The following is a 48,606-nucleotide window of genomic DNA, read 5'->3' on the forward strand; positions in this document are numbered from 1 at the left end:
GCCAAATCAAACAGTGATGAGACTTCAATATTGGCGGTCATAATCATCCCGTTATTTCAATCGTTGGATAGCGAAAACCGTACGCTCGAAGGAATTGCTGGTCAGGTCCAGCGCGCCACCTGAATCCTGAAACACCATCAGATTGATCTCAGTGCCCGCTGTCAGCTTCACGTCAGTCCCGCCATTCGGGGTAGTTACTCCGCCGCCAGGCACAGCCGGCATGTCGCACCGCGCATAGATCACGGTGCCGGCGCTGTTTTGTACCCGCGCCACACGCCTACCCGTGGCGTTACTAGCGAAGGTAGAGAAGAAACTCACGCGGTACAGCCCCGTGATCGGGATGGTGATATTTGTGGTACTGGACGCCAGATCAACGTAGCCGCCGTCGTCATAGTCCTCGACATCAAAGGTCACCCTGGTCAGAGTGCTGCTCGGTATCGACTTGTTCGCCGAGATCGACACTCGCGCGCCACTGAATGGTTTGCCTGCCTGGCATAGTACAAACCAAGCAGAACCGTCGCAGTAGATCACAGCGGTTTCGTTGGCCATCAGTGCATAGTTGGGCGTGCCGTTGATCAGTTCGCTACCGCTGGGATCGAGAGTGACCACCTTCGTAAGCCCCGGCGCCATGCGGAAGCCGATGAACTTGCCGGCGTTGCCCGACACTGCGGGCAGCCCCACCGTGTAGTCAGCGGTCGTGCCGGAGCAGACGTGCATCTTGCCGAACGCGGTGGAAGTCAGCGTGACCGCGCCAGTGATGGACACCTCTGAACTGAGCAGTGGCGAGAGCATGTCGCCGGCCGTACCACCACTGCCGGAGGGCGCCTGCCATGCTGGCACGCCGCTCACCATGGTGAGTACGTACGTGTCGGTACCCGGCCCCAAGCGCTGCGGGGTCCCCGACGCTCCTCCAATGATGATGTCGCCGCTGGTGGTCATGGGATTGCTCATGCCGCCACCCGAGAACACCGCCCAGGCAGAACCGGTGTACTTGTAGTAGACGTCCTCATTATTGACATGCACCAGCATTCCCTCGCGCGGCACTATGTACTGCCACGCCCCCGTGCCAGTCAGCCAGTAGGCAAGCTGGTTTTCCTTGCCAGCCCAGTCGCCGGCGGCCGTGGCGGTGATGATGTAGAGCGCTTCATCGGCAGGCGAGCCTGGAGGGGTGTTGGTCCGGCCCACGACCGCGGCCTGCACCAGCTGGTTCAACTGGGCAAAAGACGTGTTGCCGAGGGTCTGGTTGGCCGCGCTGTTCTGGAACAGTTCGAGCTGAAGTTTTGACGTTTGCGGCATTAGAGGGTGACCTCCAGTGGGTATCCACGTCCGACGACGCTGGATAGCTGGTAAATACGGAAGGTGATCGATGACTGGGCCGAGCCGAAGTCGGTGACTTGGTTTGCGGCCGAGTAGCTGAAGCTGGGCGTACTGCTGGTGATGGTCCGCTTCACGGTCGAACCGGACATAACATCGACCTCGTAGGCCTGGGTGGTCTCACCCAGCGGCGCCTCGACGCCATTGGTCCACCAGCTGCTACTAAGCCGGCTGCGCCGGGTGAAGGCGCCGCTGAAGTTCCCTGACCCGTCGCGGCTGCCCCTGGCGTATACCGGACTCAAGCACTCCAGGTTCACGCCCTGATAGGTGAAAGGCACATCCGAGGCGCTGTCGATGCTCGCGCCCGAGGTGACGCCCCGGTAAGTGGCCGGCACGCCGATCGAGCCGACCGCCATGTCGACGAACACGTTATCCGGATCATCCAGCAACACGAACCAGTCGCCGGCTTGGTGCAGGCCCGTGGCCCATTCGGTGCCGCGGTCACCGCGCACGAAGTGGCTGAGCAGGTAGGAACCGTCGGCCTGCAGCGTGGCATTCTGGAAGCGCACGATCTCCCAGCGACCATCGACCCCGTAGGCTGCATAGTTTTGCCCGGCCAGCATCTGGTCGCGGGTGATGCTCTCGAGCGTCCCGGAGAGCAGGTCCACCGCCAGGGAGCGCTGCTCGATAAGCGTGCAGGTACTAACCGGCAGGGTGCCGCGCGCCGGGCCGAAGGTCGCCTTGCCGTCAAAACCCTGTAACTCTTGCCAGGTCTGGCCGTTGTCGATCGAGCGGAACGCCACGGCACCCGGCCAGCCATCGGTAGGGCCAGTAGCCACCAGAGCCATCCCCGGAGCGTTCTGCAGGGTCTCGTCGACCACCGGGATATCCAGCGCCAGCAGAATAGTCATGCCGGGCAGCGGGATGTTTCCGTTCGGCGGTACCCCTTCACCACCTTTGGCGTTGCTGGTGTAGAGCGCGGCACGGTTGGGCTTGGCCTTGCATTCCAAACGGCCATTCGGCGCGTAGTTGATTTCGGTGAGGCGTAGCTCGAAGGTCGCCCACGGCGCCACGATGGTGACGACATCCGCCGGCTCCAGCGCCAGGTAGATAGGCGGCAGGCTGAAGGCATATTCACTGCGCTCCAACCAGGCGAGGTTATGCAAAACATCCGCCACCCCGGCCGCCTCATCAGCGGTGAGCACAATGGGCAGCTCACGGTCGACACGGTTGATCGCCGGGGTGTTGTCGCGGGAAACCGACTGCTCGGCGATGGCATATTCACGGGCTGCATCGAGATATTTGATGCTGGTGCGCGCCGGTAGCTGGGAATCCATCTCGCGAGATTCCTGCAGCAGGTCGCCCGGGGTGTCGCCCTCGGAGGCGCCCAGGTCCTGCCAGGGGATGGTCATCACCGAGGTCTGGCCGCGCGGCACGCATTTCAGCTGGTAGCCGGACTGAATCACGTCGAAGGGGGAGGCGCCCTGCAGCGGCTCCAGCGCGCTGCGGATGCTGCCACCGGAGACGCGGTAACCCCGGACGATGTCGGTGAGCAGGGTGGTGTCGATGTCGGCGGGCGTCAGTAGGCTGGACAACGCCACTTCGCTCTCGATGACGTCAGCAAGGAAGGTGGACTGCGGATCGCGCCGGCCAAACAGGTTCACCATGAACGTTGAGCCGCTTTTCAGCAGCGAGAACTGGCCATTGATCACCCCTGGCGCGCCGGCTTCGCTGTCCAGGCCGGGCCAGTTGAGGCCGGTGTACTCCCGGACCAGTGCTCCAGTGGTTCGCTCGAAGCAGCGAATGGTGCCGGGGACGGTCGAGAGCACAGTGCAGTTCTGCCCGTACCAGATGAAGTGTTCGTCCACCGTCAGGTACACGCCCTTGACCAGGCCGAACACATCCAGCGGGAAGGCATCCAGCACCGCCAGCGAGGTGCGATCACGCAGCGACAACACGAAGCTGCTGTCCAGGGTGTAGAGCACCCCGCCAAACTGGGCCACGGCGATGATCGAGGCGTCCGCCAGGTCCAGGTAGGGGCCCACCGAGAGCACCTTGAGGCCGGCGCCACGCTTGAAGTAGAGCGCCCAGGAGCCGTCGATGTGCAGTTCCCAGAGGCCCCAGTTCGGCGCCGGATTGACGTCCGGGTAGGTCACGCGGTCGGTGACGATAGCGCCGCCGATGCCGAAGGCGTACTGCGCCGCACCCACCACGCGGGCCGCACCGTTCGAGCGGGCGGCGGGGAACGTCTCGATCCGCTGGGGGACTCCGTCGGAACCGACGCGGTAGCAGTCATAGAAAGTGCTCAGGTAGGCGAACACGCCCGAACCCAGATCATTGGGATAAGCGACACATTGCCAGCCCTGCCCGACCGGACCGTCCATCTCCATCACCGTCGACGGCGCCACATCGGTCTCGAACTGGATGACCTCGACCTTGAACTGCGCGCCCTGCAGGGTGTTGCCGTAGTCCGCCAGCTGGAAATCGTAGAAGGCGATGTAGGCCTCGCCGCGGTAGGCCGAGGCATTGCCGACGCCGACATCCGCCTCGTAGCGCGGATCGGGCAACTGGTCGTCGGTGCCGCGGTAGAGCCGGAAGCCGGTGGCGTTCTGGTTGCTGGCGATGATGGTTTCCAGGTCATCGCTGCCGGCGTTGTAGATGAGCTTGTCGGAGCACCAGATACGGCGCACCCCGGCAATCGGGCCGAGGCCCAGCGAGAGGATAAAGGTCGCCGAGTAGTAGGCCACCGGTGCAGCCTTGGCGCTACCACCCTTGCCGCCGCCCTTCTTCTTGCGGATGGTGACCTTGAGTTTGCCGTTTTCGATCCAGGTGACGTTGCCATGCACGGCGATGGTGCCGTAGAAGCGCGGCAGCATGTCGCCGTACTTGGCGGTCTGGAAGTTCTTGTCGTTGATCTGCGGGCCGGGCTGGCTTGGGCCTTTGACAGGATCCAGCATGCCGCCGGCGGACATGCCGATGCCGAACCCGATAGCAGCGCCGGCTGGGCCGCCGACGAAGAAACCAATCACCCCACCAACAACGCCGCCGGCAACTGCTCCTGCGCTCATTGGATTCCCTCAAACCGAAATGCGTGGGTGATGCGCGCCCGCCAAACGTCGGCAAGGCGGTGCTCGACGACCGCCCCGCTGTGTTCGTAGGCGTGGATGATTCCGAGGTCCGTGACGATGGCGACGTGCTGCGGCGCCTGACTGAACCGCATCAGCAGCACGTCGCTGGGGCGCAGATCGGACTTCGGGATCTCGCGGAGAAATGGCTGCCGGCGAATGGCCTGCTCGAGCTGGCCGTTCCAGGGATCGCGGCCATAGCCCTGCACGTCCTCGACCGGCAGGCCCACAGCCTGGCAGGTGCAGACCAGCAGGCCGGCGCAATCCAGGCCGCGACCGGGCACACGCGCCTGGTGCCTGAATGGGGTCTTCAGCATGCTGCGCGCCGCGGCGATGATCTCTTCCGGGCTCATGACTGCCTCCCGATCTCGTTGTACTGGGTCGGGGCCGGAATATGCGGATGGCCGCGCAGATTCAGCGCGTTGCTCCACTTGCCAACACAGTCCTCAGTCAGGCGCTTCCTGCAACCCGGGAGCATTTCGTACTGATCACCGACCTGCGGCAGGTAGAACCAGGCCTCCTGGGTGAAGATGACGCCGCCAGACTGGCTGTAGGCCTTGATTTCCAGCGGCTTAAGCCCGGCATTGGCGCCAGTAATGAAGCGGATGGCACCGGCGCCGAAGTAGTCGTCGACCTCGGTGCGGGCGCTGTCGGCGATGTAGTACTGGTCGGTGACCGAGGTGACCGTGCCCGTCACCAGCAGCGTGTCGTAATCCGGACCGTCCGGCGCGGAGCGCGGGCCGGTGCAACTGCTGCGGCTCCAGGGCAGCTTCGTCGGCTCACCGAGGAAGCGGTCGAGGAACACGTTCTGGCAGGTCGGTGAGTAGCTGTACCCGACCGACTGGGATAGCGCATCGACCAGCCCCATGAACTCGATCTTGTAGCGCTCATCGACCAGATCGGCCTTGCCGAAGATGAAGGCCGCGCACGGCTCTTCGTCCTCGATCGGTGCGAACCAGGAGGTGGCGAAGACGTAGGCCTTGGCGTTGTCCCAGACGCCGGACGCCACCTGCTCCCGGGAGAGCATGCCGATCGCCGAGCTGACGAAGCCGGTGAAGTCCTGCGAGGTTGCGGAGAATCCGGCCGTGGTGGAAAGCCCGCTGAACTCGTAGCCCGTTCCCGTGAGATAGACCTCGCTGTTGCTCATCGACAGATTGGTCGGATGGGCGGCAAAGCGCAGAACGGTGCCATTGAGGGCGACCAGGCGAACGCAGTGAACCCGAGTTCGCCAGTCAGCGACATGTGCTTTCATGGGGCTCCAGAAACAAGAAAGCCCGCACGTGGCGGGCTTGATCAACAGGGAATCAGTCAGTCAAGGGGGTTCAGAATCTCGACCAGGCGCAGGCCGGACACATCAAACACGCCACGCCCAAGGGCCTGGGTGCTGAACGAGGAATCGAACGCGACGGGAGTGTCGAATTCACAACCCCCCGTGATGATGTCCAGGCCGGTATCCAGCGGGTGGGTCTGCACGGTTCCGCCGCTGGCGTAGGTGCTGAAGGCCGTGGTGTTGATATCGACCTGGATGTGCGTGCTGTCCGGCTTCGCAACGATTGCCCCGCGAAGGCCATTGATCTGCGTCATCCCCAACACATCCTTGAACGCCACAGACTCCCCTACCAGGAAGCTGTTGGTGCCGACATCGACCACCGCCTGAGCGGCCTTGGTGATGCCGGCGATGGTGTCGGTCTTGTTCGCCGGCAGGGTGACGCGACCGGTGGTGGTGTCCACTGTCCAGCCGGTGATCACGCTGCCGCGCAGGGCGATGGCCACCTGGCCCGCCACCGGCTTGTAGATGATCCGTTTCGGACGGCCAATGCTGGCCAGTCCAGGCTTGTCGCGACCGTACTCCTTCAGCAGCTGGTAGACCCCAGCACTGACCTTCTCCAGTACGCAGTCGGTGGCGCTGTACGCCGACACGCCATCCAGCGCGGTGGTGAAGTCGATCCAGCACTTGACCCTGAACCCCGCGTATCCGCCGTAGGTCCGGTGGAACAGGCTCTGCAACTCCAGAGCCAGCTCGTCCTGATCCTTCACGTAGTCGATGTTGAACACCCGGTAGGGCTTGCCGTTTCGCAGCCACGGGTAGCGCGAGCCGTCCGCCGTGATGGGCGCCTCGACGAAATAGCTGTCTTCCGCCTCTGCGCCCAGCCGAATGCAGGGGTCAAGGTTCTCTTCGATGAACTCGCCCATCAGGTATATCTCCCAGATCCCGCAACGCCTAGGGCAATACCACGCCGCACGGCGGCGGCCGCTTCTCGGGCTTCGCGCGCATTGGTCACCCCGGGCAAGCTGATGTTGTAGGTATTCCCCCCGCCGGTGCGCCCACCGGCCATGCCGGCCTGCACGCGGTCGAGGGTGGCGTCGAGCTTGGCGCTGGTTTCCGCCGTGGTGACCCGTTCGCCCTTCTTCAGGTTCCAGGTGCCATCCTCGGGGATGGACATGATGCCGTCGTGGGCCTGACCTTCGATGCCAATCGACGCGATGTTGCCGACCAGGCTGGCGGTCGCCGCCGCCACCGAGGCCATGGCGGCCAGGTTGAGCGGGAACGGGTTGGCCGCCGCCAGGGCGATACCTTCCTGAATGGCGATGGCCGCGCGGGCGATGGCGATGCCCTTCTCCACGGCGAATAGCGCCTTGTAGATGCCGGACGATTCGCCGGCATACACCCTGGCCATCTCGGCGAGGCTGCCGAAGGTGCTTTCTGCTGCAGACAGTTGGACGAGTTGCCGGTTCTTCTCGATGTTCGCCAAGGCTTCTTCGTGCTGGCGCTTGATGTCCAGTTCCTTGGCGTCCCACTCAGCACTGAGGTCAGCACGATCCTCGCGGTGCTGAGCGAGCATCTCCAGTTGCGTGGCGTACCAATCCTCGAGCTCTCCTTGCGCATCGTCGATCTTCATCAATTCGCCGGCAGGACCACCGATCGCTGCATCGATGCCGCCGAAATCCGGCGCATTCGTAAAAGCCGCGTCGATGGCTCGCTCAGTCTGCTTCCGCCGTTCGCCTTCCGGGATATCGGGCATCGCCTCGATGATCCGAAGGCGCTCCTTCAACTGATCGGTGAGTTGCTCCTCTTCGGTGCGCAGCTCGCTGACAACGCCCTTGTAGTCCTCCTGCGCCTTCTTCTGCTTCTCGAAGGCATCCACCGCATCCAGCGCAGCGGCAGCTTGGTCCAGCTGCGATTGGGTGGCGCCGTCCAGCGCCAGCTTGAACAGCGTTTCTTCCTTGGTTGTCAGGCCCAGGGTGGCCGCCTGCAATTGCAGGGCTTCGACCTGGGACTGAATGGCATCCGTGGCCTTCTGGGTCTTCTCGGTGTTCTGGTCAATGACGATACCGGCGGACTGCCCGCGCGCCCTGGATTGCTCCAACAGGTCGGCGATCAGCTTGATGCGCTTGGCGTATTCGGTCTCGGCGCCCTCGCCCGAGCCAGCGCTCCAGATTCCGTCGAGGACCTTGGCATAGCCTTCGACGCTTTGCCCGACATCCTCAAAGCCAACTGCCAAGGCGTTTTTGAAGGCGTCGAAGTTCTTCGCCACCTTGGCGCCGATGACTGGCGCGGCGAGTGGCCCCAACAGCAGATCGCTGGCCTCGACGCCGGCCGCACCGAAACCGGCAGCCAGCGCAGCGATACTTTTCCCGACCGCCTGAAACGCCGCATAGGCGCCAAACGCCGTTGCGGCCAGGCCTTTTAGAATGCCGCCGAAGGTCTGCCCCGCCTCCTTGGCGATGTCAGTGCCTTCTGCGACGACAAACAGCTCCCCGGAAAGATCGGCCAGCACGGGCAACATCCCCGCCGCGATCTGGTTGCGCAGACCGGTCAAGGCCTGATCGGTCAGGATCGACACGGCCTGCAATTCAGTCGCCGCACGGATGGTGTCGTTATCGAGGATGGCGCCGGCCTGGGCCGCCGACTCGCCGAGCAGGCGAAAGCCCTCGGCATTGTTCTTCAGCAGCGGAAGAAGCGCCGTGGCGTCACTGGCAATGGCCTCCAAGTAGAAGGTCATATCCGCCTGGCTGGCGCCGGCCTTCTCCAGGCTGGAGACGTAGAGCCCCAATGCCTCGGGCCCGGACAGCTTACGGAACTGGTCGGCGGTGACGCCTACTTTAGGCGCGACGTTCTCGAAGAAGTCTGCCAGCGCTCCGCCGCCGGTCTGCAGGAAGTCGCCGACCTTGTCGTTGACGTCCTTGAAAATGTCGGCGAGTTTGTCCTGCTCGATGCCAACCGCTTGGGCGCCCGCGGCGTACCGCTGAAACTCTTCCGTGGAGGCGTTCGCGACCTGCGACAGCCGGGTGATCTCGTTGGCCGTGCGAACCGTATTGACCGTGAGCGCAGCCAGCCCGGCAGCAGTCGCCACGGCAATCCCGGCGATGGCCTTACCGGCGACCTCGGCCGACTTCTTGATGTCGGCCATGCGCTTCTGTGACTCGCGCGCGGCCTTGTCCAGCGGGCCAGTAAATCCGCCTATCTTGGCGACCAAGTCCAGCGTCAAAGTGCCGAGGGTGTTTGCCATACTTTACTCCGGGCAACAAAAAACCCGCCTAGGCGGGTTTCATTCAACTAGCAGCGCTATTGCGCCTTCGCACAGATCAGGTAGGCCTGGTTTCCAAACTCCACAACCTCTCGATCCTGAGACGGAGGTGAATACCTGCGCTCTACTTCATAGGCGTTTATCACCAGCTGCCTAGTCAGTAAATCAAACCCATTCTTTTGCTTTTCAGCTGCCCCCAACATCACATCAATTGGGACGCCACTCTGGCGAGCCTTCATGACTTCCCTGGCGACCTGGGCTGTTTTGTTGCAAAGATCATCAGCATTGGCGCCGGTCGAAACTACAAGAATCGACAAGGCTGCCCATAATGCACGCATCGGTATCCCTCCCAATCATAGAAAGGGAGGAATGTAGTGCATGGAAGATGGGTTGGGCTAGCTCAGGCGGCAATCCCCCGAGTCCGGCACTCTGCCGGGCGAAGGCCGCCATTGCGCTGTTTGAAGTAGTCGACCAGGCCGGAGACGCGACCCTCCAGGCGCTGCGCCGTGTGCCTCACCTCGCGAATGTGCTCGAAGGTGGAACTGTAGAGTTCTGGGTTCAGCGCCTTAACGCCCTCGGCGATACCCTGGTTCCAGCGCAACATCACCCAGTCCAGATGGTGAAGCAGGTGGCTGACGTCCTGGGCGCTGTACCAGTCGATGGTGAAATCGGCGCAATCGCCGCCAGCCTTCTTCTCTTCCTTAGGCAGCCACTCCCCTTCCAGAGCGTAGGCGGCAATGAAATTGCGGGCCGCGTCGATCTGATTGGCAGGGATATCAGCAGCAGAACGAACACCGAAAGCAGCATGCGTCTGCGACCATATCTTCGCCGTAGCTCGACGCTGTACCGGAACTGGCAGCGAGGACACCTTGCCTTTGATCAGGGCGCCCAGCATGTGGAAGCCATCGGTTCCGATGGTTTGGCCAACGAGCGTGCCCATGCGGTCGTCCGAATCCTCGTAGCGGCCGTGCTTGCGGATCGCTGGCAGCACTTCGGCGGTCACCCATTTCTTGAAGCGCTTGGCTTCGGCCTTGCGGCTACGAAGGATCGCCGAGTACAGGCCAGACTCATTGATGACCAGCATTTCCTGGGCGCCGCCAGGAGTGCTCATCCGGTGAATACCCTTTTCATCGTCATCCAGGTTCCGCGCCAGGTCGCCAGCAGTGCGGTATTCCAGGGCAGCGGAAATGTCGGCAGCAACGAACCAGGGTTGGTCACCAATCAGGATCGTGCGAACCTCCCTCGCCTCGAACCGAAACGGGATGACTTGGGCTGTCCGAGCGTGGACATTGCGATCTGCCGCTTTTGCGGTACTATTCATCTCGTGAACTCCTTCCAAAGTTTTCACACCCTCGAAGCCCTGAGTGTTCGCGCACTCGGGGCTTTGTCTTTTCAGGCCGCCGCCTGCTCCTTCTGTTGCCGGCATTCCAATGCCTCCTCGACCAACAGCTCCAACTCAGTGTTCAAGCTCCGGCGGTTGCGGTCGGCTTCTGCCTTGGCCTTCGCCTTTACTTCAGGACTGATACGGAAAGCGAACGGGGAAATTCTGCGTTTATTCATCGCCTCACCTATGCATCACCGTGGTAGGTAGCGCAAATGTAGAACCGTGATGCATTGATGTCAATATCACCGTGATGCATTCTTTCCAAGCAATGGGTACGCAGATTCTGCGCACCCTTCAAGGACGCGTGCTTGAGAGCCCAATGAGTCGGACAGACCCGCAATTCAACCTCCGCATACCCGAAGAGCTTCGCGAACGGGTGATGAGTGCCGCCAAAGCCAACAAGCGATCAGCGACTGCAGAGATCATTGCCCGCCTGGAAGATAGCTTCCTTCGCGAGGAAACCCCTCGGATCGACCTGGAGGACAAGAGCGGCGAGATCCACAGCCTGTCCGAGAAAGAGATCGAGGCCGCCCTTCTGCAGTTGAACCAGTTCGTCTCCAGCGCACTAAAAAAGCGGAAGAAGTAACCAGCCAGCCAAGGACCGGCCATGAGCGCGATCGCTTTCCTCACCTTCTGCACCATCATCATCGGCTCGCTGATCGGCCTTTTCTTCTGGCTGACCGAGGGCGGCGGCAGTCTCGAAAAGCTGCGATCCCGCATTGCTCCCGCGATCCTGGCCATTAGATCAGTCACTAGATTTTTCGCGACCTCCTATCGAGAGGCAGCAGAACAGCGCAAGGCGGCACAGCAACGCCGCCAACCAGCGCCAAAACCAAAATTCAACGCCGCTAGCTCTTCATCCCGACTTCCGGAACTCGATGGCCGTCTGCGCGGCCCTGGCAACTTCGATTTCCATATCGTCGGCGAGTCCCACTATCAGGGAGCCTTACGCAGGATCGCGAAGACTGAAGGCCGCGGCGATGACGGCGACGGACTCCTCGCCTACGTGGTGACAGAGCCGGATAACCCCCATGACCCCAATGCCTGCGCCGTATACATCGGAGATCAGAAGGTCGGCTATCTGTCGCGCGACGATGCCGAGAACTACGTCAGCCAGATGAAGCGGCACGGCATCGCGGGCATTTCCTGCTTCGAGACCAAGGCGAAGCTCATCGGCGGTTATGGCGAAAAGAAACACTTTGGCGTGATGCTCGACCTCCCGGTCGATGACTAGTGCCATGTCTCCATAGCCCGCTCCAGCGTCAAAACAGGCTCATCCGCATGCGGCATGAAGTCGTCCAGTTTGAACCCGCCGCGCTTGCTGTGCGCGTTGGCGTAGAGGGTGGCGAGCAGGGCAGAACCCCGCTCCACCCGCATGCCGAGGTGCAAACTGCCGCGCTTGGCCCGGTACTTCTGCCAGCTCAGGAACTCCGGGTAGCTCAGCCGCTGCTGTGCTTCGGCGATGGTGTTGCCACCGATTCCGCACAGCACCAGCTCATGCCAGAACTCGTCTAGCTCGCTGAGGGCTCGGTCTTTCCCAGGCTGTTCACTTCGGCGATGACGGCGAGCAGGGCCATGGTCAGGTTGCCGTCCAGGGCGCCACGCTCGGGGTCGGCCTCGCCGGTGATATCGCCCGGGGTGAACACGGGCTTACCGTGCTCGTCGCAGATGCTCGCGGCGATCCGCCCGGCCACCCCGTCGACCTTGCCGCTCAGGGCCTGCAGGTCGGAGACGGCCGCCTTGTAGGACAACGGCCGAACGTACACGGTAGCCGTGAGTTCCCGGTCGCCCTGCTTCCAGGTGATCTCGCGTTCTACCGGGGCGCCGGTGAAGGCGCCCATCTCCTTGAGGGAATCAATGCTCAGCTGCATGGCTTATACCTTCCGAATCCAGGCCGAACCGCCCGAGCGTTGAATGGTTGCCTGGGTGGAAACGACAGTGTTGCCGGCGAAGTCGAAGGGAAAGTCTGAGACGTATCCGCGGAAGACGAACCATGTGCGGCTCGTGGGCAGATCAAAATCCCACTCTCCGCTGCTGTCCTCAATGGCGGTCGGGACGATGTCCTTACCATCCGACCAGCCCACTACAAAAGCGAGGTCCTGGTCGATCTTTTCGTCAGACTCGGAAAGCTGCCACAGGCGGTAGTGCGAGTCGTTGTTCGGGTCAGCATTCAGCGTTAGGGTCGCCTGACCTGGCGTGCGCAGGCCGCGCAGGTACTTCCGCACAGTGTCGCTGAGGCAGGTCACTTCGATCTGGTCGGCTGGGTTGCCGCCAGGGTTGAACGCGGTGGCGCATTCGATCTCCATGACCTCGAAATCGCCGGTTGGCACACCGCTCGAATCCAATTGCGGAACCAGCGCGTATACCTGGGTTCCTTGGGTAAGTATCGACATTTCGATCTCCTGTGCGGATTTCTTGAGGCACAAAAAACCCGCACACGGCGGGTTGGGTGGGGGTTATCGGTTAACGGGATGTCCACCAGTCCACGTCGAAACTGACGCGGTAATGGGTCGTGACAGGGTCGCGTGACTCACCACCCCATCGGGTGATGTGCGCATGGGGCTCAATGGCATCGCGCAGGGCCTTCGCGGCATTGCGCGCCGCCGTGGCGGTATCGGCGTACACGTCCACCTGCAGGGCGAAGCGGTCGATATCCGGGCGCTGGTTGAGGAAGTTCTCCGGCGAGCCGCCGATGCCCTGCCAGGCCGCGTAGGGTCGGGCGACGTTCTGCGGGGCTTCACCGAACGGGTACAGGCGCACCGGGTTATTGCCCAGCGCGACCTGAACCGCCGCATCGGCGGCGCAGACCTGAAATAGTGGTGCGAACATCAGACCCCCTTGGCGGCTTTCTTCTGGGCGCGCTTGATGGCGCGGTCGATGGCCTTCTCGTATTCGGTGACGAAGGTGTTGGTGACCTCGCTGATGTGATCCGCCAGGGCCGAGCGCATGAAGGGCTGGGCCCTTGCTTTCTCGGTACCGAACTCCAACAGGCGCCAGTGCGGCGTCGGGGCGTTCTGGGTGGTATCCGCAGCTTCTCCTGCCTTCGGCAGCACGGCGCCATGAAGTACGCCGATGCGAAAGCCCAGGTCGCCGGTACGCTTGAACAGGCGCCCATTCCAACGCAATGCGATGTTGTCGGCGATGCTCCGGCCGGTAGCGGCATCATCCACCCGCAGGGCGCCCTGTTTGGCGCTCTGCGCGACGACCTGGGCCGCCTTGCGCAGCGCCGACCGGCCACCCTTGCGCTTCACGTCGTAGCTGATCGACTCCAGTTTCCCCAGCAGGCTGTCCAGTCCGGTGATGGAGAACTCGACGGCATCAGTCATGGCGGCGGAACGCGAACGAGGTGATGCCTTCCCGACCCAGGTCGGATTCGGCGTGGTTGATCTCCATCACCTCGAAACCTTGGCGGGCCATCCAGGCGATGAAGCCGTCGAGGGACCAGTACCACAGGTGCTCGCCCGGTTTGTAGTGCTTGCTGGCCAAGCAATCGTCCTGGTCCTTGTAGATCGGCATGGAGACGAAGACCCACTGCCGCGCCCGGGCGATCAGTTTCTCCGGCTCGGCGATGTGTTCCAGCGAATCCCAACAGGTAATGGCCGGCACGGATTGCTGATATGGGTCGAGGTAGCGGCGTTGCTGTTTCAGCCAGTCCACCGCCTCGGGGTTCACATCGAAACCCTGACAGCCGGACTCGGTGACGAAACGCCCGCCACCGATGCCGATATCGACGATCAGCCCGCGGAAGTGCTTACCGACCAGCTCCATCCGGGCGAGGGTCAGCGCCGCCCCCATCGGGGTCGCGTCCAGCTGCTGGTACTTCTCGAAGTACGCCCCGCTGTAGTCCATCGGCGGTCGCGGGTGATAGCCCATGCCAAGCTCCTCAGACCAGAGCAGGCAGTCGGTCAGCCCATGCGGCAAAGCGTGCGTCATGATCGGCGATCCTTTTGTCACAGGTGTGCTGCTTCAGGGTGCAGCGGCAGAAGTTGTCCGGTACCGCGAAGCTGATGCGGGACAGGTCCATGCAGGCATCGGTGATGTGTTCGGGCGAGTTGAAGCCGCCCTGCCCGCCACAGATGATCCAGGCCGGCACCTGGGCGGCGATGGCAGCCGGGACGATCCAGCCGATGCCGCCGATCACCGCATCGGCGTGTTGCAGCAGGGCCAGCAGTTGCTCGACGGGAAGCTCACCCTGGTGGAACCGAACGTCGGCCGGCGGCAGCGGGTCGAGCGCCCATTCCTTGCCGTGCTCCAGGTCGGCCACCGACACGACCTTGTAGCCGCGGCGACGCATCTCGGCGGCGGCCTGGGCGATGTACTCAGGGAGCGGGTTGCGCGTGTCGGCGCGCCATTCCGTGCGAACCGTGGCCGGGCGGACCAGCACATAGCGGCCCTCGACCGGCGACGGGCCGAAGTCCGGCAGATCGAACGCGGCGGGCTCGCAGCGAAACGCCTTGCGCAGGCCCTGGATGATCGGGTCGCGGCCGTAGGCGATGCGCAGTTGCGGGCCTCCGGCCGGCGCATGCCAGGCGTGGGCCCGTTGGATGTTCTTGGCCTGGGTACGCAGCTGGGTATCCGGCCTTACGCACTTCACGTCGAGGTCGCGGTACAACTGTGGCCAGCAGGTTTCCAGATAGGCGCCTGGATAGCGCTTCACGAAAGCACGGGCGTAGATGTTGTCGCCCAATCCCATCATTCCACGAATGAACAAAGAGCATCCTCCAGGCTCATGCGCGGGAAGCAGGTCAGTTCCGTCTGCCGTGAGCAGTTGATGACCTCGGCGCCATGTCGCGCCAGCCGGCCGAACTGGTTCAGCCACTCGACGCAACGCCGGGCGTCCGGGTTCTTGGTCTTGGCGTGAGCGCCGTGCCAGTGGGTGCCCTGACGCACGGAGCAGTCGAACCCCAGCAGAATTACCCGCGAGGCCCCGAAGCTGATCGCCAACTCGATGGCGCGATAGCCGCTGTTCAGCACCGACTGGCCTTTGCCATTGGCGTGGATGCCGTACTGCTGCGCCACATTCGGGTTGTGCGTCCAGCGCTCGGCCGGAATATCGATCTCGGCGCCGTAGGCTTCCCACCAGCAAGCATCGCCCGCATACAAGATCTCGGCGAAACGGGCCAGCTTCCAACTGGAATTGACGGCGATGGTGGGAAGCCCCGCCAACTCCACCGCCCGGCAGTCATCAGGCGTGAGCGAAGGCCCCGAGGCGATCACCGCGACGGTTTTGCCGGACCAGTCCATCAGCCTTGATTGACGCCAGCACTCACCGGGATGGTGAGGTATTCCAGGCCGCTCGATTTGTCCGGCAGCAGTCCGGCGATGTTGTAGATCGCGCCCTTGTGGACGATGCGCATGGAGGCGTCCAGGCCCTCGCGATAGCGCAAGGTGATCCGAGCGACGACCTGCGATTGCACCGCCTGGGCGGCGATGAACTCGCGGGCACTCAACGGCTCGATGGAGGCCGGAACCGCCATCCAGACGTTGGCCCAGCCAGGCACCATCTCACCGGTCACGGGATCTTGCATATCGGCGCGCTGCTGGATGTCGATGCGATGGCGAAGGCGACCGGCGGGCAGGCTCATACGCGCTCTTCCCAGATCAGCGAATACACATACTGCGCGGCGTCGTTCACCGTCAGACCGCCGGTCAGGGTGGACAGGCGGCCGAAGTAGGTGCCCGCCGGCAGCCCGCGCTCGGTGAAACCGCCGCCGACGTTGTTCGCCGTGTTGTTGGCGGACGAAGTGCGCACCTTGAGCGTGTCCACGCGAGTGCCACCGGAGAAGTTGCCACCGGTCTCAATGGTCACTTGCGGCGCGTAGAACGGCGTCGGCCGCTCATTCATGCGGTTCACGCCGATCACTGGAACAGCCGACCAGGTGCCCGACGGCGTGGCGCCGATGAACACCTCCAGTTGCAGCGCGCCCTGGGTCAGGTCGAGGTTTTGCGACCAGAGAATGAAATCCACCGGCGAGGTGAAGCGGAATTGCACGGCAGGTCCGGCGACCGGGATTACGCCATCGACGAAGGCGCGGAACATGCGTCCAGCGAAGAAGCCAGTCTGGCCAGGGTCGACGCGCAACCTGCGCGAGGGGCCGTCGCCGCCATCGGTGAGCAGGTCAAACGGCGGATGAGCGATCACGCGGTCAGCATGGGAAGTGTCGCCCATGTCGGTTTCCAGGCGCTTGGGTCCGCCGAAAATCTTCCTGAAAAAGTCGGCCATGATGGCTCCTATGCCAGCGCGGGATCACGAAGGGGATACAGCAGCGCCGTGGCCGGCTTGGGCAGATAGCCCTGAGTGAACGCTTCGTCAGGATTCTCGTCGCGATCCTTGTACAGGTGGCCGACCATCAGCAGGACGGCGGATTGCACGACTGCCGCGATCACCTTGTCGCCATTGCTGTCGCGGACGTATTCCGGGTCGCCATTGCTGTCGAGGATCGGATCATCGTTGCTGTCGCGCTCAACCTCATAGGGAGACGCCGACTTCAGGTAGTTCTTTACGGCGCCGGACGCAGCCTGAATGTATGCGGTGATCAGCGCATCATCGGCGTCATGATCCATATTCAGGTGCGCTTTGGCGCGCTCCAGGGTGACGTACATCATTTGATGCTGACTCCCTTGCTCGGATCATGCCGGGAAGCGTTGTCGCGCAGGTCTTTCCCGTCGCGGCCGCGCTTAACGGCTAGCCTCCAATCTGCCGAGGCCCCGGGCACGCCTTCCGGCGCATCCTTCTGGGCGATCCAGTAGCAGCCGCCGTAGGTGGTGCCGTCGCCCTGCTCATAGGACTTCTCGGCGCTGAACACGCCGCGGTCGATGATCGCCGGAACCTTCACCGACTTCTCGACCAGGGTATCTCCTGCCTGCAGCTTCACGGTGAGGGTGCGGCCATCCTCGCCCAGCACCAGGTCGAACGACTCCACTGGAAGCGCATCGCGGCCGTCTTTCGGAACTGGCATGCGGTCAGCTGCCTTGTCGAAGGTATCGCGCGCCTGGCGCTCCCAGGACAAGGTGAGGTCGGAGAAGCGGCGCTCGAAGGTGGCGGCCACCTCATCGACGGTCGGCACGGCCGGAAGCTGGATACCTTTCACCAGCTCCCCCAGGTGGGCGCGCAAAGCGTCCATATCGGCATCTTTGCCCGGCTCAGGCTGGGGCAGCGCCTTGACGGCAGACTCCACCAGCTCAGCCAGCAGCGGGCGCACATCTTCAGCGGTCACGGACTGGCCGTCCTTCGCCGGCGGAACATCGGCTACGGCCTTGGCCACTTCCTCACGGATCAGCGGAGCCACATCTTCCACGGTCACGCTTTGCCCATCCGCCGGCGCCGGCATGGCCTTCACCAGTTCGGCCAGGTGCTCCTTGAGCGCGTCCATGTCGGCATCCTGGGGAGCCGGCACCATGTCGGCGGCAGCCTTGGCCAGAGCGGCCAGGTCAATCCCGGCGGCGACCTCAGCGGCGGACGGGATGACCTGGGCCCCCAAGGCCTTTTCCAACTGCTCGATGCGCGCGAGCAAGGGAGCGGTGGCTTCGCGGACGATGGCGCCCATCGCCTTGCCGAACTCTACTGGGTCGATCATTGAATGGCCTCAGTGCGTGCGGCTTGGATAGCCTTTAGGAAAAACAGCTCGGTCATGGCCTTCTGGGCTTGCTCGGAGGCGGCTATTTCTTCGGTGTCCGGCTCAGGCTCTCGTACCGGCTCAGGCGCAGGCGCCTGGCTCGGCAACACGTTGTTGCGCACCTGGTCGAGCGGGAAGTCTTGCTGCTGCATGTAGACGGTATCGCCACCGGCGAGCGGAGGCAGGTTGAACTCCAGCCGCGCGTCGTTGATGGTTTCGATGCTGCCGTCGATGAGGGTGCGGTGGTACTCGGCTTTCTTGCCAGCATCCATCCGCATCAGCACGCTCTCGTCCATGTCCACCTTGTAGGGCGTTGCATTCAGGCCCTCGGTGATCAGGGTTTCCATGGCCTGGATGTGCGACTGCAGGGCGTCGTCGTAGTACAGCTGGTTGATCGCATCCACGCCGAGCCCAGACGGGATGGTGCCGAGCCCCACCTTGAACGGCGGGATGCCGAACGGCTGGCAAATCTGCTCGTCGGAGTAGCGCAGCTGCTCGACCATCTGCGAATCCACGGACTTCGAAGCCAGGGAAACAAACTGCAGGCCATCGCCGACCACGGCGACCTTGCCGGCGTTGGATCCGGTGAAGTTCTCGTTCCAGTAGGTCTTGAGGCGGTCTGCCGTGCCGTCGCTGATCGCCCCGGGCGCAGACAGGATGCCGGACGGCTGAGCATTGTTGGCGAAGAACTCCGCCGACGACTTGAGGATGCGCATGTTCTTCAGCGCAGGCCAGTGGGCGGCGGCGATCGGCGGAAGACCGATCAGCGGGTGAAACGGGCAGATGCAGCGGTCGTGGATGATCTCCGACGCCGGCACGATCAACTGGCCGTCCAGATCCGGCAGCAGGTTCAGGTTGTCGGTGTAGAGCTGGTAGAACACCTCGCCGGAATCGGACACCAGCGGCATTACCCGGCAGGGGTCGAGGATGTACAGGCCGACCACAACATTGCGGCTGTCGCGCTCCTTCAGGGCGTAGGTGTTGCCCTGGCTCAACTTCGACAGCGCCCAGTATTCGCGGAACTGCTGGGCGGTCTGGTAGTGGTTCGGCTTGCGCAGCACCGGGGAATAGGCGGGATTCTCCACCTCGGCCCAGATGCCCTTGGAATCTTTCGCCTTCAGGGCAAACGGCAGCTTGCCGATGTCCGTGGCGATACGGGACACGCAGGCGTAGAGCGTCGGGTACTGCAACAGCGAATCCAGGCGCTCTTCCTGATTGCGCTGCCAGGCGCCCGAAAACGACTCGCGAACGATCGGCCACCAGCCGCGGTAGGCCGGCACCTGCGACAGCGATTTCTCTTCGCTGGCAGTTCGAAAGCCAAGCAGGCGCTTGAGCAGTCCCATTGGTTACTCCCGGGGTTGCTTTTGGGCAGTGATGAAGGCTTCGACATCGGGCTTGGTGATAGCGCCATCGTTACCGGTGCCAGTCACTTTGCTCAGGTCAACACCGGCAGATTCCGCCAGCGCCTTGGCCGCTTTCGAGGCCTTGACTTCAACCGGTACCGGCTCGCCGTCGGGCTTCTGCGGAATCTGGTCGATAGGCTGTTGCTGCTCGCCCTGATCCGGCCAGGTGGCGCGCTTCATCTTCACCAGAATCTGGGCGTACCGCTCCGACATGGTTTTGACCTTGCCGGTTTTCACGTCGATCACTTGAACGGACATAGACCCTCCAGGGAGTCAGGGGCGCCGAAGCGCCCCGTGCTCACTTACGCGCCCCAGTTGACGCCGGTCAGGTAGGCCACGGCCGAAGTGCGGCGGCGCGCCCAGTTGATGGTGCGCTCGGCACGGAAGCCGACCAGGTTGCGCTGCCACAGCGAAACCAGGACGGTGCTGGCAGTGGTGGGGTTGTCCGGGGCGTTGTCCATCTGCAGGGAGGCCTCGGTGGACATCGACAGGTCGATGCCGCCTTCGTCGCCCAGGTAGATGTCGCTGGCATTCACCAGGGCCACCAGCGAGCCGGCCGAGGCGGTCGGCACGTATTCCGACACGATCACCGGCAGCCCCATCAGGGTGCCGCCGTTCATGGTCACGGTCGGGAATTCCGGCTGGCCCAGGGCGTTCTGCATCAGGCCCAGCGCCAGCGCCTGAGTGGCGGTCATGATGAACACGCCGGAAGTCGGCGCGTTGTTGTCGGCGATGAAGGCGCTGAACAGCGCTTTCAGATCGGTACGCACGGCGTCGGCGTCGGTGCCGCTGGACGGGATGCCGGACACGCCGTTGAGGATCGAGGCCGGCGACACGCCAGCGACGGCCGCCTTGGCCGGATCGATGAAGTCGATGTCCAGGCGCTCGCGCAGGGCGGCGGCCAGCTGGTCGCGGATGATGCCATCGGCAGCCGGGCTGGAGTCACGGATGACCTCCATGGTGGCCACGGCGATGTTGGCGACCTTCAGCGGCTCCAGGGTGGTGCGGTTGAAGTCGAACTTGGTCAGCGGCTTGGCCTGACCTTCGCCGACCCAGTAGCCGTCACCGCCAGAGGTCTGGCCGATCAGCGGAGTGCGGAACGGGACATTGCGCAGGCTGGGGATGCCGTTGCTGCCGAAGCGGCCGAGGATGGTCTGCGGACGCAGGTAGGACACGAAGTCCGCGAAAGCGCTGGTCTCGTCACCGACCAGCGGGCCAGCCCAGGTGGAGTCGGAGGTGGTGGCGGCGGCGACAGCGGCCTTGGTCACCAGGCGCTGGGTGGCGCTGATGATCGCGTCTTGGCCGTCGTACAGGGCCTTCGCGATGCCGATGGCATCACGGTGCTCCAGGTGACCGAGGGCCAGGCACTTGGCGGCACGGGCGAAGGCGATGCCAGGCTCCAGCTTCTGGGTGTTCTTGGCGCGGACCTGCAGACCATCCTTCATGTCGAGGGTCTTGATGCGCTGATCCTTCTCTTCCACGACCGATTTGGCGGAGGCGGCCTGGGCCTTTTGCATCTGCTTCAGTCGGCCGATGTGCTTGTCGATGGCGGCGATTTCGGCTTCGAGAGTGTCGAAGGCCTCGGATTGCTCGGCATCCAGGGTCACGCCCTCTTCGGCAGCCTTGGTCATGATGGCTTCCATGTCGGCAGCCTTGGTCACTCGGGTCGCCTCGAATTCGGCGATCTGCTCAGCGATGGTTTTCATGTCGTTGCCCTCCTCGGGCTTCGGAGACTTGATGGACTTGGTACGGGTTGCCGAAGCGCCGGCAGGGGTAACGCGAACGACCGGGACAGCCTTGCGGCCCAACGCGGCCAGCTGTTTTCGGTCGAAGGACTTGATGCTGCTGATGGTCGCGTCCACGTTGCACGGGATGGTGACCAGGGAAAGCTCGAAGACTTCGGACTGGAGGAAGCGGATACCGCCGTCATCCATCCAGGAATACTCGATGGGCCGGAAGCCGATGGAGACGCCACGGACCAGGCCAGCCTTCAGCGATTGCCAGGCTTCGTCGATGCGTTCCTTGAGCTTGCCTTCCTCTTGCACGTCGGCCAGTTGGGCGGTGAAGGTGATGCCCTTCGCAGTGGGCTTGTCGAAAGTGACGGTGCCGACTGGCTTGTCGTGATCGTGCTGCCAGAGCAGCGGGAGCGGGTTTTTGTACTCGACGCCCAGCGGCTCGATGATGTCGCCGACCCGATCAGGGTTCGGAGTGGTGGCCACGCCAGTGATCACGCGCTGGCCATCGTCGAGCGCCTTGACCGTCAGGACGCTGTAGGCTCGATTCATTGCGGGCTCTCCAGAAACGAGAAAACCCGCTCTAGGCGGGCTCCTTGGTGTCGGGCGATCAGCCCAGTACGAACATCTGATAGGTGCGCTCTGGCTCAACTTCGTTGGCCGCTGCGCCGCTTACTGCCATCGCCAGCGCCACCATGCCGTCAATGCGACCAGTAGCCTTGGCCTTGGTGAATTTCCGGTTTCCCGCCGGGTCGCTGACGGTGATCGCGTTCGCCGCGCACATGGTCAGCACCGGGTGATTGCCGTGGCGCAGTTTCTTCGCCAGCAAGCGTGACTCCAGCTCACGGAGCGCCGGAGACATGCTGACGAAGCCCTGGCCGAACTCCTTGAACCGCCCGATCTCTTCTTCGGTAAATCCGACCCGCTCCAGCCAAGGCTTCAGAAAGCGCATGTTGTAACGGTCGAAGTTGATGCACTGCACGTCGCAGCGGTCGAAAACCGTGCGCAGGTACTCGGCGACAAATTCGTATTCGATGGACCGGCCCGGCGTGGTTTCGAGGAAGCCATCCCGCGCCCATATGTCGTAGGGAACCCGGTCATTTCGCGCTTTCTCTGCCAGGCCATCCCCAGGAAGCCAGAACGTCGGCTCAACATCGCCATCCTCGCCCACCAGGACAAGGCCGGTCAGATCGTTCACGCTGGAGAGGTCGAGGCCGCCGTATACCCGTTTCCCATCGAGGGAATCTGGCTTCTCGCCGTTTTCTTGCCAGACCGACCGACTCACAAACGGCGTTCTCGCCTCGACCCGCTGATTCAAGATCAGGTTGCGGTAGGCCGGCTCCCGACTCGGAAGGCGCTTGGCATCCGCCGCCTGGCGGAATACCTCTTCCTTGTTCATGAAGTCATCGAAGTGCGGGTTCGCCGCCCTGATGGCTTCCTCGCTGAACGGGTCCAGGTCCAGCGGCGCGGTGCAAATCTCGACTTTGTTGCGCGGGTCGGCGCCGGACAACGCGTCGTCAATCAACAAGCTGAGCAGGTCCGCATCGGTCGGCGCCTGCGTGCTGATGATGATCGAGAGCGGGCTTTCCTGGGCGGCTGAGGCGGTTTCCAGGGCCTCATACAACTGCGACCGTGGGCCGACCACCTGGCCCAGTTCGTCGTGAATCACCAAGGCCGGGCTCAGGCCAAACTTGGTTGCCGCGTCCGCGCTGAGCGCCTTGTAGAAGGTGCCCAGCTCACCACAGAGCAATTCCTTGGCGGTATCTCGGACGTTAACGTACTGCGACAGGTCGGGGCTCATCCGAACCACCTTGGCCGCCAGTTCGAACAGGATTGCTGCCTGGTCGCGGGACTGTGCCGCACTGTACAGCTGGGAGTTGGGGCGGGCTTCCGGGCCGCACAGGTGCAGGAGAAGCAGGAATGCCGACAGGGCCGTCTTGGCATTCTTCCTCGCCATCGACAGGATGAACATCCGCGTCGGCGAGTCGTAGATGCGCTTGATCCACTTCTTCTGGTGCTTGGTCAGCTTGACCGGCTTTCCAACCAGACGACCTTCAGGGATACAGCAGTGATGCTCGATCCACTGAATGTTTCGCTCGCCGCGGGTTAGTCGCTTTCGACCTGCCAAGGTTTCTTACCTTTCGATTTCTCGCTGGCTGTGTTGCCGCTTTTCGCGTTATAGAGGCTCTGCTGAGTCAGGCGCATCGAGCGGAGTAAAGCATTCATCGCCCGCGTTTCCCGCTCCAGCATCGCGCCGAGCTTGTCGAATCGCTTCAGTCCTTCGTCATCAACCAGCCACGCCGGGTCGAACTGCTCAAGCTGCTGAGCAATCAGGTCAGCCTGAACCTTGTGGCGGCAGTATTGCGACAGCATCCCAGCGTGCTCATCGCCAAACCAATCTGCCGGTCGAGCGTTAACCACTGCGACCCACTCCGCCTTTTGCGCAGCAGTCAATGAAGCGGGCGGCGCTTGACGGCGATCTATGCCGACAGGCGCAGCAACGGCCAGAGACGCGACCGATTTCTTTCCGCGCTCTGCCATGGGGACACCAAAATTGTTGCGGTTAATGAAGAAAGACTTTCGGGCGCGGTCAGATGGCGAATGTATTGGCCAAACCTGACCACCCCCCTGGCGCTAGGCCGCGAACCCCAGGCCGAGTTGGCCGAACGACTTGGCGCCCTTGGCCCTGTTGCAGGCGCTACAGGCGCATGCGACGTTGCCCCAGGTGTGCGTGCCGCCATCCGCCAGAGCGACGATGTGTTCAAGCTCAGGCGCCCTCGGATGAAGCGTGCCGCGCTTGCTCTTCAGAGTCTTTACGCCGCACAGGTGGCATACCCACCCGTCGCGTTCGAACACCTTCAGCGGTTCGATTCGCTCTACGGCGGATGCTCGCTTGAGCGCCCTTCGCTTGGCATCTCGTGCTCTGCGCGATTCCTGCATGGCCGGGTACTGCTTCACTCTCTTCCGCTTAGCGGCATCGCGGCACTTGGCAGAGCAATGCTTGATGATCGACTGAGTGGCGATGAAAGCACAGTTGCAGTGCGCGCACTCTCGCTCGATGCGAACAGGCTGATGGCCTCGCTTGGCATAAGCCTTCTTGGCATACACGCTGCGGGCGCATTTGACTGAGCAGAGCCTGTGCTTTGTCTTGCCCACAGAGCCATCCAGATTGCGGCGCGGCTCGTATGCCGCTCCACAGCCTTCACATATGAAGGTAGACTTCTCGCTATCCATCCTGATCCTCCTACGATCATGGGTGGTAGAAGCCCTGCCGGATGCCAGTCCAGCAGGGCTTCGTCGTTATTGTAACCAGTGGTGGTTGGGATCTACAGGCGCACCCGTCACGTCGCAACCAGGTAACGCGCCGGATTTCTCCAGCTGTTGCTTGATCGAGCCATGGCACTTGGCGCATAGCGACTGCCAATTACATCTATCCCAGAACAGTGCCTGATCGCCTCGGTGCGGAACCTTGTGGTCTACGACTGTCGCCGCAGTCACTCGTCCTTGGCTCTGGCAGTAGCAGCACAACGGATGGCGCTGGAGGAACGTTGCTCTAGCCTTCTGCCACCTGCTGCCATAACCACGCTCGGCAGTGGTCTTACCCTCACGCCACTTCTGGTCAGAACCCTGAATCATCACCGCACCTTCGACCCATCCAGGTAGCGCGCAGGCTGGGCGTCGGGGTCCTGCCCTTCCTCGGCCAGCGCCTCAACCAGTGCAGCCAGCAGGCTATTGGTCTTCTGCTGCTCTACCACTATGGATTCCAGGAGCGGGCGCAGGTCAGCATGAACGCCGACCTCCAGCCCATCAGTCAGCACTAGGGGCTCGCACCCCATCGCTTGAGCCAAGGGAGTGATGGCTTCGACCATCCTGTCCTTGGCTTCCATCGTGATCGCTCTCGAAGTGCTGAGTACCAGCAATGACTCCACGCGCTCGCTCATATGCAATCCTCGACCATTTCTTCAACCAGGCTCGGCGCTTGGCGCAGCCTGAGCAAGCCATCAGGCGTACCGTGGACCCGCACGGCGTGCAAGCGCGCCGGCGATCTGGCTCGCCTCACGCGCGTCCAGCACACCAGGAAGGCCGATGCTGATTTGGTCACCCAGGATCTTCGCCTTGGCCTTGGCGGCCATCTCGTTGATCTCGGCCTTGGCCTGTTCGACCAACTGATCGACGCGCTTCATATGGCCAATGCTCGGCTCACCCATGACGATTCCGCCGGGCAACATGACAAAGCGCATGCTGACGGTATTGAGACTGTCGGTTTCTTCCTTGAGCTCCAGCATCTGCAGGCCGGGAACGGCCACGCCATGCTCATCAGCAAGCACCAGGCAGTCGCCGAATTGGCCTTTACGCTGAACCAGGTGAAGCGTCATCAGTAATCCTCCCAGCCATCCAGGCGTGTCATTGCGGCTCGGGGTACAGCGCCGCCTCGATGATCACCGACTTGCCCATCTCGAGCAGGCCGACCACCGACAGCGGCTCAGCCTTCTGGCCGAGGGCGAAGGTTTCGATCTCGCCATCCTTGCAGCGCAGGATCACGGTGCCTACTTCAATGGCGGTCACTTCGCCCGTCTCGATCAGGCGAATAAGTTCCTTCAGTGCGCAGACGGGGTCCTGATAGTCGCCTTGGCGCAGCGGTACCACCTTGAGGTCAGTCATGGTCGATCATCTCACACCTCACGCCACGCATGGCGAAGGCAATGACCTTGTCTTCATCCAGGTCAAGGCGCAGCGCCCAGTTCAAGAAGCCCGCGCAATGGACAAACGGAATCACCCACCAGGCCACCTTGGTCTGGAACGTGACGGTCAATTCACCGATTGGCATGGCACACCTCACGAATGTAGCTCTGCAACCCCTTCACCTTGGCTTCGAGTCGCTGGATGCCGGCGCGGAGATCTGCAACACGCTGTCCATCAGCGGGATCAAGCTCGGCTCGGCCTGCATCAGGGCGGCCGGAGGGGACGGGATTCGACACTGGGCACTTGGCGTTGACGTACACGCGGTACTTGCCAGTGCGAATGCCATCAGCAAGGCGGTCGTGCTCAGCCTGGACATGGGTCAGGGCCTCTTGGTATTGGCGGTCTACCCCGTCACGGGCCTGGATAGCGCGGTCGAACTGGTCGGCCTGGGCCTGGAGCTGGGCGACCTTGGCTTGGGTGTCGTCCAGGCGCTCTCCCCGGCTATCTGCCAGCCACCACAGACCGAGCACAGCGAGCAGCAGGACACCGCAGGCGATGGCGAGGATGCGGGTCACGGCACATCCTTGAAGAACCGGTGATTGCCGATGGTGACGGTGGGCTTGGCGCCCTTCACCCATGGCGGCGGGGTCTTCATGCTCTTGGCGTAGTAATGGGTGGCGCCGGCAGTGGGATCGGGCTCATGGCCTTCCACGGCCGCGACCGCCGCTTCCCGGGCACGCATGTACTCGCCGCTCGGGATCGGCTTGCCGCCGCGCAGGTACACGGCATTCGGGTCATTGGCGTTCCAGCAGCTGAACTGCCAGGGCTTCTGGCACACGCCGATGATGCTGCGGCCCCACCAGCCGGGATTCTTGACCCGGTTCAGGATCACATGGGCGACGGCGATCATGCCGCCCATCCCCTCGCCACGGGCTTCTGCCCAGCAGGTCCTGGCCAGAATGTCGATCTCGGCGTCAGTCGCTTTCATGTCAAATACCAGTAGATCAGGCTGCCGACGATGCCGACCACGAAGCAGAAGAACCCCGTGCCCCAGCGGAGGTAGGCGACGATCGCGTCATCGGTCGTGAAGGACAACCGCCAGAACATGAAGCCCAGCAGGAACAGAGCCAGCAGCAGCGCATGCACCACCATGACGAATCCCTCGCGTCAGACCTGATCCACTTTGCGGCCGATCAGCCGGTCGGCGTAATCGCGCAGTTTTTCCACACCCATGAAGCCGACCGCGCCACCGGCAAAGGTGGCCATCGAGTCGGGCAGGCCGAAGTAGGCCAGCAGCGGCACCAGGGTCAGCGTGGCCAGACCGCAGAGGGCGCCTTCCAGGGCCATCTGGCGCCAGCCGCCACGCCCGTAGATCACCCGCACCACCGCAATCGCAACAGACAGGCCGAAGGCGTACAGCTGCGGATGGTGCGAGGCCATCCACGCAATAAATGCCGCCCACAGGCTGGGGTCCTGATCCATCTTCATGGCTCCGGTTCCTGGCCGTCAGGCCGCTCGGTTGAATAGGGTGCCGCCTTCCCGCCGGGGAGGGGTGACAGGTCAGCGGCATGAACAAGGCCCGCGCGATTTGAGCGTGCCCGATGGGCATAGGCTTGGCGGGGATTGGCAGAGCGCCAGAAACAAAAAGCCCCGGCGTTTCGGCCAGGGCTTCTTGATGTTCAGTTGCGCAATTTCCGCAGAATGAGGAAATTCTGTTGCACGGTTGCACCAATGTCAAGCAGCCACATCAAGCAACACACCCTCAATGCGCAATATTTCCTCAGAACACGCTACCGCCTCCTTCACCATCTCATCGAGGCAGCCCTCGATCCCACTGCGCCACCGCCAGTAGGTGGAGCGGTTGAGCCCCTGGTCATCCCAGGACGTCATGTCGTAGAAGTGGGCGGGCAGGATGATCATGTCGGTGGAGCGCTTGCCTTCCGCACCCTTGAGCGGCGGGATGGCCCAGGCAGTGACCGCTTTGGCCACGAACAGCTGCGGCGCATGGGAGGCAATCAGCGGGGCCAGCTTGCCGATGGCCTCCACCTTCCGACCCTTGTGGGTGCTGTAGCGGGCAACCAATGCCGCCCAGTGGCGGGGCTTGAGCTGGCTGTGCAGCCGGGCGAATACCCAGCAGTCCGCGTCGGTGCGGCTGATGGCGTCCTTCTGCGCCGAACGGAACAGCGTGGCCAGATCCAGTCCGTCCTGATAGCCCGGCCGGTAGAGCTTCTGCCAGGCCTGCTTGCTGGTGTTATCGATAGCCTCGGCCGAAAGTGCCGAGACGATTGCCGCGAGTGCGCTGGTGTAGATCATTCCCTTTCCCCCTTGATCAACCCGTATTCCCTCAAGATCGCCATGTTCCAGGCGACGTACTCAGCCAACGTCAAACCGCTGCCTCCGTCCGCGTTGCCCCACAACGACGGCAGGTGCAGGTCTGCAAGCGCTCACCCAGGCTGTGCCAGGTGTACGCGCCGCCCCAGACGCAACCGAAGAACAGGCATTTCCAGTTCATGCGACCTCCCATTCCAGCTTCGCCGGCATCGGCGGGATGGCTTCCAGGGTGTGCAGGTTCAGCAGGGTGAAGTAGCCACCCCGCTCCTCCGGCAGCCAGCCGCCGGTGTCGATATGGATGACGTTGCCGAGCACGGCCGGGCGCCGAACAGGGGTATGCCCAACCACCACGGCACTGATGCCGCTGACCCCAGATGAATCGCTGTTCGTGACACGCCTGCGTGACCATTGGCACATGGCAGCCACATGCTCGGCTTCCATCCCGCCGCCATCGAACGCCGACTTCAGGTCCGCCCAATCCGCGCACGGCACGTCGGCATGAACCAGGCCAATCAGTCCATTCGGAACTTCAACCTCGATAAGCAGGGGCAGCTGGCCGAGCTGAGCAACGATGTCGGCGCGCTCGAAATGCGAGAGGCCATAGAACCAGGCGCCGCCATTCACGAAGTGCAGGTCGGCATTGGCGGTGATAACCATGTCCTCATGGTTGCCACGGATGGCGAAGAACCAGGACTTGGCCAGCCACTCCAGCACCTGCTCACTTTCCGGGCCTCGGTCCACCAGGTCGCCGACCGAGAACAGCCGATCCACGACCGGATCGAATCCGGCGGCATCCAGAGCAGCTTGCAGGCGAGTGAAGTGCCCATGGATATCGCCCACCGCAAAGTCGCGGCCGGCAGTGTTGATCCCGAAACGCTTGATCACGCTCATGCAACCTCCCCCTTCTTCAGCTCCCGCACCAGGGCCCTGTACTTGGCCTTGATCGCTTTCAATTCGTCGATGGTGAATCGCTTCGGATCGTGCGGCCCCTCCAGCCACTCCACCCTCTCCAGCCCAATCTTCTGGATCAGGTTGATCCGGTAATGCGTCAGGTTCCCCGAAAGGTGGGTATTGCAGGGCTGGCACTGCTTCCAGATGTTGCATTCCTCGAAGCGCAGGGCCGGATTAGACCCGGCCGGCCGATAGTGCCCCGCATGGTATTGGCCGTCATGGTGGCGCTGGCAGCTGATGCAAGGCTGATCCTTGTCGCGCAGGCGGATGTAGGCGTTCACCGCCTGCTGGGCTTCACGCAGGTAGTCGCGGCGGCTCTTCAGCTTCTCCTTGCGCGCCTTGAGCTCCCGGCGTTCGCGCTGGGCGATGGCCTTGCGGGCGCGCTCGGCGTGGACATCCTTGGTGGCCAGGGCGCAAGCCGGGCTGCAGACTCGCTGGCCCAGGCGCTGCGGGACGAACTTGTTCCCGCAGGCGGCGTTCTGGCACTTCTTCGGGCGGGGTTGGCGGACGGCGAGAGTCATGCCGCCTCCTCGCTCAGCAGGTCAGCGAACACCACGCCCTTGGCAGAGAACTCGTCGACGATGCGGTTGGTGAACTCGATGCCCTGCTTCCGATTGAACAGGCGGGTGACAGGGAGGCCTTCAGGTCCGGCAACGGGGTGCGCCCCCATCAGGGCCAGCTTGTCTTCGTAGGTCCAGTGCAGGAACAAGCGATTCCAGGTGTCGCGGAAGTCGGGGCTGTCGCGCAGCAGGATCCGCACCCCGATGTGCAGCTTGCAGTAGCTGCGGGCGTCCTCGACATCACCGACCTGGGTCATCTCGGCAATCCGCTGGTACAGGGCGAACCACAGAGCGTTCTGGTCCAGGGTGCGATCCTTGCCCGGGCGCAGGGAGACCACCACGTACTTGTGCTCGCGGAACATGGCGGTGAGCTTGGTGACGGCCTCGGAGAGCCGGGTGGCGCCGTTGACGGCGATGCGGTCAGATTTCATCGCCCTGCCCTCCCTTGTTCAACTGTTCACGCAGGCGCGCGTACAGCGGCGAGACAGTTGGCTTCGGCAGCTCCTCTTCCACTAAGGCCAGGGCAATGCACAGCCCCTGGATCAGTCCGCTTTCTGGCGTGCCCATGGCATCCGGCGACGGCAAGGTGGCGCCGGCCGTCTGGAGTCGGTCGCGCACACGCTGGAGCGCCGCCAACCGCTCGCCGCACAGAGCATTCAGGTTCGCCCAGCGCTCCTCGGCGTTCCGGCCATGGATGAGATCCACCAGCGCCAAACGTTCCTCGGCTGCCTTTAGGCGTTCATTGAGCTCGTCGAGCTTGGCCTCCTGCCGTTTCAGACGCTCCGCGCTGGCCAGCAGCACGACCAGGAACTCGTTGTCTTCGCCATCGTCGGCGCCCTCGGCGAAGGCCTGGGCGTTGTCGACCAGTTGCTTGACCAGGTCGGCAGCCAGCCAATCCTGGGGCAGCTCGCGCAGCCGCTCGTTCTCCGCGATCAGCCCGGCGACGTGATGTTCGAACAGCTGGGCCATGCGCCGGCGCAGCGCCTCGCGCTCATCCGGGGTCATGCCGGAGTAGCCGAAGGCGTCGTGGCGCTTGTCCAGGCCGAAGTCATGCCGCCAGGTCAGGCACATGGAGTTGATGATCTGGTCCTTGTCAGCCATGGCGACCACTCCCCTTCTTCAGGCAAGCAAGCGGCAGGATCGACATTCCGAAAGCGATGCAGACCAGCAGCAGGAATGGCCAGTCGCACGGCCGCAGTTCCTGCTGATCAAACTCGATGTGCTCAGCAAGGGCGCCAAGGAAGGCGATGACGCCCGCCACGCCCCAAGCGATCACGAATGCCAAGAGCAGGCTCATACGGTCACCTCCCGCTTCCGCCAGGAGCGCTCGGCGGCCTCGCCACGGAGCGGCATCAGGTAGCGCAGGGACCAGAGCCAGAGGGAGCCGTCGCGCAGCTCGATGAAGGCCGCCGGCTCGGCGCTGCAGCTGGTGAAGGTGCGGCCGCGAAAGGCGACCGGGCCGATGGCGCAGATGATGTCATGCACCTGGGCGGACTGGCCGAGCAGCTCGAAGCTGCCCTTGGCGCCGATGATCAGGGCGAGGTCGCCGGGGTTGAGTTGCTGGCTCATCGTTTCGCCCCCTCGGCCCGGTGCATGGAGCCATCCGGCCAGACCAGGCGGTAGTCGTTGCCGCGCACCAGGCAGACCTTTTCGCCTTCGTAGTTGACGCGGAAGCCGTCGCGCTGGAGTTGGCAGACGGTGACGCGCTGGTGGATGGTCATTGCTGAGCCCTCACGCAGGAGGTCTTGACCAGGGTCAGCGTGCCTTCGATGTCCGCCTTGACCTTCGCGGCGGCCTGTTGGCATTGCGCCTCGGTTTCCATCGGCACGGAAGTCATGACTGCACTGTCGCTGTTCACATAGAGGACGATGAGGAAGTAGGCAGAGAGCATCACTCACCCTCCCCCTGCAGATTCTTCAGCAGCGCCTTGAGCTGGCGGTACTGCTCCATCGACTTGGCGCTGGATTCGCGTTCCTGCTCGACCGCCAGGGCCACGTCTTCCACTCGGGCAGCAAGGCGTTTCAGGTGGCCGGCCATGCCGACAATCTCGGTCGCCAGTTCGCCCAGCATCTCCAGCGGCGAGACGGCGCGCTTCGGCTCCGGGGTGACTTCGATCTTCTGCGCGGGCTCTGCCATCTTCGACTCCTGGGTTTTCGGCTTGGCTTCAACGGCGATGCGCTGGAACTGATCGCGGCCGGTCTTCTTGATCAGTCCGGAGTCCACCAGCGTGGTGAGGCAGCCGGAAACGATGCGGGAATCCGGCGTGCTGCCGGTCAGGTTGCGCAAGGCGGTCATCACCTGGAACGAGGTCCACGGCTCGGCGATGGGCACGCACTCATAGACCTTCCTGGCGATACCGGTCTGGCCCTGCATGAGGATTTCTTGCTTGGATGGCGTCATCACTCCACCTCCGCGTTAAACCAGATGCCGCGCGCAAACTCTTCGGCCTCAGCCTTGGTGCAGGCCTCGCCAACCATGTAGAAGGACTTCCAGGGAAGAATGACCAACCAGCAGGACTTCATGGCCGAGCCTCCTTGCGATAGCGCTCCTGGCGGATCCGGCTGCAGCGCTTGTGGCTACCATGGCCACGGTTCTTGTGGCAGATGTCGCAGGTGCTCACGAGCTCTAGTCCTTCTTCGCTGAGCTTTCCGCCGTTAGGCTTACTCATGGGCTGCCTCCTCCTTCCGTTGAAGTTCGGCCACCTGAGCGACCACGGCGGCCTGGTGTTGGCGGCGGGCGCGCAGCTCACGGCGGCGATCCCAGCGGCGCTGAATTTCCTTGCGGCGGCGACGCTCCTTAAGTTCGTCCTTGATCGCGCGCAGCTTCTGCCGGACTTCCGGATCCGGCGCGCCCACGGCTCCGGTAAGCAGGCCGGCGATGGCCTGGCCGTTGCCGGTCGGGCTCTCCTGAGTGTGCTCAAGTAGCAGGCGATCCGCCTCAGGAGCCGGCAGGCGCTTCAGGTCGCGGGCCTGCTCGATGGCGCGGGCGCGCAGCTGCGGGTCGAAGCCGATGGAGACTTCCCACTTCGCAGGCTTGGCATCGCGGCGCGCGTCGGCCACCAGGCGGTCATAGGCATTCAGGAAGGCCATGCGGGCGCCAACCTTGTCGCGGGCATCCAGCAGCGGGCGAGCAACCTGCAGGGCGGCCAGGATTTCCCCGGTCAGCACCACGGTGTCGCGCTCGTCGCCAGCCTGCAGGGCGATGGACCAGGCCTCGTCGCGCCCCGGGCGGCCGTCCTCGGCGTGGATGCGGTCAAGGATCTCGCCCAGGGTGAACCTGCCCTTGCACTCGCGGCGGCACGCCTTCAGGGCCCCGGCAATCATGTCCTGGCTGTATTCGGCGAGATCGGCGGCCATCACCGCCGCTGCGTTGGCGCTCAGGGTCTGGCCCAGAGTTTCCGCAGTTGCGCAGAGCGCCATGGCGAGCTGGTCGATCTCATCTGAGGAAAGCATTCTGGATTCCCCCGTTCTTCAGGATCTGGGCGGCCTCTTGGGCGGCGTTGAGGTTGGCTTGGGTGTCCTCGATCTGGCGGGCCGTGCGGGAGTTCATCTGGCGACCAGTGAACCACTGCGTCCGGTAGCTCTCGGCGCCCTGCAGGAGGTTGCCCAGGCTGTGGCTGGCGTTGATCAGCTTGGAGTCGTTGATCCGGAGGTAAAACGCGGCGACCTTCGGGGCCTCGTCGGCGCCAAGGCGGTCGACCAGCTGAGTGATCTGGCCGGCAACCTTGGCGTTCCACACCGGCCAAGCCGAGTAGCGGATGCGGTAGGCCATGGCGTAGTTCGCCCAGGTCTTGTAGGTCTTGCAGGTGGGGTCTTTCGGCCCCGGCATGTCGGCGGGGATCTCGCAGCGGGGTTCGTTGCCGGAATTGTCGACGATCAGCGCCAGCTCGCTGCCCTTGGCCGGCTCTGCCGGACGTGGGCTGCAATCCTGACTGGTGTCCTGACTGGTACCCTGATTACTGGTTTCCTGATTTGTCGGAAATTTTTCCGACCCATCTCGGAAATTTTTCCGACCACCCTCGGATTTTTTTCCGACCTGGGTCGGATTTTTTTCCGAGGTAGATCGGATTTTTTTCCGACCCTCTGCGGTCTTATTGGTCGGATATTTTTCCGACCCATCCAGCTTGCGATTCCACGCCCTTCCCTTCTTGGTCAGGCGCACCAGGGTGATGCTGTTGGTGCTCGACAATTCGATCACGCCGGCACCGGCCAGGGTCTTCAGCAGCCGGTAGATGGTGTCCGGCTTGTCGGTGAGCAACGGCAACTCCTCCATCACCTTGGCCTTGCTCAGGGCGTAGAAGTCACCATCCTTGGTCTCGACTGGCTTGGCCCAACTCGGGCACTCGTAGACGAACGCGAACAGCAATGCCTGCTGTGCGTTCAGGCCCCATTCCAGGGCCTTGACCTGATTGATGGTGACGGTGAACTGCATGTCAGGCGCCCTGCTTTTCGCGGGAGAGCTCGAGGCGGACGGTGCGGCTCAGGGTGGTGCACTTGGCCGCCATCGCGTCGAGAGAGGCGGCCAGCTCGGGCAGCCACTCGCCGTCCTTCTCGGTGATCACCAGGTCGTCGAAGACCTTGGAGCCGAGGCCCGCCACGTCGCCGACGCGGTGCATCAGGGCGCTGAACACCTGCATGGCGTCCATCCCCTCGATACCCACCGGGCGCACCGCCAGCAGGCCGTAGCGGCCGGCCAGTTCGATCAGGCAACGCTCGCGCCATTCGGGGAGCAGCGCGGTAACCCACGGCTCTTCCAGCCAGGCCGGAATGTCGACGGATTCATCCAGCCAGCGCTGCACGCGCTTTAGCCAGGTGTCCGCCATCTTCAGGTAGGCATCGCCGTCCACGCGGTCCATGGACTCGAAGTCCGGGACCTTGCGGTCTTCCTGCAGGTCGGGGATCAGGGAATGGATCGCCTTGCTCAGGGCCGTGGCGAAGTCGCGCTGGCTCAGGCTGGTGCGGGCGATCATGTCATTGGCGTGTGCGATCAGGACGGCATCGCGGGTGTTCGTGTGGTTGCGTCTTGGACTGGACATTTCGACATGGCCCTCCCGGCCCTACCCTGTCTACAACTGATCAACCGACAGGGAGCCCCCCATGCCGACCGACCTTTCCGAATTACGTGGCGAAGTACTCGCCCTTCGTTGCTACGTGGCAGCCCTGATCCAGGTCCTGCCGCTTTCCTCTCAGCTGCGACTACCGGCAGCCTTTGAATCCCGTGCCGAGGTCATTCGCCATCAGCTCGATGAATCCAGCGCGGCCGGGTTCGACCGCGCAGCGATAGCGCTGGCGGTTAGGCGGCCGAATCAACTGGGTACAGATCGGGTCGCAGTTCATGGCGAGTGACCTTGCCCTCAGTCGCGGCCTCAATCTGGAGGACTCGCTCTGCGGGGACGCGGCCAGTCGCGCACATGCGCTGCACAGCTTGTGGCGTGCAGCCGAGCACCCGCGCCAGGGCTGACTGGCCTCCTGCTGCTACGGCTGCACGCGTGGCGGCGTTCTCTTTCATGGGGCGCCTCAACTGATTGATTACAACTCAAAGTTACAATCAGGGAGGCAAAATTACAAGCGAGAATTGCAATGCTTGTTACAACCGCTGGTTGTATCGTTGCGCGCATGGAGACGATCGGTTCCCGCATTGCTGCGGCGCGCGAAAGGAAGGGGCTTAATCAGTCCGAACTAGGGAGGCTGCTGGGCGTTACCCCGCAGTCCGTTCAGGCGTGGGAGTCGGACAAGAACATCCCCCGTCCGAAGCGGCTCAACCAGATCGCCGGCGCTCTCGGCTCAACGGTTGCAGAGCTTGTTGGCGACAGCCAGATGCCTGACCTTGAAACGGATCCTGCTGAATCAAGCGCTGCCGAGCTCGTGCGTCAGATGCTCGCCTCAAAGGCGGGGAAATCCCTCTCCCAGGAAGACCGTGAGCGTCTGCTGGCGGTGACGCAAGAGCCCCAGGAGAAGCCCAGCAACGTCATCCCCGCTGACTTCTCGCGCAACCAGGCCCGCAAGGGCGAGTTGCTGATTCCCGAGTTCGACATCCGTGCCGCCATGGGTGCCGGCCAGCTGCCTGGCGACTATGTGGAGACCGTGCGCAACCTGGTGGTGAACGAGGCACACCTGCGCGCCCACGGCGTGAACTACTCCGCACCCGAGCACCTGGCGATGATCACCGGCTGGGGCGACAGCATGACGCCGACGATCAACGACAAGGATCCGGTGATGGTCGACCGGGGCGTGAACGAGTTCATCGGCGAAGGCATCTACGTGCTGACCTGGCACAAGCACCTGTTCATCAAGCGCGTGCAGCTGCTTGACGCCGAGCACTTCAACCTGATTTCCGACAACGACAGATACCCCAACCAGACGGCCAAGATCGAAGACGTGATCGTCCACGCCAAGGTGCTGCTGATCTGGAATGCCCGCAAGGGCTGAGCCACCAACTGACAAGGAGGTCGCCATGCGCGCCATTCCCCTAATTCTTGCGGCCACCCTGCTCACGGGCTGCGCCATCGCAGGCAAGAAGATCACAGAAGCACAGATGCACCAGGTGGTCCCTGGGCAATCCGATCGCGAAGACCTGATTGCGATCTTCGGCAGGCCCATCTCGGAAACAATCGATTCCGATGGCAATCGGACACTCGGGTGGTCCTACGTGAACACGGGGTTCATGGGTATTGGCACCGAGATTCAGAGCGTGGGCATCCAACTCGGCCCGGATGGTACGGTGAGTAAGTTCACCAGAGGCGGTACTGCCCCGGTCTCACCCTACGAGCGGACTATTCAGCCGCCGGCGAAACCAGGGCCAACATCCCAGCAGTCCGCCCCGCTCTCCCGCGACCAGTGGAAGCAGCAGCAACTCGACCAGCTCAACCGCGAAACCGGCCTGAGCTACGAGGAGTACCAGCGGCGCTACAAGGCAATCACCGGGCAATGACCCTGCGCGCCCTTGAGGTACGCTATCCGGGACGAGCAGGAGAGTCCCGATGGTTTCCATTCAAACAGTCATGCATGAGATTCAGACCATAGATACCCGAGACCTCGCGATCACGCTGGGCTCCGCCTCGATCGTTGGCGGAATCTGCGGATCGCTGACCCAGGCGCTGCTGCCTTACATGGACTCCAACCTGGCGATCCTGATCGCCGGTACGGTGGGCGGGGCCTTGGGCATGGCCATCTCGAAAATCTCCAAGAAGGGGCTGTGATTGGTCGAGTACCTCCTGGCGAATGTCGGCAACGCCTCCTCGGGGATGTTCTTCATCGCCTTCTTTTTGTGTTTGGCAGCCGACAAAGTATCGGGGCGCGACATTGAGCTGGAGCGCGCCATCGTTCGGGGGTTTTCGCTCGCCAGCGCACCCACGGGCCTGGCATTCGTGATCTGCGCCTTTCAACCGGTCTGGATCCAAAAACTTGAAGGGGCCAGTCTAAATTTCGCCCTGGCCGGCGCCGTGATCCTGTTCATCTCGATCAAGCACGGCCTGAGCAAGTAGCTGGCAACGAGTACCAGCGGCGGTATCGGGAGATTGTGGGGCAGTGAGGGCTGAGACAAGTAGCTGAAGCATTACAAACGAAAATAACACAAACACGAGAGAAGGACTTCTATGGCAAAAGCACCAAAACCCAACAAAGTCGCGAGCCCTGGAGCAGGTAAGGCCGCATCGAAAAGCGCGGAGTCGAAACCGTCCATCCCCAAAACAGTCGACTTGATCGGAAAATCAAACAACGCAGACATATATATGTTTGCAGGCCCGCTGGAGCGTCAGTTTGAGTCAGGCATGCTCTTGACGGTCCAACACAAGCAGCGCAAGCGTGAGAATGCAATTCTCTTCCTAGATACATACGGAGGACACGCCGACGCAGCCTATAAAATCGCAAAGGCATTTAAGCGGAATTATAAGCAACTCACCGTGATGGTGTTTTCTGACTGCAAGAGTGCTGGAACTCTGCTGTGCTTGGGTGCAGACCACCTTGTGATGGCGGATCTTGCCGAGCTTGGACCGCTCGACGTCCAGATACCCAAAGAGGGGGAATTCAGTGGACGACGTTCCGGTCTAGATATTACCGATACCCTTGGGGCGCTCCAGAACGAGTCCATTCGCCTTATGCGACAGCATTTCCTTGATCTCAGGGTCGGATCAAGGACGCAGATATCAACGCGGGACGCCCTGGAAAACGCCACCAAAATAGTCTGCGGGCTCCTTGCGCCCGTCTATGCTCAGATTAACCCCTTGAGTCTGGGCGAGTCGGCGAGGTCTAACTCGATCGCTTATCATTACGGGCAGCGCTTATCGAAGGGAAATATCCATCCTGGAGCTCTGAATCGACTGATTAGTGGGTACCCTTCCCATGGATTCGTCATTGATCGAGAAGAGGCATCTGAGCTGTTCACTTCCGTCAGGGCGCCGACGCCCAGTGAAGAACTACTCATGCTAATGCTGCTCCAGCGCCACGAGCAGTTGGCCTCCCGTCAGACGCCCTTGATTTCATGCCTCACTGACACCTATCCTCTTCCTCCGCCTACTCAGGAGCCGCCTCAAAATGGACCTGACAACCTCACAAGCCACTCGGATGCTGATACGCAACCTGGAGACAACGGTGAACCTCTACGAACTGGATCTGCGGTCGAATTGCCAAGCGATGTCGGACCTGATGGAGACCGAACTGGCAAAGCGGAATCAAATGCTGGAGATTCTGGAGCAGCGCGTCCAGACCCTGCTCCCGCAAGACCTGCGAGAAGACCAGCTCGAGCAGCTAAGCCTGTAAAGCCCAAAGGCGAGTAATCGCAGAAGCCCCGCCATCGAGCGGGGCTTTTTGTTTCTGCCCTTTCCTACCGCAGCACCAGCACCGTCCGATAGCGCCAGCTCTCGCGCCGCAATAGCCTGTCCCCGAGGAAAACCCGCAAGGAAGTGGGGAACCCCACCGATGAAGCCCGGCCCTGCGCCGGGCTTTGTCGTTTCTGAGCGGCTAGAACGGCGCCTCGACCAGGTTCTGCACCTGCATGTCCTCGATGGGCGCCCAGTCCTCCATCTGCACCTCCGGCCCCTCCTCCGCCATCGCCTCCCATTGCAGCAGCATCGTCCCGTCCTCGTTCTCGGTCATCGACAAGCCGTCGGTTTCGGCCAGCTCCTCCATCACCTGCCGCCACGCTGATTCGGAATCGCTGTCCAGGCGCCAGAGTGTCACCTGGCGCAGGCTCTGCGCCTTGGGCGAGTTGATCATCGCCGACACCCTCAGTCGCACGCGGTCCACCTCGGTCATTCCGCCGCGATCCTGCTTTGCCACCTTCTTCTGCTGAGCCATGCGCCCTCCTTTTGCTGTATGTCCATACAGTACTTTCTGAAATACCGCCCAGACAAGCCTGATGGACTACAACTTTAAATTGGAGAAAAGCTACAACTCCCGCTTGCAATCTACAATTTTGCGTTGTAGTTTTAATCCCAAGCCGAACGCAAACGCGTCGGCAGCAAGACCAAGTCGCCACCGAGCGCACGTTCTTTTCACATCGCTGGGAACCTCGCGGCGGAATCCCCGGAAACGGGCACAGCGCGAGCAAGAAATTTCCGCCCCATGCCGGCTCTGGAACCGGCCAGCTCGAAGCCGCGCCATCGCATCTGGAAATGGCGAGCCAAGGGCTGCACAGCTAACGCTCCCTGCCAGGGCCGCTCAGAACGCGGCGCCTCACCTGGTACAGCGGAACGCTGTGAGTGTTGGGCCCATCCGGAGGTGGCCTGGTAACCCCGGACGAACAGCCAGAGCAAGACCGCGTGTGGAGAAGCCCAGTAGGCGAGCGCGGAGCAACACGGACAGCATCACTGGAGCCGCTTCTTGCGAGGCGGCTCTGGGATGACAACCGGGAGAGTCCCATGAAGAAACTGATAATTGGAATGGCTGCTCTGGCGCTGCTGGCCGGGTGCGAAGGTGACGCCCAGATCGCCTCGCGCAATCTGTCCAAAGCCGCCGACATGTTCGAGATCAACCGCCGCGTCGTGTTCTACAACGGCATCACGGGCGAATACATGCTGTCGCTGGAGGGGCGCTGCTCCATCCGCGCGGATGGCATGGACAGCCAGTTAGAAGTCACCTGCATGACCGGCCCACAGCAGTACAAGAAGCACTTCCTCGGGCTTTCCGACAACGTCACCTACTTCGCCGAGCAGTTGGATTCGACCAGCGCCAGCGTTTACCACTACCGCGTGATCTTCAAGCCCCAAAGCATCCTGCCGAATGTCGATTTCGAGGGAAGCTCCGGCGCGTTGCGCGAACTGGTTCAGTAACAGCTCGCCCCTATCCGGGGCAAAGGAGGATGAGGGGATGAGCAGTCAGCAGCGCCCGCGATTCAAGCGCGTCACCAAGGATGAGTTTGCGGCGCTTTCGGTGGGCGCGAGTCAGCAGAAAGCCTTCCCACCCTCCGGCCCTGAGTACTACTTCAAGGATGGCCGGCACTTCGGCTTTGAGAATTTGACCACGGGTGAATGCGTGGTCTTCGAATGGGGTGCCTGACCGCCGGAAAGACGGCCCCGTAGCGCAATGCGGGTTATGAAGCCCCGATGCCAGGCAGGGGTGATGCGCAGCTTGGCCCGAGAAACCCCTTGGGGCGTATCGGAGTGCGGGCTGATTGCCCGGTGGCGCTTCGGGTGAGAGCCGTAGTGTAAAGACATCATGCCGCCACGAACGACCGGATAGAAGCACCGGCCAGTCCGCACCCCGATGCTCCCCAGCATCACACCCAACGAGTAGCCAGGCCACGGATGGCCAGCTTTGGCGCTCAACTGATTTCGCAGGCGATTCGCGGGTCTCGCGCAGACAGCCCAGAAGCATGAGAGGTAGCGCTCTCCGCCTGCACCTCACACCTCAGCGCCCTGCCCCGGAAACGGGAAGCTGTCACTCAGGCCATGCCCATACATGGGAAAGGTGACGCCGGGCAGCAACCGGCACCAATCCCGCTCCACCCTCTTGCCCGTCAGCACTGCGGGCCTTTTTGCCGGTACGCCGGCACCTATTCCCCATCCACGCAGCCGCGAGGATTACCCCATGAACAGAACCGTTTGCATCGACCAGTACGAGCTACAGGTCGAGATCACCCGTTGCCTCGTCGTGCCGCCGAACCCCCGCACCTGGGACAGCGACCTGGACTACTACGGCTACCAGGAAATGGAATTCGAGGTCGTCTCCGGACTGGTCTACGACGAGGACGGCGAGAACCCGCAGGACCTGGGCCGCAATGGTTGTGCGGCCGTGGCCGAGCAGTACGCCGAAGAGATCGAGCAAAAGCTCTGGGATCAACTGGAAGACGAACGCGACGACGACTACGACGACAGCCGCGATTACGACTGGGAGGCAGCATGAGCACCGACCGCATCTTGAAAGCCTTGTGGGTGGTTCGCCGAGGTGATCCAGACAGCTACCAGGCCGGAGTCAACTTCGGCATCGCCATCGGCATGGCCTCAATGCTGCCCTACGAGCAACACGTCAGGCTAAGCGAACTGGTCGTGAACGCCGCTCGCTATGCGCGGCTGGATCAGGAAAAACGACAGCAGGAGGCAGCATGATCATCTTCGCCGGAAGCCTGAAAGGAATCGCCGAAGCCCTGTTCATGCAGGGCTTTTTGTTGGTCGAGGAAGTCCCTTTCACTCGCGCGCCGTTCAGGTCGGGCGGGCGCTGGGTGTGCGAGGTGAAGGCATGAACGAGCACGACACCCGAACCGTATGGATGGTCTTGGTCAATACCGATTTGACCGAAGGCAAAGGGCGAAACATCCCGATCTACATCTGCGCCTCGGAAACCACGGCGCGCCGCATGGGCAGGAAGCGCAACGTGCAAGGCTCGGATGCCGATGTGATCAAGGCTGAGGCCATTTTCCACAATGGCCGCTGGTGCGCTCCAGTGCAAATCCACGAACCGACCACCGAAGACCGGAATGAAGACTACAAACTGGAGCAAGCAAGGCAGGCCGATCAGCGTCGCCACGAAGCACTTCAGCGCGCCCGTGAAGCGGGATTGTCCGAAGAGGACATTGCGATCCTGAGAGGAAAGCCATGACCCGCTACCAAAGAGCCAAGCGCCAGAAGTTCATGCGCGGCCTGGCCGCCGCCATCCTCCTGTTCACCGTGTTCGTCGGCGCGCTGTCGCTGGCGGATCGGATCACCGCCGAATCCTTCTACGTCCCGACAGTGGCGGGCCCTCGGGGATAGCCACTGATCCATCAGCCGGCGAGTGGGATGGCGTTAACCCCGGCAGCCTGAGCATCCAGCACCCTCCACTGGCTTGTACAGCAGCGCTCCGTCGCGGGTGTGATCGGCCGACTTGCCGCCGTAAGCGGCATTCCCCTTCCCTTTCAATCTCTGCCTTCGGGCGGATGGAGCTTCCATGTCTACCGAAACCCAAGTGGTGACCATCGAAGAGCAGCGTGAGCAACTGCTTGTAAGCGCCCTGGAGCAACTGAAGAAGCGTGCCGGCGAGGCCATCAACGAAGTCATGGCCGACCTATACAGCGGATATCTGCCCTACGTAGCGGACGACACTGAGTCGAACATTGCCTTCCGTGTGCAGGGCTGCATCACCAACCTGATCGCCGGCAAGTTCGAGCCTCAGAACGGCATCAATGGCAGCTGCCATGTGCTGGTCAGCGACAACTACGGCGTGCGGCACCTAATCAGCCTGAACAGTTGGTCAGACATGATCAAGCCGCTGTGCGAAGCGATGGGGGCGGAGATACAGAATGCGCGAATTCACCAGCTGACTCGCCAAGTCGAGGATTTGCAGGCGCAGTTGGCTGCCGCATGGAGGGCTCATTGATGACCCCCGGCTATTACCGCGACCTCAGCAATGAGGCGTACCACGGCGGAGAAGGCATTTCCAAAAGCCAGCTCGACTTAATCGCCAAGGCCCCGGCGCTGTTCCAGTGGAATAAGGCGGCGCCGGAAGACCCAGACAAGTCCAAGGCGCTCGACTTCGGCGACGCCACCCACGCCTTTCTGCTGGAGCCTGCGCGCTTCACCGCGCAATACGCCATCGGCCCCGCCAACGCACCACGCAACACCAAGGCCGGAAAGGAAGCCTGGGAGGCCTTTGAGGCGACCATCACCGAGGACCAGGTTGTGCTCACCGCAGACCAGGGCAAGCAGCTGCAGCTGATCCGCGAAAGCGTGATGGCGCACCCGCACGCGCGCTGGCTGATAGAAACCGAGGGCGACGTCGAGGCGAGCATCTACTGGAACGACCGTCGCGAAAGCGTGCTCTGCCGCTGCCGGCCGGACAAGGCCATCCCGAAGCTGGGCTGGCTGATGGACCTGAAGACCACCGCCGACATGGCGCGCTTCATCCGCTACTTCCACGAATACCGCTACCACGTCCAGGACGCCTACTACAGCGACGGCTACGCCGCCGAGTTCGGCGAGCAGCCCGCCGGCTTCGTGTTCCTGGTGGTAAGCACCAGCATCGAGTGCGGCAAGTACCCGGTGCGCCTGTTCACCATGGACGGCGAAACCAAGGATGCCGGGCGCCAGACCTACATCAAGGACCTAGCCACCTACGCCGACTGCCTGCGCAGCAACGAGTGGCCTGCCATTGAAACCCTTTCCCTGCCCTATTGGGCGAAGGAGCGCATATGAGTACCGATAACGTCGCCCCGTTCAGCCAGAAAGATCTGGACAAGGCGCAGCGCCCGCAAACCAAGGCTGGATCGCTGGCTGCTCTGTTGGCCAGTCCGAAGATGAAGTCGCAATTCGCCGCCGCCCTACCCAAGCACATGACCCCGGAGCGCATGGCGCGCATCGTCACCACCGAGATTCGCAAGACCCCGGCGCTGGTCAACTGCGAACAGAACAGTTTTCTCGGTGCCGTCATCCAGTGCGCCCAGCTCGGATTAGAGCCGGGCAACAGCCTCGGGCACGCCTACATCCTGCCTTACGGTAAGCAGGCCCAACTGATAATCGGCTACAAGGGCATGATCGACCTGGCGCGTCGCTCCGGGCAGATCATCAGCATTTCGGCTCGCGTGGTGCGCGCTGAAGACTTCTTCGAATACGAATTCGGCCTGGACGAGTCGCTGGTCCACAAGCCTGCCGAGCACGGCGATGGTGGCGAGATCACCCACGTCTATGCCGTGGCGCGCCTGAAGGACGGCGGTCGACAGTTCGAGGTGATGAGCGCCGCCCAGGTCAAGGCGGTGCAGGAGCAGAGCAAGGCCGGTCGCTCCGGCCCCTGGGTCACCCACTGGGAGGAGATGGCCAAGAAGACCGTGATCCGTCGGCTGTTCAAGTATCTGCCGGTGTCGGTGGAGATTCAGCGCGCCGTCATGCTTGATGAGAAAGCTGAGGCCGGAGCCAACCAAGAACATGAATACGTCTTCGACGGCGACTTCGAAGTCGTGGATGAGCCAGGGCCGAGCCATGACCAGTGAACAGCTCGCCCGCCTTTGCGCGGGCGTCCCCATCCAGGTGATCGAAGGCTTCACCGACCCCAAGCCCCTGCCGTGCCGTCGCAGCACCATTGATCCAGAAACCCAGCTGAAGCGCCGCAACCGAGTCATCCGCCCGATGCACGAGGGCAGCTACATCGACCGCAAGGCAGCGGGAAAGGCTCTGGAGGCACAAGAGCGGATCAAACTGCGGCAGATGACGGAGGCGCTATGAGCCGCCGCAAACCGCATAACCACCAGGCGCGCGCTCAGGCCTACCTTGGCGCTCTGCTGCGGCAGAACCATGTCGCCGTGGTCGACGCCGAAGCCAGCGAAGTGCAGGTACTGGTCAACTGGCAGAACGGCAAGCGCATCAGCCTGAAACAGCCCAGGGTGTACCGCCTGCTGGTGGAGGCTGTGTGCGAGGTGGCGCATCACTGGCCGGTCTACCTCGCTGCCCTGTGCTGCGACCAGTTCGGCCAGCGCTACATGAAGAGTGTCGAGGTCGAGCCGGAAGGCGTGATGCTGGCGAAGCGTCTCGACGCCGTGATCGAGCATTACACCGAGGAACTGAAGGCTGGATGCAATCCCGCCCACTTCATTGGCATCGGCTGGATCGCCATGCCCGCCGCGGTCGTTTTGTCAGAAGCACAGGCCGCCGCGATCTTTGAGGCCGTGGGCGCCTGGAAACAAAAGGAGGCAGCCTGATGGCCAAATCCGCCACCGAACGAAAGCGCGAGCAGCGCGAACGCGACAAGCAGACCGAGGAACAGCGCCTCGCCCGCCTCCTCTCCCGCACCATCAAGGTGGACCTGTTCAAGTCCACCGACGCCAAGCTAATCGAGATCATGCAGCGCCTGGAGATCGGCGAGCCACAGGACGTGATTCAGCGCCTGATCCACGGCGCCCACCGGCTCGACGATGAGTCGCTGCGCGAAATCACTACGTTGTGACACATGGCCGTGACATAACGGCCACCCCCCATCCCACCCGCCAGCCGCACCAGCGGCACGGCATCGCTCGACCTGGAGAAAGCCATGAGCCTACCCGTTAAGGCCTGCTCTGACGATGAGTTGGAGGGGTATGCAGCAATTCACCCTGAAGCCGCCGAGGAGCTTGCACGCCGAATCGTTGCCGGCCTGGGCTCCCGAGAGGTCGAGCTGGATGAGGTGCGCCAGCAGCTCCGCGATGCCGAAGAGCACGAGGAGGAGCTTGAGCGCGCCCTGGAGAAGCTGAACAACGCGGTGGAGGACGCCATCAACAAGCTGCGCGCTCTGATGGATGACTACAGCGTGAGCGAAGACCTAGAGGACGAAATCAACAGGGTGGCGAACCGCCTGGAGGGCAGTCTATGAGCACCTTCGCCGTATTCGGCATGACGCGGGATCAGGCTCTGGCCGATGCCCGCAAGAACGTGAAGACCACCCGCCGCACTCCCCAAGGCGAGGTCGCCATTCCCTTGAGCGAATGGTTGGAGCTCTGCGAGAAGCGCGCCGACGAGATCATGGCAGGTACCAAGGTGAAGCAGCTGGGGCCGCTGTTCGACGCCCCCCAGTACGCCGAAGAGTTCATTGCCCTGGCGCGCCGCACTCTGACGTGCCGGCACCTGCAGATCCGCTGCAAGGTCGTTCTCACTGATGGCTCAGGAAAGCCCCTGATCAACAGGAAGACTGGGGCGCCGAAAGTGGGTTGGCAGGATTATCAGTACGATTCGAGCAGGACTGAAGCATGAAGCGACAGATTCGCAACTCCCCTCCGCCATGCGCCCGCTTCGCGGTTGTGCTCAACCCGGGGACGCTATTCCAGCGCGTGGATGTGTACGCCATCACCCTGCAGGACGCCCAGCTCTGGGCTGCTGATACCAGGGATCCAGGCCTGGAAGTGGACGTGATGCGAGTTCTGCCGGATGGCTCTCTGACCACGGACTACTGACCCACCTAGCCCGGCCGCCATCCTTGCCCGATGCGCGGCCGGCATGGGTAGTGATGCTTACCGCGCGATACGACCGACGATTTCGTGTGCGGCGTCGATTGATGCGGATACGTGCTCAGCACCAACCCAGCGGTAAGTAGCGTTGCCGAGTAAGCCAGCTTCGACTTTCGGCAGAAGCCCGTTCAGGTCAACACCCTGATCACGAGCCTCGGTCAGCAGAGCCACAAACGCCTGCTCCAATGCAATTTCACGTTCACTTGCCATCTATCTCTCCTTGAGCCGACTCCATGTCGGTCGCGGGAAGCTACCCGACCTAATGACGAATCGCCAGTACCGGTCGGAGAGCTCTGGACGGTGGCCAGGTGTACGCGCAGAATACTGTTTATTTATCCAGTATTCGCCATGCACTTCGAGATACTCCGAAAGCGCCACAAGGGCCGCGCCATGAAGGGGCGCCAAGACGTCAACGCCACCCCTATCCGGGGTGACGTAAGGATCGGATTGGCCAAGAACACCCCAATGGACCGGCCGTCCCTCGCCGCCTCGGTTCAGGCCGAAGGTCGACTCCAGCCAGAGTTACCACCCCTCTACGACGTACAGGTGCACAGCCTCATCGGTGATTCCCTGGTGATCACCGGAACGGAGATCATCGACGGGGTGGCCTATGCGCAGTCGTGGCATTGCAGGGTGGTGTAGGCGCAACTGGCATTCTTGCCATATGAAATTACAGCAATGGAGAAAGCTCCCCTACCCCTTGAATGCATTCTTTGCCAGCATCGGGTGAATGTATGCGCCTAGTAAAAGGTGGTCCACGACATCCATAGCAAGATTTAACTGCTCATCGCTACTTGGTTTTGCTTCATGTGCTGCTTCATTTCCGAGTGATCGAAGTTTGTGAAGTATCTCAGCATCAACCGGAGTGAGAACACCTTTCCTCACCAAGTCATCAATCTTGTTATAGAGAGTCTTACCCTCTGCATTTTTATCCCTGCACACTGTTTCGACGAGAACCCTAATACCAAGACCCGCCAATATCGGCTGACCGCCATTCATGGCCGCCACCAGCTCCGTGTATGCCGATCGAACAGTAAGCGGTAGATAGAAATCGTTCTTTACCTTGAATCTTCCTGCGGTTCTATTTGGATACACCGCTATATCGTGAAATTCAATTTCTTCGCCAGTTTCATCATCGCGATGATGCGACTCTGAGTCGGTGTAATCTCTTCGAAAGCACAGCGAATCGCAGTTCAAGCACTGAGCAATTTGATAAGAAGCATGAGACCCAAAGCAATCATCATTAACCATTTCATCCAAAGAGGTTAGGACCTTATGCCTTTGCGGTATCTTGCAGACCAGGCAAACTATCCGAACTTCTTCCCCTATAGTTCTATCCTTTGCTATTGTTCTGCTTTCCATCTCGCTCTGCACCTCAGTACACCTCTCCGCTCTTAATATATTGAAGCCTAATCGAGGCGATTGACCCTGCGGTAACAAAAGTAGACCGCAGCATGGACATCGAGAACCTACCCCACTCCATGCCATAGCGCCACTACGGCGAAGGAATCCCATGCAACCATCTCGACAACAGCGCCGGGCGCTGGAGAAGGCCAATGCCGCCTTTCCGGCCTACCTGGTGCGCCTCCAGCCCGAAGCCTGGCCGGAGTACCACCCTCCCCGCCTGATCGAGGTCTGGCGCAGCCGGCACTTCCTGGTGCAAGTCTTCGCCGAGCCGGGCAATGTCCAGCGCCTGAGCATCTGCCGCACCTCGCACAACGGTGACAGCTGGGTCGACCAGATCACCTGGGACGAACTGATGAAGGTCAAGCGCGAGTGCGGTCGCGGCGATCGGGACGCCCTGGAGGTGTTCCCGGCCGACAAGGACATCGTGAACGTGGCGAACATGCGGCACCTGTGGCTGCCGCCGGCGCCCGTCGAGTTCGCGTGGAGGAAGCAGTGATCCGCCCCGTCTTCTGCCGCTCCACAGGCCAGCTCGTCGTCTCCTGCAAGTGCTTCCGCTGCATCCCTGTTCCACCCAAGTCCTGATCCATCCCCTACCTACTCAGCTTGGCGATACACGCCAGGGAGGGCTTCCCATGTCCGAAAAAACACTGAAGGCCTACCACGTGGGCGAAGGCAGCGAGGGCGAGCACGTCATTGTGTTCGCCACCAGCGGCGCCGCCGCTCGGAGGAAAGGAGGTAATGAACTGGACCTCGAGTTCAACGAGGTGGAGTTCTGCCGGCGCGCGCCCTGGGCGGATGAGTTCGCCGGCCAGACGTTCATCCCGGCCAAGGCGTATCACGAGGCAGGATGGTGGCTCTACTGCAACCACTGCGAGACCAGGCTGTACGAGGATGCCGAAGATGACGACGGCAACCCGATGCAGATCGCCTACGACGGTCAGCACGCCTACTGCGACAAAGCCTGCAAAGGAGCACACGAGGCCGAGATAGCTGAAGCGAATGCCAAGGGTGAAGCTTTCAAGGCCAAGGTGATGGCCGCCCGCCCAGATCTCACCTTTACGAAGTGGAGCATCGGCTGGCCGCTCATCACTCAGCATGCTGAGTTCACCTTCCCCGGTTGCCAGTACGGCGGGTCCGTCCGCGACCAGGACGGGGATGGAGATTTGTCTTGGTACGTCGCAAATGGCGACAAG

General features: G+C 62.3%; 83 protein-coding genes and 2 pseudogenes (2 of these 85 running past the window's edge). 29 read left to right on the forward strand and 56 right to left on the reverse strand.

The window, feature by feature from the left end:
- The 10 genes from ACFW0B_RS15995 to ACFW0B_RS16040 form a co-directional block, all read right to left on the reverse strand.
- Positions 1-47: the 5' portion of a DUF4376 domain-containing protein gene (locus ACFW0B_RS15995; RefSeq protein ID WP_449149770.1), read on the reverse strand. 466 nt of this gene lie to the left of the window's left edge; only the first 47 of its 513 coding nucleotides appear in the window; its start codon is at positions 45-47; its stop codon lies beyond the left edge, outside the window.
- A gap of 4 nt (positions 48-51) precedes the next feature.
- Entirely contained in the window at positions 52-1,296 is a 1,245-nt protein-coding gene (locus ACFW0B_RS16000) for a DUF2793 domain-containing protein (protein ID WP_449149772.1), read from the reverse strand.
- Positions 1,296-4,382, reverse strand: a complete 3,087-nt coding sequence (locus ACFW0B_RS16005; RefSeq protein ID WP_449149774.1) for a phage tail protein — start codon at positions 4,380-4,382, stop codon at positions 1,296-1,298. The genes ACFW0B_RS16000 and ACFW0B_RS16005 overlap by 1 nt, the downstream gene beginning before the upstream one ends.
- Entirely contained in the window at positions 4,379-4,792 is a 414-nt protein-coding gene (locus ACFW0B_RS16010) for an NlpC/P60 family protein (RefSeq protein ID WP_449149776.1), read from the reverse strand. Before ACFW0B_RS16010 ends, ACFW0B_RS16005 begins: the two co-directional genes overlap by 4 nt.
- Positions 4,789-5,691: a DUF2163 domain-containing protein gene (locus tag ACFW0B_RS16015; protein ID WP_449149778.1), complete on the reverse strand. Its 903-nt coding sequence runs from the start codon at positions 5,689-5,691 to the stop codon at positions 4,789-4,791. Before ACFW0B_RS16015 ends, ACFW0B_RS16010 begins: the two co-directional genes overlap by 4 nt.
- 56 nt (positions 5,692-5,747) lie before the next feature.
- Positions 5,748-6,632, reverse strand: a complete 885-nt coding sequence (locus ACFW0B_RS16020; protein ID WP_449149780.1) for a DUF2460 domain-containing protein — start codon at positions 6,630-6,632, stop codon at positions 5,748-5,750.
- Positions 6,632-8,950: a phage tail tape measure protein gene (locus ACFW0B_RS16025; protein ID WP_449149782.1), complete on the reverse strand. Its 2,319-nt coding sequence runs from the start codon at positions 8,948-8,950 to the stop codon at positions 6,632-6,634. Before ACFW0B_RS16025 ends, ACFW0B_RS16020 begins: the two co-directional genes overlap by 1 nt.
- 56 nt (positions 8,951-9,006) lie before the next feature.
- Positions 9,007-9,306, reverse strand: a complete 300-nt coding sequence (locus tag ACFW0B_RS16030) for a hypothetical protein (protein ID WP_449149784.1) — start codon at positions 9,304-9,306, stop codon at positions 9,007-9,009.
- Between the two features lie 62 nt (positions 9,307-9,368).
- A complete protein-coding gene (locus ACFW0B_RS16035) occupies positions 9,369-10,289 on the reverse strand; it encodes a BRO-N domain-containing protein (protein WP_449149786.1) in 921 nt (306 codons plus the stop codon).
- Positions 10,290-10,360: 71 nt separating this feature from the next.
- Positions 10,361-10,528: an Arc family DNA-binding protein gene (locus ACFW0B_RS16040; RefSeq protein ID WP_449149788.1), complete on the reverse strand. Its 168-nt coding sequence runs from the start codon at positions 10,526-10,528 to the stop codon at positions 10,361-10,363.
- 143 nt (positions 10,529-10,671) lie between these two features.
- On the opposite strand from ACFW0B_RS16040, the gene ACFW0B_RS16045 reads away from it, so the two are divergent.
- Both ACFW0B_RS16045 and ACFW0B_RS16050 read left to right on the forward strand, forming a co-directional pair.
- A complete protein-coding gene (locus ACFW0B_RS16045) occupies positions 10,672-10,938 on the forward strand; it encodes an Arc family DNA-binding protein (RefSeq protein WP_449149790.1) in 267 nt (88 codons plus the stop codon).
- Positions 10,939-10,959: 21 nt separating this feature from the next.
- Positions 10,960-11,586, forward strand: a complete 627-nt coding sequence (locus ACFW0B_RS16050; protein WP_449149792.1) for an HIRAN domain-containing protein — start codon at positions 10,960-10,962, stop codon at positions 11,584-11,586.
- Here ACFW0B_RS16050 and ACFW0B_RS16055 read toward each other — a convergent pair.
- From ACFW0B_RS16055 to ACFW0B_RS16260, 42 genes are all read right to left on the reverse strand, one after another.
- The gene (locus tag ACFW0B_RS16055) at positions 11,583-11,843 is read right to left on the reverse strand and encodes a phage tail assembly protein T (RefSeq protein ID WP_449149794.1); all 261 of its coding nucleotides are present in this window, start codon (positions 11,841-11,843) and stop codon (positions 11,583-11,585) included. The genes ACFW0B_RS16050 and ACFW0B_RS16055 overlap by 4 nt on opposite strands.
- Before the next feature lie 20 nt (positions 11,844-11,863).
- A complete protein-coding gene (locus ACFW0B_RS16060) occupies positions 11,864-12,223 on the reverse strand; it encodes a phage tail assembly chaperone family protein, TAC (protein ID WP_449149796.1) in 360 nt (119 codons plus the stop codon).
- 3 nt (positions 12,224-12,226) lie between these two features.
- Entirely contained in the window at positions 12,227-12,745 is a 519-nt protein-coding gene (locus ACFW0B_RS16065; RefSeq protein WP_449149798.1) for a phage tail tube protein, read from the reverse strand.
- Positions 12,746-12,815: 70 nt separating this feature from the next.
- Positions 12,816-13,181, reverse strand: coding sequence for a tail completion protein gp17 (gene gp17, locus ACFW0B_RS16070; RefSeq protein ID WP_449149800.1), 366 nt, complete (start codon positions 13,179-13,181; stop codon positions 12,816-12,818).
- Complete coding sequence (locus tag ACFW0B_RS16075) at positions 13,181-13,678, reverse strand: HK97-gp10 family putative phage morphogenesis protein (protein ID WP_449149802.1); 498 nt, start codon at positions 13,676-13,678, stop codon at positions 13,181-13,183. The genes gp17 and ACFW0B_RS16075 overlap by 1 nt, the downstream gene beginning before the upstream one ends.
- Positions 13,671-14,285 (reverse strand): methyltransferase domain-containing protein, encoded by a 615-nt coding sequence (locus tag ACFW0B_RS16080; protein WP_449149804.1) that lies wholly within the window; start codon positions 14,283-14,285, stop codon positions 13,671-13,673. Before ACFW0B_RS16080 ends, ACFW0B_RS16075 begins: the two co-directional genes overlap by 8 nt.
- Positions 14,236-15,063, reverse strand: a complete 828-nt coding sequence (locus tag ACFW0B_RS16085; RefSeq protein ID WP_449149806.1) for a glycosyltransferase family protein — start codon at positions 15,061-15,063, stop codon at positions 14,236-14,238. Before ACFW0B_RS16085 ends, ACFW0B_RS16080 begins: the two co-directional genes overlap by 50 nt.
- Positions 15,045-15,596, reverse strand: a complete 552-nt coding sequence (locus ACFW0B_RS16090; protein ID WP_449149808.1) for a motility associated factor glycosyltransferase family protein — start codon at positions 15,594-15,596, stop codon at positions 15,045-15,047. The genes ACFW0B_RS16085 and ACFW0B_RS16090 overlap by 19 nt, the downstream gene beginning before the upstream one ends.
- On the reverse strand, positions 15,596-15,931 hold the full coding sequence (locus tag ACFW0B_RS16095) for a phage head closure protein (RefSeq protein WP_459251716.1): 336 nt from the start codon (positions 15,929-15,931) through the stop codon (positions 15,596-15,598). Before ACFW0B_RS16095 ends, ACFW0B_RS16090 begins: the two co-directional genes overlap by 1 nt.
- A 2-nt stretch (positions 15,932-15,933) precedes the next feature.
- Positions 15,934-16,575 (reverse strand): hypothetical protein, encoded by a 642-nt coding sequence (locus ACFW0B_RS16100; RefSeq protein ID WP_449149812.1) that lies wholly within the window; start codon positions 16,573-16,575, stop codon positions 15,934-15,936.
- Positions 16,576-16,583: 8 nt separating this feature from the next.
- Entirely contained in the window at positions 16,584-16,958 is a 375-nt protein-coding gene (locus tag ACFW0B_RS16105) for a head-tail connector protein (protein WP_449149814.1), read from the reverse strand.
- Positions 16,955-17,929: a hypothetical protein gene (locus ACFW0B_RS16110; protein ID WP_449149816.1), complete on the reverse strand. Its 975-nt coding sequence runs from the start codon at positions 17,927-17,929 to the stop codon at positions 16,955-16,957. Before ACFW0B_RS16110 ends, ACFW0B_RS16105 begins: the two co-directional genes overlap by 4 nt.
- Positions 17,926-19,311: a phage portal protein gene (locus tag ACFW0B_RS16115; RefSeq protein WP_449149818.1), complete on the reverse strand. Its 1,386-nt coding sequence runs from the start codon at positions 19,309-19,311 to the stop codon at positions 17,926-17,928. The genes ACFW0B_RS16110 and ACFW0B_RS16115 overlap by 4 nt, the downstream gene beginning before the upstream one ends.
- Before the next feature lie 3 nt (positions 19,312-19,314).
- A complete protein-coding gene (locus ACFW0B_RS16120) occupies positions 19,315-19,629 on the reverse strand; it encodes an E3 binding domain-containing protein (protein WP_449149820.1) in 315 nt (104 codons plus the stop codon).
- A gap of 44 nt (positions 19,630-19,673) precedes the next feature.
- On the reverse strand, positions 19,674-21,656 hold the full coding sequence (locus ACFW0B_RS16125) for a phage major capsid protein (protein WP_449149822.1): 1,983 nt from the start codon (positions 21,654-21,656) through the stop codon (positions 19,674-19,676).
- A gap of 58 nt (positions 21,657-21,714) precedes the next feature.
- Positions 21,715-23,232 (reverse strand): terminase large subunit, encoded by a 1,518-nt coding sequence (locus ACFW0B_RS16130; protein WP_449149824.1) that lies wholly within the window; start codon positions 23,230-23,232, stop codon positions 21,715-21,717.
- Complete coding sequence (locus tag ACFW0B_RS16135; protein WP_449149826.1) at positions 23,211-23,645, reverse strand: hypothetical protein; 435 nt, start codon at positions 23,643-23,645, stop codon at positions 23,211-23,213. Before ACFW0B_RS16135 ends, ACFW0B_RS16130 begins: the two co-directional genes overlap by 22 nt.
- Positions 23,646-23,738: 93 nt before the next feature.
- Positions 23,739-24,338 carry an HNH endonuclease gene (locus ACFW0B_RS16140; protein ID WP_449149828.1) on the reverse strand — a complete coding sequence of 200 codons (600 nt, stop codon included), beginning with the start codon at positions 24,336-24,338 and terminating at the stop codon, positions 23,739-23,741.
- 66 nt (positions 24,339-24,404) lie between these two features.
- Entirely contained in the window at positions 24,405-24,740 is a 336-nt protein-coding gene (locus ACFW0B_RS16145) for an HNH endonuclease (RefSeq protein ID WP_449149830.1), read from the reverse strand.
- On the reverse strand, positions 24,740-25,045 hold the full coding sequence (locus tag ACFW0B_RS16150; protein WP_449149832.1) for a hypothetical protein: 306 nt from the start codon (positions 25,043-25,045) through the stop codon (positions 24,740-24,742). Before ACFW0B_RS16150 ends, ACFW0B_RS16145 begins: the two co-directional genes overlap by 1 nt.
- A 60-nt stretch (positions 25,046-25,105) precedes the next feature.
- The gene (locus ACFW0B_RS16155; RefSeq protein ID WP_449149834.1) at positions 25,106-25,480 is read right to left on the reverse strand and encodes a hypothetical protein; all 375 of its coding nucleotides are present in this window, start codon (positions 25,478-25,480) and stop codon (positions 25,106-25,108) included.
- A gap of 28 nt (positions 25,481-25,508) precedes the next feature.
- Positions 25,509-25,766, reverse strand: a complete 258-nt coding sequence (locus ACFW0B_RS16160) for a hypothetical protein (protein ID WP_449149836.1) — start codon at positions 25,764-25,766, stop codon at positions 25,509-25,511.
- A complete protein-coding gene (locus ACFW0B_RS16165; protein ID WP_449149838.1) occupies positions 25,759-25,932 on the reverse strand; it encodes a hypothetical protein in 174 nt (57 codons plus the stop codon). Before ACFW0B_RS16165 ends, ACFW0B_RS16160 begins: the two co-directional genes overlap by 8 nt.
- Positions 25,919-26,425 (reverse strand): lysis system i-spanin subunit Rz, encoded by a 507-nt coding sequence (locus ACFW0B_RS16170; protein WP_449149840.1) that lies wholly within the window; start codon positions 26,423-26,425, stop codon positions 25,919-25,921. Before ACFW0B_RS16170 ends, ACFW0B_RS16165 begins: the two co-directional genes overlap by 14 nt.
- Entirely contained in the window at positions 26,359-26,775 is a 417-nt protein-coding gene (locus tag ACFW0B_RS16175) for a cell wall hydrolase (protein ID WP_449149842.1), read from the reverse strand. Before ACFW0B_RS16175 ends, ACFW0B_RS16170 begins: the two co-directional genes overlap by 67 nt.
- Entirely contained in the window at positions 26,772-26,939 is a 168-nt protein-coding gene (locus tag ACFW0B_RS16180) for a hypothetical protein (RefSeq protein ID WP_449149844.1), read from the reverse strand. Before ACFW0B_RS16180 ends, ACFW0B_RS16175 begins: the two co-directional genes overlap by 4 nt.
- Positions 26,940-26,954: 15 nt before the next feature.
- Positions 26,955-27,275, reverse strand: a complete 321-nt coding sequence (locus ACFW0B_RS16185; RefSeq protein WP_449149846.1) for a phage holin, lambda family — start codon at positions 27,273-27,275, stop codon at positions 26,955-26,957.
- Positions 27,276-27,521: 246 nt separating this feature from the next.
- Positions 27,522-28,100: a hypothetical protein gene (locus ACFW0B_RS16190; protein ID WP_449149848.1), complete on the reverse strand. Its 579-nt coding sequence runs from the start codon at positions 28,098-28,100 to the stop codon at positions 27,522-27,524.
- 195 nt (positions 28,101-28,295) lie between these two features.
- Positions 28,296-29,009: a metallophosphoesterase gene (locus ACFW0B_RS16195; protein WP_449149850.1), complete on the reverse strand. Its 714-nt coding sequence runs from the start codon at positions 29,007-29,009 to the stop codon at positions 28,296-28,298.
- A complete protein-coding gene (locus ACFW0B_RS16200; RefSeq protein ID WP_449149852.1) occupies positions 29,006-29,590 on the reverse strand; it encodes a recombination protein NinG in 585 nt (194 codons plus the stop codon). The genes ACFW0B_RS16195 and ACFW0B_RS16200 overlap by 4 nt, the downstream gene beginning before the upstream one ends.
- The gene (locus tag ACFW0B_RS16205; RefSeq protein WP_449149854.1) at positions 29,587-30,060 is read right to left on the reverse strand and encodes a hypothetical protein; all 474 of its coding nucleotides are present in this window, start codon (positions 30,058-30,060) and stop codon (positions 29,587-29,589) included. Before ACFW0B_RS16205 ends, ACFW0B_RS16200 begins: the two co-directional genes overlap by 4 nt.
- Positions 30,050-30,730, reverse strand: coding sequence for a hypothetical protein (locus ACFW0B_RS16210; protein WP_449149856.1), 681 nt, complete (start codon positions 30,728-30,730; stop codon positions 30,050-30,052). Before ACFW0B_RS16210 ends, ACFW0B_RS16205 begins: the two co-directional genes overlap by 11 nt.
- Entirely contained in the window at positions 30,723-30,926 is a 204-nt protein-coding gene (locus ACFW0B_RS16215; RefSeq protein ID WP_449149858.1) for a hypothetical protein, read from the reverse strand. The genes ACFW0B_RS16210 and ACFW0B_RS16215 overlap by 8 nt, the downstream gene beginning before the upstream one ends.
- The gene (locus ACFW0B_RS16220) at positions 30,923-31,198 is read right to left on the reverse strand and encodes a hypothetical protein (RefSeq protein WP_449149860.1); all 276 of its coding nucleotides are present in this window, start codon (positions 31,196-31,198) and stop codon (positions 30,923-30,925) included. Before ACFW0B_RS16220 ends, ACFW0B_RS16215 begins: the two co-directional genes overlap by 4 nt.
- Positions 31,195-31,350, reverse strand: a complete 156-nt coding sequence (locus ACFW0B_RS16225) for a hypothetical protein (protein ID WP_449149862.1) — start codon at positions 31,348-31,350, stop codon at positions 31,195-31,197. The genes ACFW0B_RS16220 and ACFW0B_RS16225 overlap by 4 nt, the downstream gene beginning before the upstream one ends.
- Positions 31,347-31,520, reverse strand: coding sequence for a hypothetical protein (locus ACFW0B_RS16230; protein WP_449149864.1), 174 nt, complete (start codon positions 31,518-31,520; stop codon positions 31,347-31,349). The genes ACFW0B_RS16225 and ACFW0B_RS16230 overlap by 4 nt, the downstream gene beginning before the upstream one ends.
- Positions 31,520-32,029 carry a hypothetical protein gene (locus ACFW0B_RS16235; protein ID WP_449149866.1) on the reverse strand — a complete coding sequence of 170 codons (510 nt, stop codon included), beginning with the start codon at positions 32,027-32,029 and terminating at the stop codon, positions 31,520-31,522. Before ACFW0B_RS16235 ends, ACFW0B_RS16230 begins: the two co-directional genes overlap by 1 nt.
- Positions 32,029-32,151 (reverse strand): hypothetical protein, encoded by a 123-nt coding sequence (locus tag ACFW0B_RS16240; protein WP_449149868.1) that lies wholly within the window; start codon positions 32,149-32,151, stop codon positions 32,029-32,031. The genes ACFW0B_RS16235 and ACFW0B_RS16240 overlap by 1 nt, the downstream gene beginning before the upstream one ends.
- Positions 32,148-32,297, reverse strand: a complete 150-nt coding sequence (locus tag ACFW0B_RS16245; protein ID WP_449149870.1) for a hypothetical protein — start codon at positions 32,295-32,297, stop codon at positions 32,148-32,150. Before ACFW0B_RS16245 ends, ACFW0B_RS16240 begins: the two co-directional genes overlap by 4 nt.
- Positions 32,290-33,081 carry a hypothetical protein gene (locus ACFW0B_RS16250; RefSeq protein ID WP_449149872.1) on the reverse strand — a complete coding sequence of 264 codons (792 nt, stop codon included), beginning with the start codon at positions 33,079-33,081 and terminating at the stop codon, positions 32,290-32,292. Before ACFW0B_RS16250 ends, ACFW0B_RS16245 begins: the two co-directional genes overlap by 8 nt.
- Positions 33,065-34,060 (reverse strand): phage replication protein, encoded by a 996-nt coding sequence (locus ACFW0B_RS16255; protein ID WP_449149874.1) that lies wholly within the window; start codon positions 34,058-34,060, stop codon positions 33,065-33,067. The genes ACFW0B_RS16250 and ACFW0B_RS16255 overlap by 17 nt, the downstream gene beginning before the upstream one ends.
- Position 34,061: 1 nt before the next feature.
- Positions 34,062-34,664 carry a hypothetical protein gene (locus ACFW0B_RS16260; RefSeq protein WP_449149876.1) on the reverse strand — a complete coding sequence of 201 codons (603 nt, stop codon included), beginning with the start codon at positions 34,662-34,664 and terminating at the stop codon, positions 34,062-34,064.
- Positions 34,665-34,725: 61 nt separating this feature from the next.
- Between ACFW0B_RS16260 and ACFW0B_RS16265 the strand changes: the two genes are divergently transcribed.
- Positions 34,726-34,974: a hypothetical protein gene (locus ACFW0B_RS16265; RefSeq protein WP_449149935.1), complete on the forward strand. Its 249-nt coding sequence runs from the start codon at positions 34,726-34,728 to the stop codon at positions 34,972-34,974.
- On the opposite strand, the gene ACFW0B_RS16270 is transcribed toward ACFW0B_RS16265, so the two are convergent.
- Positions 34,922-35,137 (reverse strand): transcriptional regulator, encoded by a 216-nt coding sequence (locus ACFW0B_RS16270; protein ID WP_449149878.1) that lies wholly within the window; start codon positions 35,135-35,137, stop codon positions 34,922-34,924. The two genes, ACFW0B_RS16265 and ACFW0B_RS16270, sit on opposite strands and share 53 nt — an antisense overlap.
- 107 nt (positions 35,138-35,244) lie before the next feature.
- Here ACFW0B_RS16270 and ACFW0B_RS16275 point away from each other — a divergent pair.
- The 7 genes and pseudogenes from ACFW0B_RS16275 to ACFW0B_RS16305 form a co-directional block, all read left to right on the forward strand.
- Positions 35,245-35,418 (forward strand): annotated as a pseudogene (locus tag ACFW0B_RS16275) (helix-turn-helix domain-containing protein); the annotation flags it as partial.
- An 84-nt stretch (positions 35,419-35,502) separates the two neighbouring features.
- The gene (locus ACFW0B_RS16280; protein WP_449149933.1) at positions 35,503-36,057 is read left to right on the forward strand and encodes a S24 family peptidase; all 555 of its coding nucleotides are present in this window, start codon (positions 35,503-35,505) and stop codon (positions 36,055-36,057) included.
- Positions 36,058-36,082: 25 nt separating this feature from the next.
- Positions 36,083-36,559, forward strand: a complete 477-nt coding sequence (locus tag ACFW0B_RS16285; protein WP_449149880.1) for a hypothetical protein — start codon at positions 36,083-36,085, stop codon at positions 36,557-36,559.
- 49 nt (positions 36,560-36,608) lie between these two features.
- Entirely contained in the window at positions 36,609-36,827 is a 219-nt protein-coding gene (locus tag ACFW0B_RS16290; RefSeq protein WP_449149882.1) for a hypothetical protein, read from the forward strand.
- Positions 36,828-37,112 (forward strand): hypothetical protein, encoded by a 285-nt coding sequence (locus ACFW0B_RS16295; protein ID WP_449149884.1) that lies wholly within the window; start codon positions 36,828-36,830, stop codon positions 37,110-37,112.
- 285 nt (positions 37,113-37,397) lie between these two features.
- Positions 37,398-37,628: pseudogene (locus ACFW0B_RS16300) on the forward strand (SDH family Clp fold serine proteinase); the annotation flags it as partial.
- 532 nt (positions 37,629-38,160) lie between these two features.
- Positions 38,161-38,385: a hypothetical protein gene (locus ACFW0B_RS16305; protein ID WP_449149937.1), complete on the forward strand. Its 225-nt coding sequence runs from the start codon at positions 38,161-38,163 to the stop codon at positions 38,383-38,385.
- 201 nt (positions 38,386-38,586) lie between these two features.
- On the opposite strand, the gene ACFW0B_RS16310 is transcribed toward ACFW0B_RS16305, so the two are convergent.
- A complete protein-coding gene (locus tag ACFW0B_RS16310) occupies positions 38,587-38,922 on the reverse strand; it encodes a DUF1654 domain-containing protein (protein ID WP_449149886.1) in 336 nt (111 codons plus the stop codon).
- A gap of 563 nt (positions 38,923-39,485) precedes the next feature.
- Here ACFW0B_RS16310 and ACFW0B_RS16315 point away from each other — a divergent pair.
- From ACFW0B_RS16315 to ACFW0B_RS16390, 16 genes are all read left to right on the forward strand, one after another.
- Positions 39,486-39,896: a beta-sandwich lipoprotein gene (locus ACFW0B_RS16315; RefSeq protein ID WP_449149888.1), complete on the forward strand. Its 411-nt coding sequence runs from the start codon at positions 39,486-39,488 to the stop codon at positions 39,894-39,896.
- A 37-nt stretch (positions 39,897-39,933) separates the two neighbouring features.
- Positions 39,934-40,122, forward strand: a complete 189-nt coding sequence (locus ACFW0B_RS16320) for a hypothetical protein (RefSeq protein WP_449149889.1) — start codon at positions 39,934-39,936, stop codon at positions 40,120-40,122.
- A gap of 531 nt (positions 40,123-40,653) precedes the next feature.
- Entirely contained in the window at positions 40,654-40,968 is a 315-nt protein-coding gene (locus tag ACFW0B_RS16325; protein ID WP_449149891.1) for a hypothetical protein, read from the forward strand.
- Positions 40,965-41,171, forward strand: a complete 207-nt coding sequence (locus ACFW0B_RS16330) for a hypothetical protein (RefSeq protein ID WP_449149893.1) — start codon at positions 40,965-40,967, stop codon at positions 41,169-41,171. Before ACFW0B_RS16325 ends, ACFW0B_RS16330 begins: the two co-directional genes overlap by 4 nt.
- Positions 41,168-41,305, forward strand: coding sequence for a hypothetical protein (locus ACFW0B_RS16335; RefSeq protein ID WP_449149895.1), 138 nt, complete (start codon positions 41,168-41,170; stop codon positions 41,303-41,305). The genes ACFW0B_RS16330 and ACFW0B_RS16335 overlap by 4 nt, the downstream gene beginning before the upstream one ends.
- On the forward strand, positions 41,302-41,661 hold the full coding sequence (locus tag ACFW0B_RS16340) for a hypothetical protein (protein ID WP_449149897.1): 360 nt from the start codon (positions 41,302-41,304) through the stop codon (positions 41,659-41,661). Before ACFW0B_RS16335 ends, ACFW0B_RS16340 begins: the two co-directional genes overlap by 4 nt.
- A complete protein-coding gene (locus ACFW0B_RS16345) occupies positions 41,658-41,813 on the forward strand; it encodes a hypothetical protein (RefSeq protein WP_449149899.1) in 156 nt (51 codons plus the stop codon). The genes ACFW0B_RS16340 and ACFW0B_RS16345 overlap by 4 nt, the downstream gene beginning before the upstream one ends.
- 175 nt (positions 41,814-41,988) lie before the next feature.
- Positions 41,989-42,417 (forward strand): hypothetical protein, encoded by a 429-nt coding sequence (locus ACFW0B_RS16350; protein WP_449149901.1) that lies wholly within the window; start codon positions 41,989-41,991, stop codon positions 42,415-42,417.
- On the forward strand, positions 42,417-43,232 hold the full coding sequence (locus tag ACFW0B_RS16355; RefSeq protein ID WP_449149903.1) for a PD-(D/E)XK nuclease-like domain-containing protein: 816 nt from the start codon (positions 42,417-42,419) through the stop codon (positions 43,230-43,232). The genes ACFW0B_RS16350 and ACFW0B_RS16355 overlap by 1 nt, the downstream gene beginning before the upstream one ends.
- Entirely contained in the window at positions 43,229-44,023 is a 795-nt protein-coding gene (gene recT / locus ACFW0B_RS16360; protein WP_449149905.1) for a recombination protein RecT, read from the forward strand. Before ACFW0B_RS16355 ends, recT begins: the two co-directional genes overlap by 4 nt.
- Positions 44,013-44,255, forward strand: coding sequence for a hypothetical protein (locus ACFW0B_RS16365; protein ID WP_449149907.1), 243 nt, complete (start codon positions 44,013-44,015; stop codon positions 44,253-44,255). The genes recT and ACFW0B_RS16365 overlap by 11 nt, the downstream gene beginning before the upstream one ends.
- Positions 44,252-44,728 carry a hypothetical protein gene (locus ACFW0B_RS16370; protein ID WP_449149909.1) on the forward strand — a complete coding sequence of 159 codons (477 nt, stop codon included), beginning with the start codon at positions 44,252-44,254 and terminating at the stop codon, positions 44,726-44,728. The genes ACFW0B_RS16365 and ACFW0B_RS16370 overlap by 4 nt, the downstream gene beginning before the upstream one ends.
- Positions 44,728-44,973: a hypothetical protein gene (locus ACFW0B_RS16375; protein WP_449149911.1), complete on the forward strand. Its 246-nt coding sequence runs from the start codon at positions 44,728-44,730 to the stop codon at positions 44,971-44,973. The genes ACFW0B_RS16370 and ACFW0B_RS16375 overlap by 1 nt, the downstream gene beginning before the upstream one ends.
- 84 nt (positions 44,974-45,057) lie before the next feature.
- The gene (locus ACFW0B_RS16380) at positions 45,058-45,375 is read left to right on the forward strand and encodes a hypothetical protein (RefSeq protein ID WP_449149913.1); all 318 of its coding nucleotides are present in this window, start codon (positions 45,058-45,060) and stop codon (positions 45,373-45,375) included.
- Positions 45,372-45,752 (forward strand): hypothetical protein, encoded by a 381-nt coding sequence (locus tag ACFW0B_RS16385; RefSeq protein WP_449149915.1) that lies wholly within the window; start codon positions 45,372-45,374, stop codon positions 45,750-45,752. The genes ACFW0B_RS16380 and ACFW0B_RS16385 overlap by 4 nt, the downstream gene beginning before the upstream one ends.
- On the forward strand, positions 45,749-45,952 hold the full coding sequence (locus ACFW0B_RS16390; RefSeq protein ID WP_449149917.1) for a hypothetical protein: 204 nt from the start codon (positions 45,749-45,751) through the stop codon (positions 45,950-45,952). Before ACFW0B_RS16385 ends, ACFW0B_RS16390 begins: the two co-directional genes overlap by 4 nt.
- Before the next feature lie 57 nt (positions 45,953-46,009).
- Here the strand turns inward: ACFW0B_RS16390 and ACFW0B_RS16395 are convergent, their stop codons facing one another.
- Positions 46,010-46,216, reverse strand: coding sequence for a hypothetical protein (locus ACFW0B_RS16395; protein ID WP_449149919.1), 207 nt, complete (start codon positions 46,214-46,216; stop codon positions 46,010-46,012).
- A 237-nt stretch (positions 46,217-46,453) separates the two neighbouring features.
- Between ACFW0B_RS16395 and ACFW0B_RS16400 the strand changes: the two genes are divergently transcribed.
- Entirely contained in the window at positions 46,454-46,648 is a 195-nt protein-coding gene (locus ACFW0B_RS16400; protein ID WP_449149921.1) for a hypothetical protein, read from the forward strand.
- 51 nt (positions 46,649-46,699) lie between these two features.
- Here the strand turns inward: ACFW0B_RS16400 and ACFW0B_RS16405 are convergent, their stop codons facing one another.
- Positions 46,700-47,380: a DUF4145 domain-containing protein gene (locus ACFW0B_RS16405; protein WP_449149923.1), complete on the reverse strand. Its 681-nt coding sequence runs from the start codon at positions 47,378-47,380 to the stop codon at positions 46,700-46,702.
- 139 nt (positions 47,381-47,519) lie between these two features.
- Between ACFW0B_RS16405 and ACFW0B_RS16410 the strand changes: the two genes are divergently transcribed.
- Both ACFW0B_RS16410 and ACFW0B_RS16415 read left to right on the forward strand, forming a co-directional pair.
- A complete protein-coding gene (locus ACFW0B_RS16410; protein ID WP_449149925.1) occupies positions 47,520-47,909 on the forward strand; it encodes a DUF7694 domain-containing protein in 390 nt (129 codons plus the stop codon).
- 136 nt (positions 47,910-48,045) lie between these two features.
- Positions 48,046-48,606: the 5' portion of a hypothetical protein gene (locus tag ACFW0B_RS16415; protein ID WP_449149927.1), read on the forward strand. The gene runs 42 nt beyond the window's last position; only the first 561 of its 603 coding nucleotides appear in the window; its start codon is at positions 48,046-48,048; its stop codon lies beyond the right edge, outside the window.

The sequence above is a fragment of the Metapseudomonas phytobenefica genome (genome assembly GCF_043392685.1).
Lineage (GTDB): Bacteria > Pseudomonadota > Gammaproteobacteria > Pseudomonadales > Pseudomonadaceae > Metapseudomonas.

Bases quoted from the DNA above. Each gene is read 5' to 3' on its own strand.
- ACFW0B_RS16000 (WP_449149772.1), bottom strand. From the start codon at position 1,296: ATGCCGCAAACGTCAAAACTTCAGCTCGAACTGTTCCAGAACAGCGCG.
- ACFW0B_RS16005 (WP_449149774.1), bottom strand. From the start codon at position 4,382: ATGAGCGCAGGAGCAGTTGCCGGCGGCGTTGTTGGTGGGGTGATTGGT.
- ACFW0B_RS16010 (WP_449149776.1), bottom strand. From the start codon at position 4,792: ATGAGCCCGGAAGAGATCATCGCCGCGGCGCGCAGCATGCTGAAGACC.
- ACFW0B_RS16015 (WP_449149778.1), bottom strand. From the start codon at position 5,691: ATGAAAGCACATGTCGCTGACTGGCGAACTCGGGTTCACTGCGTTCGC.
- ACFW0B_RS16020 (WP_449149780.1), bottom strand. From the start codon at position 6,632: ATGGGCGAGTTCATCGAAGAGAACCTTGACCCCTGCATTCGGCTGGGC.
- ACFW0B_RS16025 (WP_449149782.1), bottom strand. From the start codon at position 8,950: ATGGCAAACACCCTCGGCACTTTGACGCTGGACTTGGTCGCCAAGATA.
- ACFW0B_RS16030 (WP_449149784.1), bottom strand. From the start codon at position 9,306: ATGCGTGCATTATGGGCAGCCTTGTCGATTCTTGTAGTTTCGACCGGC.
- ACFW0B_RS16035 (WP_449149786.1), bottom strand. From the start codon at position 10,289: ATGAATAGTACCGCAAAAGCGGCAGATCGCAATGTCCACGCTCGGACA.
- ACFW0B_RS16040 (WP_449149788.1), bottom strand. From the start codon at position 10,528: ATGAATAAACGCAGAATTTCCCCGTTCGCTTTCCGTATCAGTCCTGAA.
- ACFW0B_RS16045 (WP_449149790.1), top strand. From the start codon at position 10,672: ATGAGTCGGACAGACCCGCAATTCAACCTCCGCATACCCGAAGAGCTT.
- ACFW0B_RS16050 (WP_449149792.1), top strand. From the start codon at position 10,960: ATGAGCGCGATCGCTTTCCTCACCTTCTGCACCATCATCATCGGCTCG.
- ACFW0B_RS16060 (WP_449149796.1), bottom strand. From the start codon at position 12,223: ATGCAGCTGAGCATTGATTCCCTCAAGGAGATGGGCGCCTTCACCGGC.
- ACFW0B_RS16065 (WP_449149798.1), bottom strand. From the start codon at position 12,745: ATGTCGATACTTACCCAAGGAACCCAGGTATACGCGCTGGTTCCGCAA.
- gp17 (WP_449149800.1), bottom strand. From the start codon at position 13,181: ATGTTCGCACCACTATTTCAGGTCTGCGCCGCCGATGCGGCGGTTCAG.
- ACFW0B_RS16075 (WP_449149802.1), bottom strand. From the start codon at position 13,678: ATGACTGATGCCGTCGAGTTCTCCATCACCGGACTGGACAGCCTGCTG.
- ACFW0B_RS16080 (WP_449149804.1), bottom strand. From the start codon at position 14,285: ATGACGCACGCTTTGCCGCATGGGCTGACCGACTGCCTGCTCTGGTCT.
- ACFW0B_RS16090 (WP_449149808.1), bottom strand. From the start codon at position 15,596: ATGGACTGGTCCGGCAAAACCGTCGCGGTGATCGCCTCGGGGCCTTCG.
- ACFW0B_RS16100 (WP_449149812.1), bottom strand. From the start codon at position 16,575: ATGGCCGACTTTTTCAGGAAGATTTTCGGCGGACCCAAGCGCCTGGAA.
- ACFW0B_RS16105 (WP_449149814.1), bottom strand. From the start codon at position 16,958: ATGATGTACGTCACCCTGGAGCGCGCCAAAGCGCACCTGAATATGGAT.
- ACFW0B_RS16110 (WP_449149816.1), bottom strand. From the start codon at position 17,929: ATGATCGACCCAGTAGAGTTCGGCAAGGCGATGGGCGCCATCGTCCGC.
- ACFW0B_RS16115 (WP_449149818.1), bottom strand. From the start codon at position 19,311: ATGGGACTGCTCAAGCGCCTGCTTGGCTTTCGAACTGCCAGCGAAGAG.
- ACFW0B_RS16120 (WP_449149820.1), bottom strand. From the start codon at position 19,629: ATGTCCGTTCAAGTGATCGACGTGAAAACCGGCAAGGTCAAAACCATG.
- ACFW0B_RS16125 (WP_449149822.1), bottom strand. From the start codon at position 21,656: ATGAATCGAGCCTACAGCGTCCTGACGGTCAAGGCGCTCGACGATGGC.
- ACFW0B_RS16135 (WP_449149826.1), bottom strand. From the start codon at position 23,645: ATGGCAGAGCGCGGAAAGAAATCGGTCGCGTCTCTGGCCGTTGCTGCG.
- ACFW0B_RS16140 (WP_449149828.1), bottom strand. From the start codon at position 24,338: ATGGATAGCGAGAAGTCTACCTTCATATGTGAAGGCTGTGGAGCGGCA.
- ACFW0B_RS16145 (WP_449149830.1), bottom strand. From the start codon at position 24,740: ATGATTCAGGGTTCTGACCAGAAGTGGCGTGAGGGTAAGACCACTGCC.
- ACFW0B_RS16150 (WP_449149832.1), bottom strand. From the start codon at position 25,045: ATGAGCGAGCGCGTGGAGTCATTGCTGGTACTCAGCACTTCGAGAGCG.
- ACFW0B_RS16155 (WP_449149834.1), bottom strand. From the start codon at position 25,480: ATGACGCTTCACCTGGTTCAGCGTAAAGGCCAATTCGGCGACTGCCTG.
- ACFW0B_RS16160 (WP_449149836.1), bottom strand. From the start codon at position 25,766: ATGACTGACCTCAAGGTGGTACCGCTGCGCCAAGGCGACTATCAGGAC.
- ACFW0B_RS16165 (WP_449149838.1), bottom strand. From the start codon at position 25,932: ATGCCAATCGGTGAATTGACCGTCACGTTCCAGACCAAGGTGGCCTGG.
- ACFW0B_RS16170 (WP_449149840.1), bottom strand. From the start codon at position 26,425: ATGGGTGAAGGGCGCCAAGCCCACCGTCACCATCGGCAATCACCGGTT.
- ACFW0B_RS16175 (WP_449149842.1), bottom strand. From the start codon at position 26,775: ATGAAAGCGACTGACGCCGAGATCGACATTCTGGCCAGGACCTGCTGG.
- ACFW0B_RS16180 (WP_449149844.1), bottom strand. From the start codon at position 26,939: ATGGTGGTGCATGCGCTGCTGCTGGCTCTGTTCCTGCTGGGCTTCATG.
- ACFW0B_RS16185 (WP_449149846.1), bottom strand. From the start codon at position 27,275: ATGAAGATGGATCAGGACCCCAGCCTGTGGGCGGCATTTATTGCGTGG.
- ACFW0B_RS16190 (WP_449149848.1), bottom strand. From the start codon at position 28,100: ATGATCTACACCAGCGCACTCGCGGCAATCGTCTCGGCACTTTCGGCC.
- ACFW0B_RS16195 (WP_449149850.1), bottom strand. From the start codon at position 29,009: ATGAGCGTGATCAAGCGTTTCGGGATCAACACTGCCGGCCGCGACTTT.
- ACFW0B_RS16200 (WP_449149852.1), bottom strand. From the start codon at position 29,590: ATGACTCTCGCCGTCCGCCAACCCCGCCCGAAGAAGTGCCAGAACGCC.
- ACFW0B_RS16205 (WP_449149854.1), bottom strand. From the start codon at position 30,060: ATGAAATCTGACCGCATCGCCGTCAACGGCGCCACCCGGCTCTCCGAG.
- ACFW0B_RS16210 (WP_449149856.1), bottom strand. From the start codon at position 30,730: ATGGCTGACAAGGACCAGATCATCAACTCCATGTGCCTGACCTGGCGG.
- ACFW0B_RS16215 (WP_449149858.1), bottom strand. From the start codon at position 30,926: ATGAGCCTGCTCTTGGCATTCGTGATCGCTTGGGGCGTGGCGGGCGTC.
- ACFW0B_RS16220 (WP_449149860.1), bottom strand. From the start codon at position 31,198: ATGAGCCAGCAACTCAACCCCGGCGACCTCGCCCTGATCATCGGCGCC.
- ACFW0B_RS16225 (WP_449149862.1), bottom strand. From the start codon at position 31,350: ATGACCATCCACCAGCGCGTCACCGTCTGCCAACTCCAGCGCGACGGC.
- ACFW0B_RS16230 (WP_449149864.1), bottom strand. From the start codon at position 31,520: ATGCTCTCTGCCTACTTCCTCATCGTCCTCTATGTGAACAGCGACAGT.
- ACFW0B_RS16235 (WP_449149866.1), bottom strand. From the start codon at position 32,029: ATGACGCCATCCAAGCAAGAAATCCTCATGCAGGGCCAGACCGGTATC.
- ACFW0B_RS16240 (WP_449149868.1), bottom strand. From the start codon at position 32,151: ATGAAGTCCTGCTGGTTGGTCATTCTTCCCTGGAAGTCCTTCTACATG.
- ACFW0B_RS16245 (WP_449149870.1), bottom strand. From the start codon at position 32,297: ATGAGTAAGCCTAACGGCGGAAAGCTCAGCGAAGAAGGACTAGAGCTC.
- ACFW0B_RS16250 (WP_449149872.1), bottom strand. From the start codon at position 33,081: ATGCTTTCCTCAGATGAGATCGACCAGCTCGCCATGGCGCTCTGCGCA.
- ACFW0B_RS16255 (WP_449149874.1), bottom strand. From the start codon at position 34,060: ATGCAGTTCACCGTCACCATCAATCAGGTCAAGGCCCTGGAATGGGGC.
- ACFW0B_RS16260 (WP_449149876.1), bottom strand. From the start codon at position 34,664: ATGTCCAGTCCAAGACGCAACCACACGAACACCCGCGATGCCGTCCTG.
- ACFW0B_RS16265 (WP_449149935.1), top strand. From the start codon at position 34,726: ATGCCGACCGACCTTTCCGAATTACGTGGCGAAGTACTCGCCCTTCGT.
- ACFW0B_RS16270 (WP_449149878.1), bottom strand. From the start codon at position 35,137: ATGAAAGAGAACGCCGCCACGCGTGCAGCCGTAGCAGCAGGAGGCCAG.
- ACFW0B_RS16280 (WP_449149933.1), top strand. From the start codon at position 35,503: ATGCTCGCCTCAAAGGCGGGGAAATCCCTCTCCCAGGAAGACCGTGAG.
- ACFW0B_RS16285 (WP_449149880.1), top strand. From the start codon at position 36,083: ATGCGCGCCATTCCCCTAATTCTTGCGGCCACCCTGCTCACGGGCTGC.
- ACFW0B_RS16290 (WP_449149882.1), top strand. From the start codon at position 36,609: ATGGTTTCCATTCAAACAGTCATGCATGAGATTCAGACCATAGATACC.
- ACFW0B_RS16305 (WP_449149937.1), top strand. From the start codon at position 38,161: ATGGACCTGACAACCTCACAAGCCACTCGGATGCTGATACGCAACCTG.
- ACFW0B_RS16310 (WP_449149886.1), bottom strand. From the start codon at position 38,922: ATGGCTCAGCAGAAGAAGGTGGCAAAGCAGGATCGCGGCGGAATGACC.
- ACFW0B_RS16315 (WP_449149888.1), top strand. From the start codon at position 39,486: ATGAAGAAACTGATAATTGGAATGGCTGCTCTGGCGCTGCTGGCCGGG.
- ACFW0B_RS16320 (WP_449149889.1), top strand. From the start codon at position 39,934: ATGAGCAGTCAGCAGCGCCCGCGATTCAAGCGCGTCACCAAGGATGAG.
- ACFW0B_RS16325 (WP_449149891.1), top strand. From the start codon at position 40,654: ATGAACAGAACCGTTTGCATCGACCAGTACGAGCTACAGGTCGAGATC.
- ACFW0B_RS16330 (WP_449149893.1), top strand. From the start codon at position 40,965: ATGAGCACCGACCGCATCTTGAAAGCCTTGTGGGTGGTTCGCCGAGGT.
- ACFW0B_RS16335 (WP_449149895.1), top strand. From the start codon at position 41,168: ATGATCATCTTCGCCGGAAGCCTGAAAGGAATCGCCGAAGCCCTGTTC.
- ACFW0B_RS16340 (WP_449149897.1), top strand. From the start codon at position 41,302: ATGAACGAGCACGACACCCGAACCGTATGGATGGTCTTGGTCAATACC.
- ACFW0B_RS16345 (WP_449149899.1), top strand. From the start codon at position 41,658: ATGACCCGCTACCAAAGAGCCAAGCGCCAGAAGTTCATGCGCGGCCTG.
- ACFW0B_RS16350 (WP_449149901.1), top strand. From the start codon at position 41,989: ATGTCTACCGAAACCCAAGTGGTGACCATCGAAGAGCAGCGTGAGCAA.
- ACFW0B_RS16355 (WP_449149903.1), top strand. From the start codon at position 42,417: ATGACCCCCGGCTATTACCGCGACCTCAGCAATGAGGCGTACCACGGC.
- recT (WP_449149905.1), top strand. From the start codon at position 43,229: ATGAGTACCGATAACGTCGCCCCGTTCAGCCAGAAAGATCTGGACAAG.
- ACFW0B_RS16365 (WP_449149907.1), top strand. From the start codon at position 44,013: ATGACCAGTGAACAGCTCGCCCGCCTTTGCGCGGGCGTCCCCATCCAG.
- ACFW0B_RS16370 (WP_449149909.1), top strand. From the start codon at position 44,252: ATGAGCCGCCGCAAACCGCATAACCACCAGGCGCGCGCTCAGGCCTAC.
- ACFW0B_RS16375 (WP_449149911.1), top strand. From the start codon at position 44,728: ATGGCCAAATCCGCCACCGAACGAAAGCGCGAGCAGCGCGAACGCGAC.
- ACFW0B_RS16380 (WP_449149913.1), top strand. From the start codon at position 45,058: ATGAGCCTACCCGTTAAGGCCTGCTCTGACGATGAGTTGGAGGGGTAT.
- ACFW0B_RS16385 (WP_449149915.1), top strand. From the start codon at position 45,372: ATGAGCACCTTCGCCGTATTCGGCATGACGCGGGATCAGGCTCTGGCC.
- ACFW0B_RS16390 (WP_449149917.1), top strand. From the start codon at position 45,749: ATGAAGCGACAGATTCGCAACTCCCCTCCGCCATGCGCCCGCTTCGCG.
- ACFW0B_RS16395 (WP_449149919.1), bottom strand. From the start codon at position 46,216: ATGGCAAGTGAACGTGAAATTGCATTGGAGCAGGCGTTTGTGGCTCTG.
- ACFW0B_RS16410 (WP_449149925.1), top strand. From the start codon at position 47,520: ATGCAACCATCTCGACAACAGCGCCGGGCGCTGGAGAAGGCCAATGCC.